The organism is Atlantibacter hermannii (assembly GCF_009907385.1).
GTDB classification, from domain to species: Bacteria; Pseudomonadota; Gammaproteobacteria; order Enterobacterales; family Enterobacteriaceae; genus Atlantibacter; species Atlantibacter hermannii_A.
In genome coordinates, this window is record NZ_JAAATR010000003.1 from 57199 (window position 1) to 114282 (window position 57084).

General features: G+C 55.0%; 57 protein-coding genes and 2 pseudogenes (2 of these 59 cut by a window edge). 19 read left to right on the forward strand and 40 right to left on the reverse strand.

Annotated features, from left to right (window positions below; all coding sequences use genetic code 11):
• The 4 genes in view from hybC to hybG are tightly spaced (at most 23 nt apart) and all read left to right on the forward strand, a layout consistent with a single transcriptional unit that may run on beyond the window.
• On the forward strand, nt 1–1099 hold the 3' portion of the coding sequence (gene hybC, locus GV764_RS01405; RefSeq protein ID WP_161658763.1) for a hydrogenase 2 large subunit. Its footprint begins 602 nt before the window's first position; only the last 1099 of its 1701 coding nucleotides appear in the window; its start codon lies off the left edge, out of view; the stop codon is at nt 1097–1099.
• Nucleotides 1099–1596 carry a HyaD/HybD family hydrogenase maturation endopeptidase gene (locus GV764_RS01410; protein WP_161658764.1) on the forward strand — a complete coding sequence of 166 codons (498 nt, stop codon included), beginning with the start codon at nt 1099–1101 and terminating at the stop codon, nt 1594–1596. Before hybC ends, GV764_RS01410 begins: the two co-directional genes overlap by 1 nt.
• Nucleotides 1581–2069, forward strand: a complete 489-nt coding sequence (gene hybE, locus GV764_RS01415; protein WP_161658765.1) for a hydrogenase-2 assembly chaperone — start codon at nt 1581–1583, stop codon at nt 2067–2069. The genes GV764_RS01410 and hybE overlap by 16 nt, the downstream gene beginning before the upstream one ends.
• A gap of 23 nt (nt 2070–2092) precedes the next feature.
• Nucleotides 2093–2341: a hydrogenase maturation factor HybG gene (gene hybG, locus GV764_RS01420; RefSeq protein WP_161658766.1), complete on the forward strand. Its 249-nt coding sequence runs from the start codon at nt 2093–2095 to the stop codon at nt 2339–2341.
• 3 nt (nt 2342–2344) lie between these two features.
• Here hybG and GV764_RS01425 read toward each other — a convergent pair whose 3' ends face one another.
• From GV764_RS01425 to ivbL, 4 genes are all read right to left on the reverse strand, one after another.
• Complete coding sequence (locus GV764_RS01425; protein WP_161658767.1) at nt 2345–3433, reverse strand: AAA family ATPase; 1089 nt, start codon at nt 3431–3433, stop codon at nt 2345–2347.
• Nucleotides 3434–3535: 102 nt separating this feature from the next.
• Nucleotides 3536–3817, reverse strand: coding sequence for an acetolactate synthase small subunit (gene ilvN / locus GV764_RS01430; protein ID WP_002435498.1), 282 nt, complete (start codon nt 3815–3817; stop codon nt 3536–3538).
• A 3-nt stretch (nt 3818–3820) separates the two neighbouring features.
• Complete coding sequence (ilvB, locus tag GV764_RS01435; protein WP_161658768.1) at nt 3821–5509, reverse strand: acetolactate synthase large subunit; 1689 nt, start codon at nt 5507–5509, stop codon at nt 3821–3823.
• 112 nt (nt 5510–5621) lie between these two features.
• The gene (gene ivbL / locus GV764_RS01440; protein ID WP_125292878.1) at nt 5622–5720 is read right to left on the reverse strand and encodes an ilvB operon leader peptide IvbL; all 99 of its coding nucleotides are present in this window, start codon (nt 5718–5720) and stop codon (nt 5622–5624) included.
• A 578-nt stretch (nt 5721–6298) separates the two neighbouring features.
• Between ivbL and tisB the strand changes: the two genes are divergently transcribed.
• The 3 genes from tisB (at nt 6299) to emrD (ending at nt 8477) form a co-directional block, all read left to right on the forward strand.
• Entirely contained in the window at nt 6299–6388 is a 90-nt protein-coding gene (gene tisB, locus GV764_RS01445) for a type I toxin-antitoxin system toxin TisB (RefSeq protein WP_125292879.1), read from the forward strand.
• Between the two features lie 112 nt (nt 6389–6500).
• A complete protein-coding gene (locus tag GV764_RS01450) occupies nt 6501–7124 on the forward strand; it encodes a histidine phosphatase family protein (RefSeq protein ID WP_161658769.1) in 624 nt (207 codons plus the stop codon).
• Between the two features lie 168 nt (nt 7125–7292).
• A complete protein-coding gene (gene emrD, locus GV764_RS01455; protein WP_161658770.1) occupies nt 7293–8477 on the forward strand; it encodes a multidrug efflux MFS transporter EmrD in 1185 nt (394 codons plus the stop codon).
• Here the strand turns inward: emrD and GV764_RS01460 are convergent.
• The 5 genes and pseudogenes from GV764_RS01460 to ibpA all read right to left on the reverse strand — a co-directional run bounded on the left by GV764_RS01460 (nt 8474) and on the right by ibpA (nt 12032).
• A complete protein-coding gene (locus GV764_RS01460; RefSeq protein ID WP_161658771.1) occupies nt 8474–8812 on the reverse strand; it encodes a DUF202 domain-containing protein in 339 nt (112 codons plus the stop codon). The genes emrD and GV764_RS01460 overlap by 4 nt on opposite strands.
• Nucleotides 8805–9152 (reverse strand): YidH family protein, encoded by a 348-nt coding sequence (locus GV764_RS01465; protein ID WP_161658772.1) that lies wholly within the window; start codon nt 9150–9152, stop codon nt 8805–8807. The genes GV764_RS01460 and GV764_RS01465 overlap by 8 nt, the downstream gene beginning before the upstream one ends.
• Nucleotides 9153–9267: 115 nt before the next feature.
• A complete protein-coding gene (locus tag GV764_RS01470; RefSeq protein ID WP_161658773.1) occupies nt 9268–10929 on the reverse strand; it encodes a putative transporter in 1662 nt (553 codons plus the stop codon).
• Between the two features lie 154 nt (nt 10930–11083).
• Nucleotides 11084–11511: pseudogene (gene ibpB, locus GV764_RS01475) on the reverse strand (small heat shock chaperone IbpB).
• 107 nt (nt 11512–11618) lie between these two features.
• Nucleotides 11619–12032 carry a small heat shock chaperone IbpA gene (gene ibpA / locus GV764_RS01480; RefSeq protein WP_002435514.1) on the reverse strand — a complete coding sequence of 138 codons (414 nt, stop codon included), beginning with the start codon at nt 12030–12032 and terminating at the stop codon, nt 11619–11621.
• Nucleotides 12033–12329: 297 nt separating this feature from the next.
• Between ibpA and GV764_RS01485 the strand changes: the two genes are divergently transcribed.
• Nucleotides 12330–12656 (forward strand): YceK/YidQ family lipoprotein, encoded by a 327-nt coding sequence (locus GV764_RS01485; RefSeq protein WP_161658774.1) that lies wholly within the window; start codon nt 12330–12332, stop codon nt 12654–12656.
• Here GV764_RS01485 and GV764_RS01490 read toward each other — a convergent pair.
• From GV764_RS01490 to dnaA, 11 genes and pseudogenes are all read right to left on the reverse strand, one after another.
• Nucleotides 12650–13906 carry a DUF3748 domain-containing protein gene (locus tag GV764_RS01490; protein ID WP_161658775.1) on the reverse strand — a complete coding sequence of 419 codons (1257 nt, stop codon included), beginning with the start codon at nt 13904–13906 and terminating at the stop codon, nt 12650–12652. The genes GV764_RS01485 and GV764_RS01490 overlap by 7 nt on opposite strands.
• 81 nt (nt 13907–13987) lie before the next feature.
• Nucleotides 13988–15324: pseudogene (locus tag GV764_RS01495) on the reverse strand (MFS transporter).
• 89 nt (nt 15325–15413) lie between these two features.
• The gene (gene dgoD, locus GV764_RS01500) at nt 15414–16562 is read right to left on the reverse strand and encodes a galactonate dehydratase (RefSeq protein WP_125292890.1); all 1149 of its coding nucleotides are present in this window, start codon (nt 16560–16562) and stop codon (nt 15414–15416) included.
• Entirely contained in the window at nt 16559–17176 is a 618-nt protein-coding gene (locus GV764_RS01505) for a 2-dehydro-3-deoxy-6-phosphogalactonate aldolase (protein WP_161658777.1), read from the reverse strand. The genes dgoD and GV764_RS01505 overlap by 4 nt, the downstream gene beginning before the upstream one ends.
• A complete protein-coding gene (locus GV764_RS01510) occupies nt 17160–18044 on the reverse strand; it encodes a 2-dehydro-3-deoxygalactonokinase (RefSeq protein ID WP_161658778.1) in 885 nt (294 codons plus the stop codon). The genes GV764_RS01505 and GV764_RS01510 overlap by 17 nt, the downstream gene beginning before the upstream one ends.
• Complete coding sequence (gene dgoR / locus GV764_RS01515) at nt 18041–18730, reverse strand: D-galactonate utilization transcriptional regulator DgoR (protein WP_161658779.1); 690 nt, start codon at nt 18728–18730, stop codon at nt 18041–18043. Before dgoR ends, GV764_RS01510 begins: the two co-directional genes overlap by 4 nt.
• A gap of 277 nt (nt 18731–19007) precedes the next feature.
• Complete coding sequence (yidA, locus tag GV764_RS01520) at nt 19008–19820, reverse strand: sugar-phosphatase (protein WP_161658780.1); 813 nt, start codon at nt 19818–19820, stop codon at nt 19008–19010.
• Nucleotides 19821–19966: 146 nt separating this feature from the next.
• Nucleotides 19967–22381, reverse strand: coding sequence for a DNA topoisomerase (ATP-hydrolyzing) subunit B (gene gyrB, locus GV764_RS01525; protein ID WP_161658781.1), 2415 nt, complete (start codon nt 22379–22381; stop codon nt 19967–19969).
• Between the two features lie 28 nt (nt 22382–22409).
• Nucleotides 22410–23483, reverse strand: a complete 1074-nt coding sequence (gene recF / locus GV764_RS01530; protein ID WP_161658782.1) for a DNA replication/repair protein RecF — start codon at nt 23481–23483, stop codon at nt 22410–22412.
• Nucleotides 23484–23630: 147 nt separating this feature from the next.
• Nucleotides 23631–24731, reverse strand: a complete 1101-nt coding sequence (gene dnaN, locus GV764_RS01535) for a DNA polymerase III subunit beta (protein WP_125292895.1) — start codon at nt 24729–24731, stop codon at nt 23631–23633.
• 4 nt (nt 24732–24735) lie between these two features.
• Nucleotides 24736–26115 carry a chromosomal replication initiator protein DnaA gene (gene dnaA / locus GV764_RS01540; RefSeq protein WP_161658783.1) on the reverse strand — a complete coding sequence of 460 codons (1380 nt, stop codon included), beginning with the start codon at nt 26113–26115 and terminating at the stop codon, nt 24736–24738.
• Between the two features lie 602 nt (nt 26116–26717).
• Here dnaA and rpmH point away from each other — a divergent pair.
• The 10 genes from rpmH (at nt 26718) to GV764_RS01590 (ending at nt 35490) form a co-directional block, all read left to right on the forward strand.
• Nucleotides 26718–26858 carry a 50S ribosomal protein L34 gene (gene rpmH / locus GV764_RS01545; RefSeq protein WP_000831330.1) on the forward strand — a complete coding sequence of 47 codons (141 nt, stop codon included), beginning with the start codon at nt 26718–26720 and terminating at the stop codon, nt 26856–26858.
• Between the two features lie 17 nt (nt 26859–26875).
• Nucleotides 26876–27235 (forward strand): ribonuclease P protein component, encoded by a 360-nt coding sequence (rnpA, locus tag GV764_RS01550; protein WP_002435532.1) that lies wholly within the window; start codon nt 26876–26878, stop codon nt 27233–27235.
• A complete protein-coding gene (yidD, locus tag GV764_RS01555; protein ID WP_161658784.1) occupies nt 27199–27456 on the forward strand; it encodes a membrane protein insertion efficiency factor YidD in 258 nt (85 codons plus the stop codon). Before rnpA ends, yidD begins: the two co-directional genes overlap by 37 nt.
• 2 nt (nt 27457–27458) lie before the next feature.
• Nucleotides 27459–29102 (forward strand): membrane protein insertase YidC, encoded by a 1644-nt coding sequence (gene yidC, locus GV764_RS01560; RefSeq protein ID WP_161658785.1) that lies wholly within the window; start codon nt 27459–27461, stop codon nt 29100–29102.
• A 92-nt stretch (nt 29103–29194) separates the two neighbouring features.
• On the forward strand, nt 29195–30559 hold the full coding sequence (gene mnmE / locus GV764_RS01565) for a tRNA uridine-5-carboxymethylaminomethyl(34) synthesis GTPase MnmE (RefSeq protein WP_161658786.1): 1365 nt from the start codon (nt 29195–29197) through the stop codon (nt 30557–30559).
• A 249-nt stretch (nt 30560–30808) separates the two neighbouring features.
• Entirely contained in the window at nt 30809–30883 is a 75-nt protein-coding gene (locus GV764_RS22330) for a tryptophanase leader peptide (RefSeq protein ID WP_161658815.1), read from the forward strand.
• A gap of 263 nt (nt 30884–31146) precedes the next feature.
• Nucleotides 31147–32562 (forward strand): tryptophanase, encoded by a 1416-nt coding sequence (tnaA, locus tag GV764_RS01575; RefSeq protein WP_161658787.1) that lies wholly within the window; start codon nt 31147–31149, stop codon nt 32560–32562.
• A 105-nt stretch (nt 32563–32667) separates the two neighbouring features.
• The gene (tnaB, locus tag GV764_RS01580) at nt 32668–33918 is read left to right on the forward strand and encodes a low affinity tryptophan permease TnaB (protein ID WP_161658788.1); all 1251 of its coding nucleotides are present in this window, start codon (nt 32668–32670) and stop codon (nt 33916–33918) included.
• Between the two features lie 230 nt (nt 33919–34148).
• Nucleotides 34149–34931 (forward strand): 4'-phosphopantetheinyl transferase family protein, encoded by a 783-nt coding sequence (locus GV764_RS01585; RefSeq protein WP_161658789.1) that lies wholly within the window; start codon nt 34149–34151, stop codon nt 34929–34931.
• The gene (locus tag GV764_RS01590; RefSeq protein ID WP_161658790.1) at nt 34924–35490 is read left to right on the forward strand and encodes an NADPH-dependent FMN reductase; all 567 of its coding nucleotides are present in this window, start codon (nt 34924–34926) and stop codon (nt 35488–35490) included. Before GV764_RS01585 ends, GV764_RS01590 begins: the two co-directional genes overlap by 8 nt.
• A 34-nt stretch (nt 35491–35524) precedes the next feature.
• On the opposite strand, the gene GV764_RS01595 is transcribed toward GV764_RS01590, so the two are convergent.
• Complete coding sequence (locus tag GV764_RS01595) at nt 35525–36862, reverse strand: NCS2 family permease (RefSeq protein ID WP_125292904.1); 1338 nt, start codon at nt 36860–36862, stop codon at nt 35525–35527.
• A 179-nt stretch (nt 36863–37041) separates the two neighbouring features.
• Between GV764_RS01595 and yieH the strand changes: the two genes are divergently transcribed.
• Nucleotides 37042–37707: a 6-phosphogluconate phosphatase gene (gene yieH, locus GV764_RS01600; protein ID WP_161658791.1), complete on the forward strand. Its 666-nt coding sequence runs from the start codon at nt 37042–37044 to the stop codon at nt 37705–37707.
• A 41-nt stretch (nt 37708–37748) separates the two neighbouring features.
• On the opposite strand, the gene phoU is transcribed toward yieH, so the two are convergent.
• The 19 genes from phoU to mioC all read right to left on the reverse strand — a co-directional run.
• Entirely contained in the window at nt 37749–38474 is a 726-nt protein-coding gene (gene phoU, locus GV764_RS01605; protein ID WP_125292906.1) for a phosphate signaling complex protein PhoU, read from the reverse strand.
• Between the two features lie 13 nt (nt 38475–38487).
• On the reverse strand, nt 38488–39261 hold the full coding sequence (gene pstB, locus GV764_RS01610) for a phosphate ABC transporter ATP-binding protein PstB (RefSeq protein ID WP_161658792.1): 774 nt from the start codon (nt 39259–39261) through the stop codon (nt 38488–38490).
• A 45-nt stretch (nt 39262–39306) separates the two neighbouring features.
• A complete protein-coding gene (pstA, locus tag GV764_RS01615; RefSeq protein WP_161658793.1) occupies nt 39307–40197 on the reverse strand; it encodes a phosphate ABC transporter permease PstA in 891 nt (296 codons plus the stop codon).
• On the reverse strand, nt 40197–41156 hold the full coding sequence (gene pstC, locus GV764_RS01620; protein ID WP_161658794.1) for a phosphate ABC transporter permease PstC: 960 nt from the start codon (nt 41154–41156) through the stop codon (nt 40197–40199). Before pstC ends, pstA begins: the two co-directional genes overlap by 1 nt.
• A gap of 114 nt (nt 41157–41270) precedes the next feature.
• Nucleotides 41271–42311: a phosphate ABC transporter substrate-binding protein PstS gene (gene pstS, locus GV764_RS01625; protein WP_161658795.1), complete on the reverse strand. Its 1041-nt coding sequence runs from the start codon at nt 42309–42311 to the stop codon at nt 41271–41273.
• A 308-nt stretch (nt 42312–42619) separates the two neighbouring features.
• Nucleotides 42620–44449, reverse strand: a complete 1830-nt coding sequence (gene glmS, locus GV764_RS01630; protein WP_161658796.1) for a glutamine--fructose-6-phosphate transaminase (isomerizing) — start codon at nt 44447–44449, stop codon at nt 42620–42622.
• Nucleotides 44450–44618: 169 nt separating this feature from the next.
• A complete protein-coding gene (gene glmU, locus GV764_RS01635; protein ID WP_161658797.1) occupies nt 44619–45989 on the reverse strand; it encodes a bifunctional UDP-N-acetylglucosamine diphosphorylase/glucosamine-1-phosphate N-acetyltransferase GlmU in 1371 nt (456 codons plus the stop codon).
• A gap of 430 nt (nt 45990–46419) precedes the next feature.
• Nucleotides 46420–46839 carry a F0F1 ATP synthase subunit epsilon gene (locus tag GV764_RS01640; protein ID WP_043866215.1) on the reverse strand — a complete coding sequence of 140 codons (420 nt, stop codon included), beginning with the start codon at nt 46837–46839 and terminating at the stop codon, nt 46420–46422.
• 20 nt (nt 46840–46859) lie between these two features.
• A complete protein-coding gene (gene atpD, locus GV764_RS01645; RefSeq protein ID WP_125292913.1) occupies nt 46860–48242 on the reverse strand; it encodes a F0F1 ATP synthase subunit beta in 1383 nt (460 codons plus the stop codon).
• A gap of 26 nt (nt 48243–48268) precedes the next feature.
• Nucleotides 48269–49132, reverse strand: a complete 864-nt coding sequence (gene atpG / locus GV764_RS01650) for a F0F1 ATP synthase subunit gamma (protein ID WP_125292914.1) — start codon at nt 49130–49132, stop codon at nt 48269–48271.
• A 50-nt stretch (nt 49133–49182) separates the two neighbouring features.
• Nucleotides 49183–50724 (reverse strand): F0F1 ATP synthase subunit alpha, encoded by a 1542-nt coding sequence (atpA, locus tag GV764_RS01655; RefSeq protein WP_125292915.1) that lies wholly within the window; start codon nt 50722–50724, stop codon nt 49183–49185.
• Nucleotides 50725–50736: 12 nt separating this feature from the next.
• Nucleotides 50737–51270 (reverse strand): F0F1 ATP synthase subunit delta, encoded by a 534-nt coding sequence (gene atpH / locus GV764_RS01660; protein WP_125292916.1) that lies wholly within the window; start codon nt 51268–51270, stop codon nt 50737–50739.
• Between the two features lie 14 nt (nt 51271–51284).
• The gene (gene atpF, locus GV764_RS01665) at nt 51285–51755 is read right to left on the reverse strand and encodes a F0F1 ATP synthase subunit B (protein WP_002435552.1); all 471 of its coding nucleotides are present in this window, start codon (nt 51753–51755) and stop codon (nt 51285–51287) included.
• 69 nt (nt 51756–51824) lie between these two features.
• Entirely contained in the window at nt 51825–52064 is a 240-nt protein-coding gene (gene atpE / locus GV764_RS01670; protein WP_000429386.1) for a F0F1 ATP synthase subunit C, read from the reverse strand.
• A 48-nt stretch (nt 52065–52112) separates the two neighbouring features.
• Entirely contained in the window at nt 52113–52931 is an 819-nt protein-coding gene (gene atpB / locus GV764_RS01675) for a F0F1 ATP synthase subunit A (RefSeq protein WP_161658798.1), read from the reverse strand.
• Nucleotides 52932–52939: 8 nt separating this feature from the next.
• Nucleotides 52940–53320 carry a F0F1 ATP synthase subunit I gene (gene atpI, locus GV764_RS01680; RefSeq protein WP_125292948.1) on the reverse strand — a complete coding sequence of 127 codons (381 nt, stop codon included), beginning with the start codon at nt 53318–53320 and terminating at the stop codon, nt 52940–52942.
• A 612-nt stretch (nt 53321–53932) separates the two neighbouring features.
• Nucleotides 53933–54556: a 16S rRNA (guanine(527)-N(7))-methyltransferase RsmG gene (gene rsmG / locus GV764_RS01685; protein ID WP_161658799.1), complete on the reverse strand. Its 624-nt coding sequence runs from the start codon at nt 54554–54556 to the stop codon at nt 53933–53935.
• A gap of 53 nt (nt 54557–54609) precedes the next feature.
• A complete protein-coding gene (gene mnmG / locus GV764_RS01690) occupies nt 54610–56499 on the reverse strand; it encodes a tRNA uridine-5-carboxymethylaminomethyl(34) synthesis enzyme MnmG (RefSeq protein ID WP_161658800.1) in 1890 nt (629 codons plus the stop codon).
• 379 nt (nt 56500–56878) lie between these two features.
• Nucleotides 56879–57084 carry the 3' end of an FMN-binding protein MioC gene (gene mioC, locus GV764_RS01695; protein WP_161658801.1) on the reverse strand. Its footprint extends 235 nt past the window's final position, so only the last 206 of its 441 coding nucleotides appear in the window; the start codon falls outside the window, past its right edge; the stop codon is at nt 56879–56881.

Sequence of the window (57084 nt, forward strand, 5' to 3'; positions counted from 1 at the left end):
TAACCGCATCGTGGCGATCCTCGGGGGTAAAACCCCGCACATCCAGAACCTGGCGGTCGGCGGCGTGGCGAACCCGATCAACCTCGACGCGCCGAGCGTGCTGAACCTTGAGCGGCTGATGTACGTGAAGTCGTTTATCGACAAGCTGGGCGACTTTATCGAACAGGTGTACAAGCCGGACGCGGTGATTTTCGCCGCCAGCTACCCGCAGTGGCTGCAACTGGGTAAAGCCGCCGATTTCTACCTGGCGGTGCCGGATTTGCCGGTCGATCGCAAAGGCGAAACCTTCGCTATCCCGGGCGGCTATATGAAAGGCGCGGATTTCACCACTTTCCGCCCTATCACCAGTCATACCGATAAATACCTGATCGACGGCATCGAAGAGAGTGGCAAACACGCCTGGTACAAAGACGACCAACCGCTGAAACCGTGGGAAGGCGAAACCAGGCCGCAGTACACCGGCTGGCAGGAAGACGGCAAATACTCGTGGGTGAAAGCGCCGACGTTTTACGGCAAACCGGTGGAAGTCGGCCCGCTGGCCTGGCTGCTGTGCGGCCTGGCGGCGAAACATGAAGGCACCGTCGCCCATTACGAAGGCATGAGCAAGCTGTACCAGACGTTGACCGGCCAGACGCTAACGCCGGATCAGCTGCAATCCACCTGGGGCCGTATTCTGGGCCGCGCCGTGCGTACCGGCGTATTGCAGGATTCACTGACCCAGCAGTATCAACTGCTGATCGACAACATTAAGCGCGGCGATTATGAGACCTTCGTGAAGCCGGAATTCCCGGCGGGCGAAATTCGCGGCGTGGGTTTTGAAGAAGCCTCGCGCGGCATGTTGTCCCACTGGATTGTGATTAAAGACGGCAAGATCGCTAACTATCAGGCGGTGGTTCCCTCTACCTGGAACGCCGGGCCACGCAACTTTAACGATGAGCCGGGCCCTTACGAGCGCGCGCTGATCGGCACCACCGTCGCTGACCCGGAAAAACCGCTGGAAGTGGTGCGCACTGTGCACTCCTTCGACCCGTGCATGTCCTGCGCGGTGCATATGGTGGATCTCACCGGTAAAGAGCTGAGCAAGGTTAAGGTGCTGTAATGCGCACACTGGTATTAGGGATTGGCAATCTGCTGCTGAGCGACGAGGGGATTGGCGTTCGCGCCATTCAGGCCCTGGAAGCGCACTATCAGCTCCCCCCGGAGGTCGAACTGTTTGACGGCGGCACCTCCGGCATGGAGCTGATGGAGGCCATGGCGGACCGGGATTTGCTGATCGTGGTGGATGCGGTGCGCAGCAATCACGAGGCGGGCAGCGTGTTTATCCTCGAAGATGACGAGGTGCCCGCGCTGTTTACCGAGAAACTCTCCCCGCATCAGCTTGGCCTGTGCGATGTGCTGATGGCGCTGAAAATGACCGGGGAGTACCCCCGGAAGTTGATTCTGATTGGCATCGAACCGGCGTCTCTGGCGCCGGGCATGACGCTGACTGCTACCGCCCGGCGGGCGCTGGACGTGGCGCTGCGCGAAGTGCAGCGCCTGCTGGCGGAGCACGGAACAGCAATACAACGGCAGGATGAACCATGCGCGACGATCTGATCCGGGACGTAGAAGGCTGGCGCAGCAGCCCGGCGGCGGCGCTGGAGGCGCATTTTCACCGCGTCGCCGAACAGCAAATGGCCGCGCTGCCGTTTTATCAGGCGCATATGCCGATCAAAGCCTGCGGTTTTCAGCGCTTTGAAGACCAGTGGGTCGGGGCGATGTTAACGCCGTGGATGCTGGAGTTGATGGTGCTGCCTGGCCCCGACCAGCAGTGGCCGCGCCGTCAGGTGGGTTCCCGGCTGGCGCTGTCCTTCCCGGCGGGCGATATGGCGTTTCGCGTCGGCGAGTTAACGCCGGAGCTGCATTACGTCGCCTGTTCGCTGATGTCGCCGCTCGATCCGCATCTCGACGCCGAACAGGCCATTACGCTGGCGGAAAACAGCGTCAGCCTGGCGCTGTCGTTACCGGTTCGGCGCGACGCGCCGGTCAATATGAGCCGTCGGGCCTTACTGCGCGGCAAAGTCGCCTGAGTTAAGCATTACAGGAGTTAATTATGTGCCTGGGCGTTCCGGGGAAAATTATTGCCGCCGGCGAAGCGATCCACGAGCTGGCGACGGTTGAAGTCAGCGGCGTCCAGCGCCAGGTGAATATCGCGCTGGTCTGTGAAGATCATCCGCGAGATTTGCTGGGCTGCTGGGTGCTGGTCCACGTCGGGTTTGCCATGAGCATTCTCGACGAGGACGAAGCGCGCGATATGCTCAGCGCGTTAGAAAACCTTACCGGCGAAGCCATACTGCATTAATCCCTACGAGAGACGCGTTACCTGCGTCTCTCCCTCTTCCATCCCCAGTTGATACAGCGTGAACCGGCTGTGTTGCTCAATCAGATTTGCCAGTTCCGGCGAGTGGCTGGTCAGCCAGATTTGCGAAAACCGCGCGGCCTCGGCGATCAGTTTCGCCAGCGCGGGCAGCATTTGCGGATGCAGACTGTTTTCTGGTTCATTCAGCGCGATAAACGCCGGAGGACGCGGGCTTAACAGCGCCACGGCCAGGCATAAAAAACGCAGCGTTCCATCAGAAAACTCAGCAGGCTCCAGCGGGCGGGTTAAGCCATCGCGCTGCATTAACAGTTGAAAGCGCCCGCCCGGATTTTCACAAAAGAACCGGCAGCCGGGAAACGCCTGATCGAGGATCGCCATCAGCAGATCTTCATCGCCAATTTCAACGATGGTCTGAAATGCCGCCGCCAGGTTCGCGCCGTCGCTGGCTAATACCGGGGAGCGGTATCCTACCTGCGGCTCGCGCAGCGCGGAGTTTTTCGATACCGCAAACTCATGATAAAACCGCCAGTTACGCATCGCTTCACGCATTTGTGACACTTCCGGGTACAGATGCGGTTCGCCCAGCTGCCCGAACACCGATTCGTTCTCATACAGCGTGCCGCTGTGAGTGACTTTCTCGTGGTGGACATTGTTTAAAAACACCGCCTGATTTTTACGGCGCATCAGCTGCGCCGACGCCCGGCGTTGATGATCGCTCAGCCAGATGCTCTCTTCTTTGATCACCGGATCGAGGTTAAACAGCGAAGGATAAGGCACTTTCTCAACAAAACCGAACTGGAGTTCATATTCATAGCGGTCGGTTTCCACCGCCAGGGTGACGCGGCGTTTTTCATCACGCCGACTATGCCCGGCCCAGAATACTTTAAGAATGCCGCCTTCTGCGGCGAGATCCTGCGAGAACGCCCCCTGCGCGGCGCTGTGCATCAGGTGAATCGCTTTGTAGATGTTGGACTTACCGGTGCCGTTCGGGCCAAAAACGATATTCAGCCGCTCAAGATCCAGCGACAACCGCTTGATGGAACGATAATTTTCAATATGCAGCGTTTTGATCACAGACACCCGCCAGGCTAACGGGCTGCGGTGTTAAGGCCGCAGCCGGTGTATCGTCAGCCCGAGGGTAAAGTAACTTTTCGCGTGATGCAAAAAGTCAGCGCATTACTGGAAGAACAATTCCAGTTTGTTGAATACGCCGGGATCGTCCTGATGACGGATAATCTGGATCACGTCTTCCAGCTTGTCGATTTGGCTGACCATCTGCTCAAGACGCTGGTCCTCCGCTACCTGTAGCCAGATGCGGCTGTGGTCGCCGTCCGGCAACGGCAAGCAAAGAATGCCTTCCACGTTGAACGCCCGTCGGGCGAACAGCCCGCACACGTGCGACATCACGCCAGGGTGGTTGCGTACCGTCAGTTCCAGAATTACGTTTTGTTGTTGCATGGCTTATTCTCCTACCATCTCTGTATTGGCCGCACCTGGCGGAACCATCGGGTACACTTTTTCCTGCGCATCAATTCTTACGTGGATAAGGGTCGGGCCCGGGCGCGCCATGGCTTCACGCAGCGCCGCCTGCGGATCCTGCGCCTCGTTCAAATCGCAACTGCTCATCCCGAAGCCTTCGGCAATTTTGATGAAATTGGTCATGCCTGGGTAAGTGGCTTCAAACACGTTCTGCTTGTAGAACAGGCTTTGCTGCTGATGCACCAGCCCGAGCGCCTGGTTGTTCATCAGGATCACTTTGATATTCAGGCCGTTCTCGGCAGCGGTCGCCATCTCCTGGATGTTCATCATCAGACTGCCGTCGCCGGAGAAACAAATAATCTGGCGTTCCGGTTCGGCCAGCGCCGCGCCAATTGCCGCAGGCAGGCCAAAGCCCATGGTGCCGAGACCGCCTGACGTCAGCCACTGACGCGGACGGCGCAGCGGATAGGCCTGCGCCGCCCACATCTGATGCTGGCCCACATCGGTAGTGATGATGGCATCCTCGTCCGCGCAGGCCGCTACCGCCTTAATCAAACCGTAATGGCACAGCGGATCGTCGGCGTTGGGCATATTGAACGGGAATTCCTGTTGCAGCGACGCCACCAGCGCACGCCACGGCGCACGTTCAGTAGGCATAATGCGCGGCGTCAGCTGAGTCAGTACTTCAGCCACGTCGCCCTGAATGGCGATATGCGGCTGTTTGATTTTGCCCAGTTCGGCGCGATCGATATCCACATGGATAATTTTGGCGTTCGGGCAGAATTCCTGGGTTTTGCCAATCGCCCGGTCATCAAAACGCGCGCCGAGTACAATCAGCAAATCCGCTTCCTGCAAAATAAAGTTGGTGCTGCGCGCGCCGTGCATCCCCAGCATGCCGAGCGAAAGCGGGTGATCGGTGGGCAATACGCCCAGCGCCATCAGCGTCATGGTGGTCGGCAAGTTGGCCTGTTCCGCCAGTTTACGCACCTGCGGCGCGGCGTTGATTGTGCCGCCGCCCAGATACAGCACCGGGCGCTTCGCCTGGTTGATCATCGCCGCCGCATCGGCCACCTGCTGCGGGTTAAACGCCGGGGCAGGCGCACAGCGGCCCGGCTCAGGAAAGCGCTCGATATCGATTTCCGCGTTCTGGATATCCTTCGGAATATCAATCCACACCGGCCCCGGACGGCCTGACTGGGCGATGCGGAACGCGTCGCTGATCACCTGCGGCAGCTCGCTGATATGGCGCACCAGATAGTTGTGCTTGGTAATGGGAATGGCGATGCCGTAGGTGTCGACTTCCTGGAACGCGTCTGCGCCGATCATTGAGGTCGCGACCTGGCCGGTGATGCAGACCATGGGAATCGAATCGAGCCGCGCGTCGGCAATCGCCGTGACCAGGTTGGTCGCGCCCGGCCCGCTACAGGCGATACACACCGCCGGTTTGCCCTGAGTCCGCGCCATGCCCTGGGCGATAAAGCCCGCGCCCTGCTCGTGGCGCGCCAGAACGTGGCGAATTGTCGTGCTCTGGCTCAGCGCGTCGTATAACGGCAGGACAGTGCCGCCGGGGATGCCGGTAACGGTCGTAATGCCCTGACGTTCCAGTAAATGAACGATCAGTTGCGCGCCGGTAAAGCGTTGTGTTGGGGAAGTTGTGCCCATTGTCGCCATGCTCCAGTCCTTTCTCTTTCTGGGCCAGCTTTACTTTCCGGGCGAGATAAACAAGAAACCCCGCTCGGTTGCGCCGGCGGGGTTTTTGGAATCAATGCGTTGACTCGGGACCCTACGGCGCATTGCCGACGACCACCACCACACGCACGACGACCACCGCGGCAGGTTGCGCGGTTAGTAGTAGGTCAGAAGCGTGCATGAATGCGGTCATGGGATCTCAGTTCTCGATCAACGGTAAAATTTATACAAACACAGCGTTGCATTGCTGACAAGGGGTTTATTGCGTGCAGAAAAAAATCCGTGAGATCTATCACAAACGGAACCAACCCAACGCAGCAGGGAAAAATCAGGATTAACGCTTAAGGCACGGAGAAATTCAGGCAGCGCTGAAAAACAAAAAACCCCGCGAGAAGCGAGGTTTTTTGGAGCGGTTTTGCGGATGGTCGCCGCAAAAGCACACTGTGTTACGTCAACTTAGTAACTATACGACCAATTGACCGCTATCGCAAACATTGCGGCGGTTTCAGGCAGGTTAACTATAGATCTCAATAAGTAAGTCGTCCAGAAAATACTGTTCATTTATACAGTATTTATCTATACTGAAGTTGCTGTTCACCGTGTGCGATACGGGGCCGTGATGTGCGGCGCAAAGCAAGTCCTGGCTGAAACGGGTGGTGCCGTCAGTGCTTTAACCCCGTGAGAGCACACTGTGTTACGCCAACAAAGCTGCTGGCAACAGGCAACGGAAAGGTACGTCAGCGGCGTGCTCCTTGACCAGAGGAGACGCGTATGAGCGGAATGGATTGGGTTATCCTTGTCCTTAAACTCATTGTTGCATTGCTGCAACTGCTTGATGCAGTCCTGAAATACCTCCGGTAATTCAGGGTCAAGTCGCACCAAAGGAGGGCGGGCAACCGCCCTCCTTTAACACCGACTTTTTTCAGGTTTCGCTGACGTGCTAAGGTAGCCCCTTTCTCCGAAGGAAAGGTCTGTGAGCGAGTCGGTGCGTTTTATTGTGGTGCGCCACGCGGAATCCGAGTGGAATCAGCGCGGTATTTTGCAGGGGCAGCTTGAAAGTCCCACCAGCGCACGCGGGCTTCGGCAAATCGATGCGCTGCCTGGGGCGTTGGCCGGTTACACCTTCAGCGCCGTAATAAGCTCCCCATCCCGGCGCGCGCTGACCACCGCGCAGGCCATTGCACAGGCGCATTCCGCCACGCTCCACCTTGACCCACGTCTGCATGAACAGCACCTTGGTGATTTTCAGGGGCTCACCGCCGCGCAGATTCTGGCACACAATCCCGCCGTGGGCGATGCGCTGTTCGCAGGTGATGTGGCGGTCGTCCCACCCGGCGGGGAAAGCGTGCTGGAAGCGGCGAACCGGCTGCGTCAGGCACTGCTCGGCTGGAAGGCTGAAGGCGATACCTGCGTGGTTACGCACGGCAATACGCTGGCGGGACTGCTATGGCTACTGGATGGCGCGGATTGCCGTGTGCCCTTTACCCGCTACAGCCCGCACAACTGCAGTTACTCAACGCTGATTCGCCACGGCCAAACCCTGGAGATCGAAAACTGGGGTCTGGCAACCCATCTGCTGAACGGTAATCTGCTGTAATCTGGCGCTTTCTGGCAATATTTGTTGCCGAAAGGCGTTTACATCCCGCCCCGCTCTGTCACCCGCGATGATCTGGCGATATCTCTGTATTGTGGTAGATTCCTCTCGCTTTTAAGTGCTATCCAGAAAAATACTCCATCGTAAAAATAAGAAACTCGATTTATCGCCATGAAGAAGCTAACGAACTCTCATCTGCTGTTAATGCTGATTATGCTTATTGCTGTCGGGCAAATGGCGCAAACCATTTATATCCCGGCAATTGCCGATATGGCCCGCGATTTACAGGTACGTGAAGGCGCGATGCAAAGCATTATGGCCGCCTATTTACTCACTTATGGCCTTTCACAGCTGGTTTATGGCCCGATCTCAGACCGCGTTGGCCGCCGCCCCGTTATCCTGGTGGGGATGGGTATTTTTATACTGGCCACGCTGATTGCGCTGCGTACCAGCAGTTTACCGGTGCTGATCGCCGCCAGCGCGTTGCAGGGCATGGGCACCGGCGTGGCGGGCGTGATGGCGCGCACCATGCCGCGCGACCTGTTTGAAGGTTCGGCGCTGCGTCACGCCAATAGCCTGTTAAATATGGGCATTTTAGTCAGCCCGCTGCTTGCGCCGCTGATTGGCGGCGTACTGGATACGATCTGGGGCTGGCGGGCGTGCTTTGCGTTTTTACTGGCGCTGTGCGTGATGGTTACCTTTAGCATGGCGCGCTGGATGCCGGAAACCCGACCGGCACAGGCCCCGCGTACCCGGCTGATCGCCAGCTATAAAACTATGTTCGGCAACGCCGCGTTTAACTGCTTTTTGCTGATGCTGATTGGCGGGCTGGCGGGTATCGCGGTGTTTGAAGCCTGCGCCGGGGTATTGATGGGCGCGGTGCTGGGGCTGAACAGTATGGTGGTTAGCGTGCTGTTTATTCTGCCGATCCCGGCGGCGTTTTTTGGCGCGTGGTACGCAGGCCGCCAGAATAAACGCTTTGCCTCCCTGATGTGGCAATCGGTAATGAGCTGCCTGCTGGCCGGGATAGTGATGTGGATCCCCGGCTGGTTCGGCATCATGAATATCTGGACGCTGCTGCTGCCCGCCACCCTGTTTTTCTTTGGCGCGGGTATGCTGTTCCCCCTTGCCACCACCGGCGCGATGGAGCCGTTTCCATTCCTGGCAGGCACCGCAGGCGCGCTGGTCGGCGGCCTGCAAAACGTGGGGTCCGGGCTGCTGGCCTGGTTCTCCGCGCTGCTACCGCAAACCGGGCAGGGCAGCCTGGGTATGTTGATGACGGCGATGGGCGGCGTGATTTTGCTGTGCTGGCTACCGCTGGCGCATCGCGAGCAGCAGCAAAGCCATATGGTTTAATCCAACAGCGTCAGGATGTTATGCAGGTGGGATACGCAAAACAGCAGCGCCAGCATCACCACCGCCAGGGCAATAAGCAATTTACCGCGCAGCGAGCGCTGGTCTGAAAAGTCGCAGCGCGCAATATCCATCAGGTTGCGTTTATGGACAAACACGTAAATCAGCGCGCTGACCAGCGCCAGTATCACTAGCGACAGCCAGAACAGCGCGCCTGCCTGATACCAGCTGTGGCGCAACGCTAACGCCAGCAGCGCGCCATAGCCCAGCAGCGTGCGCAGCCAGGCCAGCGAGGTGCGCTCGGGTTGTAACCCCGGATCGCGCTGCGGGTCAGCCACCGAGTATCACCATCGCGATTACCACTGCCGCAATCAGCATCATGGCGACACTGATGGTTTTCAGGCTGCGGGTATAAACAAAATCCTGCTTCAGGCGCATCGCCTTTTCATTGTTCAGCCAGCGCAAATAGCCGTACAGCGCGATGCCGCCGGAAAAAATACACAGCATTAGCGACATGATTTCCCGCACCAGCGGCGTGGCGAGCTCCGGGGCAAGCTGATCGAGCCCCACCCCCGCCGCCAGGAACCCCAGCGCGGTGCGGATCCAGGCCAAAAATGTGCGTTCATTGGCGAGCGAGAAACGGTAATCCGGCGCTTCTCCGATCTGCGAAATTTTCATGTTCATTCCTTATACCCGGCACGACGGAGCCGGAAATCTTTTATAGCCTGGCATTATTTTATCGATAAAAAAACCGGCGCTGTTAACGCCGGTTTTGTATGGAGAAAGAGGCGTATTAACCCATTCCCCAGAACAGCACCGCCAGCAGTTGCGGCGTGATGATGCGTAAAAACATCACCAGCGGATAGACCGTGGCATAAGAGAGCGCCGCCGCGCCGCTGGTCGCGTGGAGGTTATTGGCGAACGCCAGCGCGGGCGGATCGGTCATCGAACCTGCCAGCATCCCGCACAAGGTCAGGTAGTTCATGCGGGCGAAGATGCGCGCCAGCAGGCCAACGGTGATTAACGGCACGGCGGTGATCATCACGCCATAGGCAATCCAACTGACGCCGCTACCGGCCAGCAACGTATCGACAAAATCGCCGCCGGATTTCAGCCCCACCACCGACAGGAACAGCACAATCCCCAGCTCACGCAGGGCGAGGTTAGCGCTGGGCGGCATAAACCAGTACAGCTTGCCGATAGTGCCGATACGGCCCAGGATCAGCGCCATAATCAGCGGTCCGCCCGCCAGGCCCAGCCGCAGCGCCGCCGGAAAACCCGGGATAAACAGCGGGATAGATCCTAACAGCACGCCCAGCCCGATGCCGATAAACACCGGCAGCATCTGCACCTGCTGCAATTTTTGCCGGGCGTTGCCCACTTCCGCCGCCACGGCGTCGATAGAGGCCGGACGTCCCACCAGATTGAGAATGTCACCAAATTGCAGGCTGGTATTATTGCTTGCCACCAGCTCCACCCCGGCGCGGTTAAGCCGCGAGATCACGACGTCATAGCGCTGTTTAAATTGCAGATCGCGGATTTTTTTACCGAACACTTTTTCGTTGGTCACCACCACCCGTTCAACGCGCAATTCGGTGCCGTGAGTCGACAGCGAGGTATCCACTTCTTTGCCGATCACCAGTTGCGCGTTGTGCAAATCGTTCTCGCGCCCAACCAGATGCAGCAAATCGCCGATTTGGACGACGGTGGTAGGTGACGGCACCATCAGCACATCTTCACGCTTTAACCGCGAACAGATAATGGTGTCGCTGTTCAGGATCGGGACATCCTGGATAGCCAGCATATTGAGGTTCGGGTTTTCGACGCGAATATTAATAGTATGGAGTTGGGCATGGCTGAAGCCGTTGCTGGCGTCGTGCTGGTCTGCTTCGCGGTCAACATTGATGCGGAAAACCAGGCGGATCAGCCACATGGTCAGCAAAATGCCGCAAATGCCGAACGGGTAAGCCATGGCGTAGCTCATCCCCATCTGATCGACAACGGCAGTCGGCGTGCCTAAATCCGTCAATATTTGTTGCCCTGCGCCCAGCGCGGGTGTGTTGGTGACTGCGCCGGAGAAAATCCCCAGTACTACCGGCAGGGGAATATCAAACAGCTTATGGAGAATCGCGGTGACCGCGCCGCCAAGCACCACAATCAGGATGGCGAACAGATTAAGCCGCAGCCCGGAAACGCGCAGCGAGGAGAAAAAGCCCGGCCCGACCTGGATGCCTATCGTATACACGAACAGGATCAGCCCAAACTCCTGGATAAAATGCAGCATATGGCCGTTAAGGCCAATCCCGGCCTGCTCGACAAAATGACCGACGATAATGCCGCCAAACAGCACGCCGCCGATACCGAGCCCGACCCCGCGAATTTTGACATTGCCGATCCATAACCCGACTACCGCCACCAGCGCCAGGATCGAAACCGTTAACGCTATCTCACTCATACCGATTCCCTGTGAAACACACGATTGTTATCCGGGATTCTGGCAGAGCTATAGCGGAATGAATGGGGGTTAGCGCACAGTTTGCGGGGGGATGTAATACGATCGGAGTAGTTCGGAGAGGCGCGCTCCCGAAGTGGGGAGCGCGCCGTACGGATTAGCTATTCAGCGCGGGGCGTTCGCTGATGGCGATACGCTGCGGCGCGATGGCCTCCGGGATATGACGCACCAGGTCGATATGCAGCAGACCATTGTTGAAGGTGGCGCCGGAAACGTCCATATGCTCGGCCAGGGTGAAGTTCAGGTTAAACGGCTGAGTCACTAACCCCTGATGCAGCCACTTCGGCTCCTGTTCCGGTTTCTCCGGGGTGCCTTTCACGGTCAGGCGCGTGCCTTCAAGCTGGATATCTAAATCCTGCTGGCGGAACCCGGCCACTGCCAGGGTAATGCGGTAGTGGTTATCATCGCTTTTTCGATGTTGTACGGGGGAAACGTCTGGGTTTCCGCGGTGCTTTGCAGCGCATTAGCCAGTTTATCGAAACCAATCCACTGACGCAGAAGCGGGGATAAATCATAGTTACGCATGGTTATTCTCCTTCAATGAAGCGAGTCAATACCTGCAAGCTCACGCTCGCAGTGTGCTCCCAATCGGCAAGCACGAGGATTAAGGCCGCACGACGCGGCCCAGGGAATTAGTTGATTTCAATACGACGCGGTTTATTCGCTTCAGGAATGACGCGTTCTAAATCGATATACAGCAGGCCGTTGACCAGGTTCGCGCCGCGAACGTGGATGTTTTCAGCCAACTGGAATTTGCGCTCGAAGTTACGCTCGGCGATACCCTGGTAAAGATAGGTACGCTCTTTCTGTTCAGCTGCGTGCGCGCCCTTCACGACCAGCATGTTGTCCTGGGCGGTGATTTCCAGTTCGCTCTCGGCGAAACCGGCGACGGCAATCGCAATGCGGTAATGGTTTTCGTCAACCAGCTCTACGTTGTACGGAGGGTAGCCGCCATTGCTTTGGCTCTGGTTGTTTTCCAGCAAGTTGAACAGGCGGTCAAAACCAATCGCGGAACGGTACAGCGGGGAGAGATCGAAATTACGCATAGAAATAAGCTCCTGAAATCAGCGAGAAATGGTTTGCCTTCCCGGCGGGACAGGCGGTAAGTCATAACGTCCTGTCGGCACGTCTTTGATGACTGTTTTCTTAAAATGGTGGTGCAGGTCGCCGTTTCAAGTCTTAAAACAGATGATTTTTTGTTGGTTTACGTTTCTTTGCGTAGACTGGTTTTAGCGCAATGGGAAAAAGCCGATTAAGTGACATAACCGCAACCTGCGGAGATGGGGAGAAAACGAGGTCTCCGCTTGATCGATACGATGCCACGACTGTAGATAACAATCACAATGAAAACTTTGATACGAATTTTGCTGTTTAGCTACACGCTCACCCTACTGGGCGGCTGCTCCAGCGTGATGACGCATACCGGCGGCGGCGAGAAAGGCGTCTACCCCGGGACGCGCACCAGCGCCGCGCATCTTGGCGATGATAACATCAGCTGGGGTTTTAAGCCGTTGATTGCACTGGACTTACCCTTTACCGCCGTAATGGACACGGTTTTATTACCCTGGGATATCTTTCGTACCGATAAATCAGTAAAGTCGCGTGTTGAAGAGAGTGAACAGAAGAACCACGCCGTTAACAGCGTGATCCCGCCCGCTAACTATCAGTGACCGGTTTCCGCCATCCAAAGCTGCTGATAACCGTCTTTATGCGCCATCCAGGCCACGGTTTTGCCGTCCGGTGAAAAGACTACCGCCTCCCCAGAAGGTGAATGCCGCTGCGTCAGCGGCGTAATCGCGCCGGTTTTGGCATCGCACAGCACCACGCTCCCCTGCTGAATAAAACCAAGCCATTCGCCGCTCGGGTGCCAGTTAAACGCCGATTCCACCCCCGCGTCGCCAGCGGTTAACTGCTGCGGCTCACCGCCGTTTGGCGAGATCAGCCACAGCTGCGCGATACCCCGTTCATCACGCATTAAAAACGCGATGGCATCGCCCTGCGGATTGCTGCGCACCCAGTGGCGCGGCGTGGTCGCCAGGCCTGGATATGCACGCGAATGCGTGAAGGTAAGCCGCCGCTGGACCACGCCCGCAGGCGGCGCGGGCAGCGTGGTTTCAGTGCCTTCAAGCGGCTCAGCGCCAGCCTGTTTCCAGTCGGCTTCGCGCGCCGGCAAATCGACAATAAACAGTTCGGGGATTTTCTCGCCCGTCGCGCTGCGCGTATCGCCAATAAACGCCAGCGCCCGGCGCTGCACGCTGCCATCCGGCTTGCGATAACCGTGTGCGCCCACCCACCCCTCTTCATAAGCGCGATTGATGTCATCACTGCCCGGTTTCGGTTCTGGCGTAGTACGGCTGACCAGGGCGCACCAGTATTGCCCGGCGTATTCACGGGGGTGAACGCAGGGCGGCATTACCGGGCCAAAAGGCAGCGCCACGCCGACGTTACGTAAATCGAGCGCCGGATCATGCTCATGCAGCACATGGTCGTTATAGGTAAAGCTCACCCATTCGCCGTCCGGACTGAACACATGCACGTGGCTCCCGCCGCGTAGCGCGCCGGGGGTAAACGGCGGAGTAATATCCATGGCATCCAGGTTTTGGGCGATGCCGTTTTCCAGCGTTACGCCGCGACGATGGTGGAAATCATACTGCCAGCCTGCGTCCGGGTTTTCCGGGCCGTGGATAAACACATACTGCGCTTTCTGCGGGTTCACCGTCACCACGCCAACATTCGCCCCCCCGGTCGCCCGGTAGAGCACGTCCACTTCTCCCGTCTCTACATTGACCCGCTCAATGGTTTCACCGGTAAATGACGCGCCGGACGGGCGCACGTCAAACGCCAGCCAGCGGCTGTCCGGCGTCCAGGTATTGATATTGGTGAGTTGATGGTGACGGGGGGCAAAAGTAAGTTGTTTCATAGACAGGCTCGTTCTGATGACGGTAATGCTCATCATAGTACGCTAAAAAAACAGACGCCCGATGGCAGGCGCCTGATTTTATTAACCGACCCGTTTCACATCCCCGACCAGCAAAATGTAAGAGCAGGCACCAGTCAACGCCACCGCCGAGATATACACCAGCGCCGGGGCGAAGCCGTAACCCTGCGCTAAATAGCCCACGACCAGCGGCACCGTAATCCCGCCGAGACCACCGACGAAGTTAAACACCCCGCCCGTCAGACCAATCAGGCGCATCGGGGCGAGTGAGGAAACCAGCGACCAGGTGATAGACGCAAACCCGTTGCCGAAGAACGCCAGCGCCATCAGCGCCATAATCCACACCGGATCGTTGGTGTAGTTTGCGCCCATGATGCAGGTGGAAATCAACAGCCCGCAGATAATCGGCGTTTTGCGCGCCACGCCCAGCGAATGCCCGCGTCGCACCAGCCGATCGGCGACCCAACCGGACAGCAGTACGCCGAAGAAGGCCGCCAGGAAGGGCACCGTGGTCATAAATCCGGCTTTTAACGCGGCAATGCCTTTTTCCTGGGTGAGGTAATTCGGGAACCAGGTCAGGAAAAACCACAGCGTTGAGGTCACGGCAAACTGGCCTACATAGACGCCCAGTAATTTACGATGGAAAACCAGTTTCCAGTCGGCGCGGGTCAACGGCGTGCGCGCTTTTTTCTCAACCGGCGCGTCGCCATCCACCAGACCGCCACCGTCGCGGATATACTCCAGCTCCGCCTGGTTAACGCCTTTGCTGCGGCGCGGCGGCTGATAGACTTTGATCCAGATAAACGACCAGATGATGCCGATCCCGCCGGTGACAATAAACACCCAGTGCCAGCTCAGCAGCTCCTGGATCCAAATTAACAGCGGCGTTAAAAACGCCAGGCCGACAAACTGCCCGGAGGTGTAAAAGCCCACCGCCGAAGCGCGCTCATGCTCCGGGAACCAGCTGGTCACCATGCGGTTGTTGGTAGGAAACGCCGGGGCTTCAAATATGCCTGTAATAGCGCGTAAGCCTATTAACGACAGCAATCCCGTGGCGAAGCCCTGGAACAGGGTCGCCACCGACCAGCCGAGAATGGCGATAAAATAGGTTAAACGCGACCCGACGCGATCCAAAAACCAGCCGCCGGGGATTTGGCATAGCGTATATAACCAGGCAAAGGCGGAAAAGACGTAACCCATTTCCGCGTTGGTAATGCCGAACTCCTCCTGAATATGGGCGGACGCCACCGCCAGATTGGCGCGATCGACATAACAAATCACGACGGTAATAAAGATCATAACCAGCGTCAGGTAGCGGCGGCGCGTAGGTTTTGCCGCAGTTACAGAAATATCCATGATGTTCTGTCTCCAGATTTTGGCATGGCGAGGCCCCTCACCATGCCCTGTGAAATACAGAGGGTGATGTATCGAATTATTTTTTTACGGCTGTGACTGAGGCGTTTTTATTTCACTGTCGCTGAGCGCCTAATTACCACTCCGCGACGCTGCCATCCGCGTGTCGCCATAATGGATTACGCCAGTCAGTCACGCTTTTACTGCGTTCTATAACCTGTTGTTCATCGATTTCCACACCGAGCCCCGGTTTCATTAACGGGTGGAAATAGCCGCCATCCATTGCGAAGTCTTGTTTATTTTTAACAAAATCGAGCAGTTCTGCGCCCTGGTTATAATGAATGCCCATACTCTGTTCCTGTAGCACGGCATTACGGGAAACAAAATCAATATGCAGACACGCCGCCAGGGCAATCGGGCCGAGCGGGCAGTGCGGCGCCAGGCCGACGTCGTAAGCTTCTGCCATTCCGGCGATTTTAAAGCATTCGGTAATGCCGCCCGCGTGGGAGAGATCCGGCTGCAAAATAGCGATGCCGCCCGCTTCCAGCACCCGCTTAAACTCAAAGCGCGAGAACATACGTTCGCCTGCGGCAATCGGAATATGGGTTTGCGCGGCCAGGCGCGGATAATATTCTGCCTGCTCGGCTAATACCGGCTCTTCAATAAATAGCGGTCGGTATTGTTCAAGTTCCTTAATTAATATTTTCGCCATCGGCGCGCTGACGCGACCGTGGAAATCCAGGCCGAATTCGATGGTGTTGCCAAAGGCTTCGCGAATTTGCGCCACGGTATTCACGGCGGCATCAACTTTACGGGAATCGTCAATCACGCCTAATTCTTCGCAGCCGTTTAATTTAAAGGTATCGAAGCCAATTTTACGCAGCGTTTCGATACCGGCGATCGCTTCCGCCGGACGGTCGCCGCCAACCCAGCTGTAGGCTTTAATTTTATCGCGCACCAGGCCGCCCATTAATTGCCAGACCGGCGCGTTTAATACTTTGCCTTTAATATCCCATAGCGCCTGGTCGATACCGGCAATCGCGCTCATTAATATCGGGCCGCCGCGATAAAACCCGCCGCGATACATAATCTGCCACAGGTCGTTGATACGCGCCGGATCCTGGCCAATTAGCATTTCGCCCAGCTCATGAACCGCGGCTTCAACCGTGCGGGCGCGGCCTTCAATCACCGGTTCGCCCCAGCCGACAATGCCTTCATCGGTTTCGATTTTTAAAAACATCCAGCGGGGCGGTAGCCGGTACGTGGTGAGTTTGGTTATTTTCATTTCACTGCCTCTCGATACGCATGAATAAATGCCTGTGCTTGTTCCTCGGTACGGCTGAGCGGCTGCCCTGCCCGGTAAAGATCGCTGCCAAGACCCGCGCCGATACATCCCGCGTCCAGCCACTGCGCCAGGTTCTCCGGCGTAACGCCGCCGACGGCGAACACCGGCACATCGGCAGGCAATACGGCTTTTAGCGCGTTGATGTACGCCGGCCCAAAGGCGGAAGACGGGAACACTTTCAGCGCCTGCGCGCCCGCGTCCAGCGCCGCGAAAGCTTCCGTGGCGGTGGCGCAGCCGGGGCACACGGTCATGCCGTATTCCACCGCGCGCTGGATAACGGCCACGTTAATGTTGGGCGTGACGATCAGTTTGCAGCCCATTTGCGCCAGTTGGGCCACCTGCTCCGGTTGCGTCACCGTGCCTGCGCCAATCATGGCTTTATCGCCATACAAATCCACCATCTCCGGGATGCTCTGCTGCCAGTTCGGTGAATTGAGCGGAATTTCTACCGCCTGAAAGCCAGCGGCGATAATCGCGCCCACGTGCTGTGGGGCTTCCTCCGGGGTGATGCCCCGTAAAATCGCGATGAGGGGAAGTTCAGTTTGCCATCGCATAGGCAATGCTCCTTATACCTGCCTGAAAAGCGTGGTCGCCCTCAAGGGTGCGGGCGGTAAAGCCCAGCCGCGCCAGCGCGCGCTGATAGCGGGCGCACAGCCTGAGGTTGGCGACAAGGGTGATGGGCTCCGATTTGGCGGGTTGAGAGCGGCGCAGCTGCGCGGCTACCTCGTTGCCAATCAACAGCCCGGAAAGATACTCGCTGACATGGGCGCGCGGCAGGGTGTCGAGAACGTGTGAAGCGCGGACTTCAAACAGACGCGTGATAATGGCGTCATCATTAATGCCCTGCTCCAGACCAGCGTCAAACGCGGCAAGATCGTCCTGCTGCTCGCCAATACCGACGCCCACCAGCGAATGGGCAAGCAGCAAATGATGCAGTTCACCGGTCATCACGGTGCGAAAATCGAGTATGCGTTCAGCATCGGCCTGCACCCATTTGCAGTGAGTGCCCGGCATGATATACAGCGAGGCGGGCGCTAACGCGGCTGCGCCGATAAGCTGAGTTTCTTCGCCACGGATCACGTTATGGTTATCGTCACGGTCCACGCTCAGGCCGGGAATAATCCACACGTTCGGGATAACGGCGGTGAGCTGCTCGCCAGGCGCGTTAAATGCAACCGGGCAAGGCAGATAGGGGGCGTTAATCCACCCGGCGTTGCTGCCAACCATACCCGCCATCAGCACCGGCGTATGCGCATCGCGCCAGCCTTCGGTAACGGTATTCAGTACGGCCTCCGGCGTCTGGCCGTTCAGCCGGGTGATACCGCTGGCGGACTGGCGGCTGTCGAGGCACTCCCCATCCTGATACAGCCAGGCGCGAAGATTGGTTGAACCCCAGTCGATAGCGATATAACGAGATGTCATGTGATTTCCTTAAGCCTGCGGGTGGAGCTGGCGATCATGTTCAGCGCCGCCTGCTCCGCCGCGTCGCCATCCTGATGACGGATGGCGTCGAATAACGCTTTATGCTCCTGAAGGGTTTTCGGCATGTTGGCCTCATCGCCCATCCAGGTCCGTTCAAATACCGCGCGCTGCAATGAGCTGATCGCCACATTCAACTGCTGCAACACCGGGTTATGCACCGAAGCCAGCACCGCTTCGTGGTAGCGAATATCCGCCTCGTTAAAGGCGTCGCGATCCTGATTGTTGGCGACCATGTCGTTCAGCGCCGCTTCGATTTGCGCCAGATCGCTTGAGGTGGCGCGTTCCGCCGCCCAGCGGGCGATGGCTGGCTCCACCAGATTTCGCACCTCGCTCATGGCGCTAATCAGCCGTGGGTCGTAGTCGTTTTCCAGCACCCATTGCAGCACCTCGGTATCGAGGTAGTTCCACTGGTTGCGCGGCGCGACAAACGCCCCCCGGTAGCGCTTCATTTCGATCAGCCGCTTGGCAAGCAGCGTGCGAAACACTTCGCGGATAATGTTGCGCGAGGTTTCAAACTCCTCGCACAGGTCCGCTTCTGCGGGCAGCGCCGCGCCCGGTACATATTTCCCGCTCACAATCTGGCGGCCCAGCGTAATCGCGATGCGATCGGTTTTGGTCAGTGTCATGGCTTTTCCCTGGTAATCCACACATCCCTTTACTTTACCGTGACCGCCGGTTTCCGCCTCCATTTTGAAGTACAAACGTGAAGCAAGTGGCCATGACGACGGTAACAATGTAGTACAACATGTAATTGTTGTACTACAATTTAGATCACAAAAACAACAATCCGCAATCAAGAAGGGATCGCGGGGGTAATCAATGTGAAAACAAGGAGAGTAAAAACGTCAGAGAGACAGGGAAGCAGGCCGCCGGAAAGGCTCCAGGCGGCAGGATAAGCGGCAGTTATTGCAGAACGAACTTCTCAATGGCGTACGCTACGCCGTCTTCGAGATTGGTTTTGGTTTCAAAATTCGCCACAGCTTTGACAGAATCAATCGCGTTACCCATCGCCACGCCAATACCGGCATACTGGAGCATCGCAATATCGTTTTCCTGATCGCCGATCGCCATCACCTCTTCCGGTTTGATGTTCAGCGCATCCGCCAGGGATTTCACGCCGGTGCCTTTGGTGACGCGCTTATCCAGAATCTCCAGGAAGTACGGCGCGCTTTTCAGCACGGTGTATTTTTCTTTCACTTCTGCCGGAATACGTGAGATGGCTTTATCGAGCACCGCTGGCTCATCAATCATCATGACTTTCAGAAACGTCATGTTCGGGTCCATTTTCTCCGCTTCGCAGAACACCAGCGGAATGGTGGCGACAAAGGATTCATGCACCGTGTAATAGCTGATATCGCGGTTGGCGGTATACAGCGTATTACGGTCGAGGGCGTGGAAATGCGAACCGACCTCCCGGGAGAGTTGTTCCAGATAACGATAATCGTCATAGCTCAGTGGCGTTTGCGCCACGGTACTGCCGTCGCTGGCTTTCTGCACCAGCGCGCCGTTGTAGGTGATGCAGTAGTCGCCCGGCTGCTCCATGTGCAGTTCTTTCAGGTAGCTATGAACCCCTGCATAAGGGCGGCCGGTGGTGAGCACCACGTTAACGCCCTGTTCACGCGCCTTTGCGATAGCGTCTTTAACACCGGGCGAAATGGTGTGATCGGGCAGCAAAAGCGTGCCGTCCATATCAATTGCGATGAGTTTTATCGTCATGGGGATCTTTTGAGGTAGTGGGTTTGGTCCATGCTAACGCGATTCCGCTCACAAAAAAACCACTTCATTCGGCAGTGAGCGCCCTCTAAGGGTAGCCAAAAAAACGCCGCTCGGATGAGCGGCGAATTTTGATGACCGGAAAAAGGTTAAATATCGATATTTGCGGCTTTCAGGGCGTTTTCTTCGATGAAGGCGCGGCGCGGTTCAACCGCATCGCCCATCAAAGTAGTAAACAGCTGATCGGCGGCAATCGCATCTTTAACGGTAACGCGCAGCATACGGCGGCTTTCCGGATCCATGGTGGTTTCCCACAGCTGATCCGGGTTCATCTCGCCCAGACCTTTATAACGCTGGATTGCCAGCCCGCGACGCGACTCTTTCACCAGCCAGTCCAGCGCCTGCTCGAAGCTCTCTACCGGCTGACGGCGTTCGCCGCGCTCGATAAACGCATCGTCTTCAATCAGACCACGCAGCTTCTCGCCGAGGGCGCACAGACGACGGTATTCCGCGCCGATAACGAACTCGTTATCCAGTACATAATCGGTATCAACGCCGTGTGTACGCACGCGCACTACCGGCTCGAAATGATGCAGTTCCTGGTTCTCACGAATATCGTATTTCCAGACGCTGCCGTGGGTTTCTTTCTCGTTGAGCTCGGTGATCAGCCGGGAAATCCAGCGGGTCACTTTGGCTTCATCGGACAGATCCGCTTCGCTCAGCGTCGGTTGATACACCAGCTCTTTCAGCAGGGCACGCGGGTAGCGGCGCTCCATGCGGTTGATCATCTTCTGAACGGCGTTGAACTCGGCCACCAGCTTCTCCAGCGCTTCGCCCGCCAGGGCTGGCGCGTTGGCGTTGGTGTGCAGGGTTGCGCCATCCAGCGCGATGGAAATCTGGTACTGATCCATCGCTTCATCATCTTTGATGTACTGTTCCTGCTTGCCTTTTTTCACTTTGTACAGCGGCGGCTGGGCGATATACACGTGGCCGCGCTCAATGATTTCCGGCATCTGGCGATAGAAGAAGGTCAACAGCAGGGTACGAATGTGCGAGCCGTCGACGTCCGCATCGGTCATGATGATGATGCTGTGGTAGCGCAGTTTGTCCGGGTTGTATTCGTCACGGCCAATGCCGCAGCCCAGCGCGGTGATCAGCGTCGCCACTTCCTGAGAAGCCAGCATTTTGTCGAAGCGGGCCTTCTCCACGTTGAGAATTTTACCCTTCAGCGGCAGGATCGCCTGGTTCTTACGGTTACGCCCCTGCTTGGCAGAGCCGCCCGCCGAGTCCCCTTCCACCAGGTAGAGTTCAGAGTGAGCCGGGTCGCGCTCCTGGCAATCCGCCAGTTTGCCCGGCAGGCCAGCCAGATCCAGCGCGCCTTTACGACGGGTCATTTCACGGGCGCGGCGCGCCGCTTCACGGGCGCGGGCGGCATCGATGATTTTGCCCACTACGATTTTGGCGTCGTTCGGGTTTTCCAGCAGGTATTCGCCCAGCAGTTCGTTCATCTGCTGTTCGACCGCTGATTTCACCTCGGAAGAGACCAGCTTGTCTTTGGTCTGGGAGGAGAATTTCGGGTCCGGCACTTTCACGGACACCACGGCAATCAGGCCTTCACGCGCATCGTCGCCGGTCGCGCTGACTTTGGCTTTTTTGCTGTAGCCTTCTTTGTCCATGTAAGCGTTCAGGGTACGGGTCATCGCCGCACGGAAACCTGCCAGGTGCGTACCGCCATCGCGCTGCGGAATGTTGTTGGTGAAGCAGTAGATGTTTTCCTGGAAACCATCGTTCCACTGCAGCGCCACTTCCACGCCGATACCGTCTTTTTCGGTGGAGAAGTAGAAAATGTTCGGGTGGATCGGCGTTTTGTTCTTGTTCAGGTATTCAACAAACGCCTTGATGCCGCCTTCGTAGTGGAAATGGTCTTCTTTGCCGTCACGCTTATCGCGCAGACGAATCGACACGCCGGAGTTCAGGAAGGAGAGCTCACGCAGGCGTTTCGCCAGGATGTCATATTCAAATTCAGTCACGTTGGTGAAGGTTTCATGGCTCGGCCAGAAACGCACCTGGGTGCCCGTTGCTTCGGTTTCACCCGTTACCGCCAGCGGTGCTTGCGGCACGCCGTGTACGTAGGTTTGCTGGTGAACTTTGCCTTCACGGCGGATCACCAGTTCAAGTTTCTGGGACAAGGCGTTCACGACCGACACGCCCACGCCGTGCAGGCCGCCGGAAACTTTATAGGAGTTATCGTCGAACTTACCGCCCGCGTGGAGCACCGTCATGATCACTTCCGCCGCAGACACCCCTTCTTCCGGGTGAATGCCGGTCGGAATACCACGGCCATCATCCGTGACGGAAACGGAGTTATCGGCATGGATAGTGACGACGATGTCTTTACAGTGTCCGGCGAGCGCTTCGTCGATAGCGTTATCTACCACCTCAAATACCATGTGGTGCAGACCGGTGCCGTCATCCGTGTCGCCGATATACATACCCGGGCGCTTACGCACCGCATCCAGCCCTTTCAGGACTTTGATACTCGAGGAGTCATAGGAATTCGACATCAACGTTTCTCGCTCATTAGTTCTTGGGTTAATCCGTTATTTTACCCTGTTCCACGGCGAACATCTTCGAATTTTTGTCCGCCATATCCATCACATGTTCTGCACTTATCGCACTCACAAAGACTTGTGACTGAGTCGCCTTTAAGCGGCTCGCCAGCAGGCCGCGACGTGCATCATCCAGTTCAGAGGCAAAATCATCTATCAGATAGAGACAGCGGCGTCCGCTCTCTCGGGTTAAAAACTCACCCTGCGCCAGGCGCAACGCGCACATCAGCAATTTGAGCTGCCCGCGGGACAGCGTGTCTTCTACCGGGGCGCCGTCGGCACGGATCCGAAAATCCGCTTTATGCGGCCCGTGCGCGGTATAGGTCAACATTCTGTCGCGCTCAAAATTGCGCGCCAGCACGTCGGCATAATCGCTCTCTTTTTCCCAGCCGCGCTGGAAAGAGAAGGTAAGCGTGAATTCAGGTAAAAATTGCTGGCAGGTGTCTGCCATATCTTCGGCGATGGCGCGGCTGTAATCACTACGCCATTGGCTGATTTGTTCGGCCAGCGGGATCAGTTCTTTGTCCCACGGACGAAGCTGTTCGTAACGGGTAACCTGGCGCAGCGCGGCGTTACGCTGTTTGAGCAGCCGCTTTAAATTGCTCCAGGCGACAAAGAAGCCCGCCTGATTGTGAAAGCATCCCCAGTCCAGGAATGCTCTACGGTATTTGGGGCCGCCGCCGAGCAAAGTAAACCCCTCGGGGGTAATTAATTGCATCGGCATCATCAGCGCCAGCTCCGCCACTTTATGGCCGTCGGTGCCGTCGATGCGCACTTTGCTGTCGCCGTCGCGATCTTTCGTCAGGCCAATCGCCGTTTCCCGTTCGCCCTCTTGTAAGCGGCCATGCAGCACAAAGGCGTCCTGCTCGTGGCGGATCACCCGGCCAATCTGCAAACTGCGAAACGCCCGGCCATGGCCGAGCGTATAAATGGCTTCCAGCACGCTGGTTTTGCCGCTGCCGTTAGCGCCAACCAGGAAGTTAAAGCCGGGAGAGAGTTGGAGATCCGCGCTTTCGATGTTGCGGAAATCTTTAATGAGGAGACGCGTCAGTGACATATATGGGTTTCTTCGGGCCAGGGCGTAATCGGCGCAGCCAGTTTCAACGCGGACTGCGCGCAGACCCTGGAGCGTACACGAAGTACGTGACAGGGGCGAGCACAGCCCTGGTTGAAAATGGCAAGTAAGATAGCCCGATATTGTTCACTACAGTCTCATTGGCATAACAACGTAGGCAGCCGACTGCGATGCGGCATCTTCAATCTGTACACTCGATACGGAGTCCGTCAGCAAAATGCGCACATTCTCGCACTTAAGCGCATTCAGCACGTCCAGCACATAACTGACGTTAAAGCCGATCTCCATCTCGGTGCCCGCGTAGGTCACGTCGAGGATCTCTTCGGCCTCTTCCTGTTCCGGGTTGTTAGCGGTAATTTTCAACTGGTTTTCGCTGACGTACAGGCGCACGCCACGAAACTTCTCGTTAGAGAGAATAGCCGCCCGGGCGAACGCCTGTTTCAGCAGATCGCAGCCTGCGTCCAGGTGTTTATCCGGATTTTTCGGCAACACGCGACGATAGTCCGGGAAACGGCCATCCACCAGCTTGGAGGTGAAGATGTAGTCGTTAACGTGAGCGCGAATGTTATTGCTACCGATCTGAATGCGCAGCGGGCTGTCACCGCCGTCGAGCATACGCATCAGCTCCAGCACGCCTTTACGCGGCACGATCACCGAATGGTTTGGCAGCGGTTGCCCTACCGGCATTGCGCATACCGCCAGACGGTGACCGTCGGTCGCCACGGTGCGTAGCTCTTCGCCTTCGGTTTCAAACAGCATCCCGTTCAGGTAATACCGCACGTCCTGATGCGCCATGGAGAACTGGGTGGCTTCGATCAGGCGCTTCATGGTGGCCTGCGGGAGCGTGAACTCCACTTCGCTCTGCCAGTCGTCCAGATTCGGGAAGTCCGCTGCCGGTAATGTAGACAGCGAGAAGCGGCTGCGCCCGGAGCGCACCAGCATTCTGTCGCCTTCCAGCGTGACGGCAATTTCCGCCCCTTCCGGCAAGCCACGGCAGATATCGAAGAATTTGCGCGCCGGCACGGTGGTCGCGCCTGCCTGGTGCGGTAGCGACAGCGCCACGCGCGCGATCATCTCCATTTCGAGATCGGTTCCGGTCAGCGAAAGGGTCCCGTCCGTCACCTGCAACAGCAGGTTTCCGAGGATCGGTAACGTCGGACGGCCCCCTAACGGGCCACTAACCTGCTGGAGCGGTTTTAATAAATGTTCACGTTCAACGGTAAATTTCATAGCGTCACGAAGATAATGTTCTGATTAAATTGGAGAAATCTTCTTTGATATCATGGCTTTCTTCACGCAGCTGCTCAATCTTACGGCAGGCATGGAGAACCGTGGTATGGTCGCGGCCACCAAACGCATCGCCGATTTCCGGCAGGCTGTGGTTGGTTAGCTCTTTGGCCAGCGCCATCGCCATCTGGCGCGGACGCGCCACCGAACGGGAGCGCCGTTTGGAGAGCAGATCCGCCACCTTGATCTTGTAATACTCCGCCACCGTCTTTTGAATATTGTCGATAGTGACCAGCTTTTCCTGAAGCGCCAGCAGATCGCGCAGGGCTTCACGCACGAAGTCGATAGTAATCGCCCGCCCGGTAAAGTTGGCGTTAGCAATCACGCGGTTCAGTGCGCCTTCCAGCTCACGCACGTTGGATCGCAGGCGCTTGGCGATAAAGAACGCCACTTCGCCCGGCAGGCGAATGTCGTTCTCGTCGGCCTTTTTCATCAGGATCGCCACGCGCGTTTCCAGCTCTGGCGGTTCAATGGCGACCGTCAGCCCCCAGCCGAAGCGCGATTTCAGACGATCCTCCACCCCGTTGATCTCTTTTGGATAACGATCCGAGGTAAGGATGATCTGCTGATTGCCTTCCAGCAGAGCGTTAAAGGTGTGGAAAAACTCTTCCTGCGAACGCTCTTTGTTGGCGAAAAATTGAATATCGTCAATCAGCAGGGCGTCCACCGAGCGGTAATAGCGTTTAAACTCTTCAATGGCGTTGTTTTGCAGCGCTTTCACCATATCCTGAACGAAGCGTTCAGAGTGCATGTAAACCACTTTGGCATTGGGTTTACGCGCCATGATGCCGTTGCCTACCGCGTGCAGCAGGTGGGTTTTACCCAGGCCCGTTCCACCATACAGGAACAGCGGGTTATACGCGCCGCCAGGATTATCCGCCACCTGACGGGCCGCCGCGCGCGCCAGTTGGTTAGATTTACCCTCAACGAAATTATCAAAGGTGTGTTTAACGTTAACGTTGGAGCGGTAGGACGGCTCCGCAGGCGCAGGCACATTATCCCATGCCGGGCGCGCCGGCGCGGCAGGTGCAACCTGGGCGGGTTTAGCCTGGCTTGCCGGGATGGCATGACTGCGCACCACGGGCTTGGTACCCACTTCAAAACGCAGCAGCGGGGCGTCGGCACCGCAGAAATCATTCAGCAGTCCGTTAATATTATTGAGGTACTTATCCCTGACCCAATCGAGCACGAAACGGTTTGGCGCATACAAAGCCAGCGTGTTGTCGCTCAGTTCCGCCTGTAGGGGGCGTATCCACATACTGAATTCTGTGGCTGGTAACTCATCCTGCAATCGGGCAAGACACTGCTGCCAAAGCGAAAGTGACACGGCGGACTCCACTCGAACAACGTCGATAGACGAAGACTGAAACATTCATGATTGTTGACACGCGCTGACAAGCCCGAAGAGGGAGCGCGTGAACCGCTATCTGCGGTATTACCCCGATGTCTGGATCAACGGATCGCGATCGGGACCGCGGATCATAGCGTAAAGCGCGCCAGAGATCTTCTGTTTCTCACAGATTCTTCCTGATTTATCCACAGGGGGATCGGGCCGACTAAGTGTAATCGATCGTTGCGGGCGCGTATGTCTTATTGCCCGCTATATCGGAAAATTTAATGACGATCGTACAAAAACGGGAGAAACGATCTCACGGGGATCCCGCAGGATCCTTGCACTTTATTGTCATGCCCGTATAATTCCCCACCCGGCGCGTTATGGCGCGGATTTTACGGCCTGTTTCCTGCTTGTTTTTCATGCTCTACGGGGCGGAAAAGCGCGGTAAATAAGGAAAGTGAATTGACTCCGGAGTGTACAATTATTACAATCCGGCCTCTTTAATCATCCATGACTTCGACGTGAGTCGTTCGGCAGCCCGTCCGCGCATACGCAAAGTCAGTGAATTTATTCAAGTTTAGGTAGAAATCGCCATGAAACGCACTTTTCAACCGTCTGTACTGAAGCGCAACCGTTCTCACGGCTTCCGTGCTCGTATGGCTACTAAAAATGGTCGTCAGGTTCTGGCACGTCGTCGTGCTAAAGGCCGCGCTCGTCTGACCGTTTCTAAGTAATAAAAGCTAACCGCCTGGTGGTTAAGCTCGCATTTCCCAGGGAGTTACGTTTGTTAACTCCCAATCATTTCACTTTCGTCTTCCAGCAGCCACTTCGGGCTGGCACGCCGCAAATCACCATCCTCGGCCGCCTTAACTCGCTGGGGCATCCCCGTATCGGTCTTACCGTCGCGAAAAAAAACGTTAAACGTGCTCATGAGCGCAATCGGATTAAACGTCTGACGCGTGAAAGCTTTCGTTTACGTCAGCATGAACTTCCGCCGATGGATTTTGTGGTGGTCGCGAAACGCGGTATTGCCGATCTCGATAATCGGGCGCTTTCGGAAGCATTGGAAAAGTTATGGCGCCGCCATTGTCGCCTGGCTCGCGAGTCCTGATCGGTCTCATCCGGGTCTATCAACGCCTGATAAGTCCGCTTCTCGGGCCGCACTGCCGTTTCTCACCAACCTGTTCTCACTACGGAATTGAGGCATTGCGCAGGTTTGGAGTGATAAAAGGCAGTTGGTTGACAGTGAAACGCGTATTAAAATGCCACCCTTTACACCCAGGTGGCGACGACCCCGTCCCGCCAGGACCTTTTGATACCAGAGAACACTAACGATGGATTCGCAACGCAATCTCCTTCTCATCGCTTTGTTGTTCGTGTCTTTCATGATCTGGCAAGCCTGGGAGCAGGATAAAAATCCTCAGCCCCAGCAGCAGCAGACCACGCAGACTACGACCACCGCAGCGGGTAGTGCCAGCCAGGGCGTACCAGCCAGTGGCCAGGGGAAACTCATTACGGTTAAAACCGACGTCCTGTCTCTTACCATCAACACGCGTGGTGGTGACATTGAGCAGGCTCTGCTTTTGGGCTACCCGAAAGAGCTGGGTTCTAACGAACCGTTCCAACTGCTGGAAACCACACCGCAGTTTATCTATCAGGCGCAGAGTGGCCTGACTGGCCGCGACGGCCCGGATAACCCGGCTAACGGCGCGCGTCCGCTGTATAACGTTGAGAGCGATAGCTTTGCGCTGGCTGACGGCCAGAACGAGCTGGTGATCCCGCTGACCTGGACCGATGCCGCTGGCAACACCTTCACCAAATCTTTCACCCTGAAGCGCGGTGAATATGCAGTGAACGTGGGCTACAGCGTGCAGAACGCCGGTGAGAAGCCGCTGGAACTGTCTACCTTTGGTCAGTTGAAGCAGACCATCAATCTGCCGAGCCATCGTGATACCGGTAGCAACAACTTTGCGTTGCACACTTTCCGTGGCGCGGCGTTCTCTACGCCGGACGAGAAGTACGAAAAGTATAACTTCGACAAAATCGTCGATAACGAGAACCTGAACGTCAGCTCTAACGGCGGCTGGGTTGCGATGCTGCAACAGTACTTCGCCACCGCATGGGTACCGCGCAACGACGGCGCGAATAACTTCTATACCGCTAACCTGGGTAACGGCGTAGCAGCGATTGGTTATAAATCCGCACCGGTTCTGGTTCAGCCTGGCCAGACTGGCACGCTGGGCAGCACCCTGTGGGTTGGCCCGGAAATTCAGGACAAAATGGCTGCCGTTGCGCCGCACCTGGATTTAACCGTGGATTACGGCTGGTTGTGGTTTATCTCTCAGCCGCTGTTTAAGCTGCTGAAGTGGATCCACAGCTTCCTGGGCAACTGGGGCTTCTCGATCATCGCTATCACCTTTATCGTTCGTGGCGTGATGTACCCGCTGACTAAAGCGCAGTACACCTCGATGGCGAAAATGCGTTTGCTGCAGCCGAAGATTCAGGCCATGCGCGAACGTCTGGGCGATGATAAACAACGCATCAGCCAGGAAATGATGGCGCTGTACAAGTCGGAAAAAGTGAACCCGCTGGGTGGCTGCTTCCCGCTGCTGATTCAGATGCCTATTTTCCTTGCGTTGTACTACATGCTGATGGGTTCCGTGGAACTGCGCCATGCGCCGTTCGCCCTGTGGATCCATGACTTGTCAGCCCAGGACCCGTACTACATTCTGCCGATCCTGATGGGCGTGACGATGTTCTTCATCCAGAAGATGTCGCCGACCACCGTGACCGACCCGATGCAGCAGAAGATCATGACTTTTATGCCGGTCATCTTTACGGTCTTCTTCCTGTGGTTCCCGTCAGGTCTGGTGCTGTACTATATCGTCAGCAACCTGGTGACCATCCTTCAGCAGCAGCTGATTTATCGTGGTCTGGAGAAACGTGGCCTGCATAGCCGCGAGAAGAAAAGCTCCTGATACGCGAATCAGTAACAGCTAATATGGAAGGCGGTCGATAGACCGCCTTTTTTATTTTTAAGTATTAAAGACAGAAACCACAGAGAAATTTCATGAGCCAAAACGACACTATCGTCGCCCAGGCCACCCCTCCGGGACGTGGCGGCGTGGGCATTCTGCGTATCTCCGGCCTGAAAGCGCGCGATGTGGCGCAGGCGGTGCTCGGAAAACTGCCGAAGCCGCGCTATGCCGACTATCTGCCGTTTCGCGATCTGGATAACGCCGCGCTCGATCAGGGCATCGCCCTGTGGTTTCCTGGCCCCCACTCCTTCACCGGCGAAGACGTGCTGGAACTTCAGGGCCACGGCGGTCCGGTGATCCTTGACCTGTTGTTAAAGCGCATTCTGACTATTCCCGGCGTACGTATCGCGAAGCCCGGCGAATTTTCCGAGCGCGCTTTCCTGAACGATAAGCTTGATTTAGCACAGGCCGAAGCCATTGCCGACCTGATCGACGCCAGCTCCGAGCAGGCGGCGCGTTCGGCGCTCAACTCATTGCAGGGTGTCTTCTCTACCCGCGTAAACCAGCTTGTGGAAGCACTTACTCACCTGCGAATCTACGTGGAAGCGGCTATCGACTTTCCAGATGAAGAGATCGACTTCCTTTCCGACGGCAAAATCGAAGCGCAGCTTAACGACGTAATGGCCGATCTCGACGCGGTACGTGCCGAAGCGCGCCAGGGTAGCCTGCTGCGTGAAGGGATGAAAGTGGTGATCGCCGGGCGGCCAAATGCCGGGAAATCGAGCCTGCTGAACGCGCTGGCTGGCCGCGAGGCCGCGATTGTCACCGATATCGCCGGGACCACGCGTGACGTGCTGCGCGAGCATATCCACATTGACGGCATGCCGCTGCATATCATCGATACCGCCGGTCTGCGCGAGGCCAGCGATGAAGTCGAACGTATCGGCATTGAACGCGCGTGGCAGGAAATCGAGCAGGCAGACCGGGTATTGTTTATGGTGGATGGCACCACCACTGACGCCACCGATCCGGCAGCAATCTGGCCTGATTTTATTGCCCGCTTACCGGAAAAACTGCCGATTACCGTGGTGCGTAACAAAGCGGACATCACCGGCGAAACGCAGGGACTAAGCGAAGTGAATGGTCACTCACTTATTCGTCTGTCGGCGCGTACCGGTAATGGCGTCGAGGTCTTGCGCGACCATCTGAAACGCAGCATGGGCTTTGATACCAACATGGAAGGCGGCTTCCTGGCGCGCCGCCGCCACTTGCAGGCGCTGGAAACCGCCGCGCAGCATCTGGAGCAAGGCAAAGCACAGCTGCTGGGCGCATGGGCGGGCGAACTGCTGGCCGAAGAACTGCGTCTTGCCCAGCAGAGCCTGAGCGAAATCACCGGGGAATTTACTTCTGATGATTTGCTGGGACGGATTTTCTCCAGTTTTTGTATTGGTAAGTAATGCTTCACGATGCCGCAATAACCGAAGGCTGTTGCGGCTTCATGTCACGTTTTCCCGCCATAAATATCGCGACAAACGAAACCACTGAATCAATAACCGCCCCAATATTTCCCTGAATTTTTAAATAAGTGATGAACGTTTATTTTCTGAATTTTAACTGTGATATTAATCACAATTAAAATAATCACTGATGGACAAATGTTTTGATTAACATAATGTAGCAATGTGTCTAATGAGGATAACTCAATCATGATTATCTTAAATACATACATCATCTCTAAATGGTTTAATGTTGACAATACAATTGCCAATCATCATCCTTAATTCTCTTCGCCCCACCTCTACCAGAAAATAAAATAGATTTTATACAATCTATTGATTTGGTATGCCCTGAATGATTCCGCTCATTATTATGGTTGCAGCACGCAGCCCTGGATACGCTTACGCTGCGTATTTCAGGTGGATCTACTGCAATAGCAATAAATGCGCCACGAATTATAAAAGACATACTCAAACAATTTTTAATGATTATTTTTCAATAAATAGTCACCAGGTTCTCTATAATCGAATTATCCAAGGATTATGTAATGGAAAACTTTAAGCATTTACCTGAACCGTTCCGCATCAGAGTGATCGAACCCGTTAAACGCACCACCAGAGAGCATCGCGAAAACGCCATTATTAAATCAGGGATGAACCCATTCCTGCTGGATAGCGAAGATGTATTTATTGACTTATTGACCGATAGCGGCACCGGCGCGGTCACGCAAAATATGCAAGCGGCGATGCTGCGCGGTGACGAAGCTTATAGCGGCAGCCGCAGCTATTATGCGTTAGCAGATGCGGTAAAAAATATTTTTGGCTATCAGCACACCATTCCTACGCATCAGGGTCGTGGCGCTGAACAAATTTATATTCCGGTGTTAATCAAAAAACGTGAGCAGGAAAAAGGTTTAGACAGGACCAAAATGGTTGCTTTCTCAAACTATTTCTTCGATACCACGCAAGGCCATAGCCAAATTAACGGTTGCACTGTTCGCAACGTTTATATTAAAGAAGCGTTCGATACCGCTGTACGCTACGACTTTAAAGGTAACTTCGATCTTGAAGGACTCGAGCGCGGGATTGAAGAAGTCGGTGCCAATAACGTACCGTATATTGTCGCAACGATTACCAGTAACTCCGCAGGTGGGCAACCGGTATCGTTAGCAAACCTGAAAGCCATGTACCGTATTGCTAAAAAATACGATATTCCGGTAGTCATGGACTCAGCACGTTTTGCAGAAAACGCCTATTTTATTCAAAAGCGTGAAGCAGAATATAAAGACTGGAGCATCGAGGAAATTACCCGCGAAACTTATAAATATGCTGATATGCTCGCCATGTCCGCGAAAAAAGACGCCATGGTGCCGATGGGTGGATTACTCTGCATCAAGGATGACAGTTTCCTGGATGTTTATACCGAATGCAGAACCCTTTGCGTAGTTCAGGAAGGCTTCCCTACCTACGGCGGTTTAGAGGGCGGCGCAATGGAGCGTCTGGCGGCTGGCCTGTATGATGGCATGGGGCAAGACTGGCTGGCTTACCGTATCGCTCAGGTTAAATATTTAGTTGATGGTCTTGAAGCCATTGGCGTAACCTGCCAGCAAGCGGGCGGCCATGCGGCATTCGTTGATGCCGGTAAATTATTACCGCATATTCCTGCTGAGCAATTCCCCGCTCAGGCGCTTGCTTGCGAATTATACAAAGTGGCTGGCATTCGGGCCGTTGAAATTGGATCGTTCCTGTTGGGTCGCGATCCCAAAACCGGCAAACAATTACCCTGCCCGGCAGAACTGCTGCGTTTAACGATTCCACGCGCAACCTATACTCAGACGCATATGGACTTCATCATTGAAGCATTCCAGCATGTAAAAGAAAATGCGGCGAATATTAAAGGCCTGACGTTTACCTATGAGCCTAAAGTATTACGTCACTTCACGGCTAAACTTAAAGAAGTTTAATCGCAAAGAGATTGGGTGGTTAGCAATAACCACCCAAAACCATAAACTTTCATTGAGTTATTGCAAACATTATCAATTATAGCTCGCTATAATTAATGAGGCATCATGGAAGAAAATTCGAATCCTAAACACTCAGCGTTTTGGGGCGTTATGGTGATTGCTGGAACGGTGATTGGCGGGGGGATGTTTGCTTTACCTGTTGATCTCGCCGGTGCCTGGTTTTTCTGGGCTGCTTTCATTTTAATAATCGCCTGGTTTTCAATGTTGCACTCGGGTTTATTATTATTAGAAGCCAACTTAAACTATCCCGTCGGTTCCAGTTTTAACACCATTACTAAAGATTTACTTGGCAATACATGGAATATCGTCAGCGGTATTACCGTCGCCTTTGTTCTTTATATCCTCACTTATGCTTATATCTCTGCTAATGGCGCTATTATCAGTGAAACGATCGCCATTAACATGGGGTCGCACGTCAATCCGCGAATTATTGGCATTTGTACCGCCGTATTTGTTGCCAGCGTTTTATGGATAAGTTCTTTAGCCGCAAGCAGAATCACTTCCCTGTTTTTAGGGATAAAAATCATTGCTTTTGTTATTGTTTTTGGTTCATTTTTCTTCCAGGTTGACTTTTCAATATTACGGGACGCTGGCGGAACCGGCGGCATTGATGCATCCTACTTCCCGTATATCTTCATGGCAATGCCCGTGTGCCTGGCCTCGTTTGGCTTTCACGGAAATATTCCCAGCCTGATCATTTGTTATGGAAAACGAAAAGACAAACTTATAAAAAGTATCGTTTTAGGCTCGCTGTTGGCGCTGGTTATTTACCTGTTCTGGTTATATTGCACTATGGGTAATATCACTCGGGAGAGTTTCAAAGAAATTATCTCTTCGGGCGGGAATGTCGATTCACTGGTCAAATCTTTCCTCGGCACTAAACAACACGGGATTATAGAATTTTGCTTGCTGGTGTTTTCTAACCTTGCCGTAGCCAGTTCGTTCTTTGGCGTCACGTTAGGATTATTTGATTATCTGGCAGACTTATTCAAAATGGATAACTCGCCATCAGGTCGTCTGAAGACCGTTTTATTGACCTTTCTTCCCCCTGCGGTTCTCTACCTGATTTTCCCTAACGGCTTTATCTATGGCATTGGCGGCGCAGGACTGTGTGCAACGATATGGGCGGTAATCATCCCTGCTGCACTCGCGTTAAAGGCGCGGAAAAAATTCCCTGATCAAATTTTTACCGTATGGGGCGGGGTTCTGATACCTTCCATTGTTATCTTATTCGGTGTTGTCGTGATCCTCTGCTGGTTCGGTAATGTGTTCCAGCTGTTGCCGCGATTCGGTTAACCACAACACTCGCCAACTCCCCATCTTACTGAGCCGCTCCTCCCCGGAGCGGCTTTTCTACTTTATCAGCCCGGTTTCCCGACTCATTAAAGTACAGCGTTCAGCTTAATGAATTGTAAAAGTGACTTTTTGAGCTTTTCGAAACTCAAATTCCGCATTAAAACCTAAGAACGATGCGCGATAATGTTGATTATCGTTTCCTTACACTGACCATTATCATGGAGCGACAAATGGCAACGCATTTTGTTCGAGGACTGTTAAGCCCCGACGCCCCCTTATCTCCTCGATTGTGCGCCGCAAGCCTTGAGCTGGCGCGACAGTTACCCGAACACCGACGCCAGCGCTTTTTAGCTTCCCGTTCATTGCTCGCCGAGATGATGTTCCGCTTTTTTGGTATTAAGACTCTTCCTCCTCTTCACACCACGCCGCATGGTAAACCGCAGTTCCGGGATCGTGAGCTGGCGGATTTTTCTATCGCTTACGCCGGGAATATGGTGGGCATCGCGCTCACGACGGAGGGCCGCTGCGGCCTGGATATGGCGCTCCAGCGCACCACACGCGGGTTTTCTCTGCCCGATACCAGCGATCAGGCGTATCCGTTTACCAGCAATGAATCAACATGGATTGCCAGGCAACATGACGCCATCGAAGCCAAAACCCAGCTGGTAACGTTACGCCACAGCGTGCTGAAAATGACCGGTGAAAAGGATCACACCTCGGATACGGTGCAGCTCCAGCCCTCCGCCGGCAAACTGCGGGTGGCAAACTGCCCCCAGGTGGAATCGATTTGCGATGTGGAGGATATCCTGATCTGGTCGGTTACCGCCTCGCCCGCCATCGAAAAGCTGACGCTATGGCAATACCACCAGCAGAACTGGAAAACCCTGCCGGACATTCCGAGCCGCCGCAACGATGAAGCCTCGCGCCTGATGCGTTTTACCAGCCTGCCGGCTGAAAAAGTTCATATACTCAATCATCCGCATTCCGTAACGTCAGGGAGTCATCATGTCTGAATCGCTAAAAGTTGTGACACTACTGGGAAGCCTGCGTAAAGGCTCGTTTAACGCCATGGTTGCGCGGACGCTGCCGAAGCTGGCACCAGCAGGAATGGACATCGCCGCGCTGCCAACCATCGCGGATATCCCGCTGTATGACGCCGATATCCAGCAGGACGAAGGCTTTCCAAAAAGCGTGGAAGCCATCGCGGCGCAAATCCGCGAAGCCGACGGGGTAGTGATTGTCACGCCGGAATATAACTATTCGGTGCCGGGCGGCCTGAAGAACGCCATCGACTGGCTGTCGCGCCTGCCTGACCAGCCGCTGGCGGGCAAACCGGTATTGATTCAAACCAGCTCGATGGGTGCCATTGGCGGCGCGCGCTGCCAGTATCATTTGCGCCAGATCCTGGTGTTCCTTGACGCCATGGTGATGAACAAGCCGGAGTTTATGGGCGGGGTGATCCAGAATAAAGTGGATACCCAGACGGGCGAAGTGATTGACCAGAGCACCCTGGACCATTTGACCGGGCAGTTAACGGCCTTTGGCGAGTACATTCAGCGAGTGCGCAACTGATGTGAAAAGGGCCAGCGATGCTGGCCCTTGTTGATTAATGCGCGTCGATAAACACGATTTTCAGGGTGAACAGCAGCGCCACCACTACCACGCAGGCGCTCAGGTCGCGGAAGCGGCCGGTGAACACTTTCATCACGCAGTAAGAGATAAAGCCCAGCGCGATGCCTTCGGTGATAGAGAAGCTAAACGGCATCATCACGGCGGTGATAAACGCTGGCACCGCTTCGGTGAGGTCATCCCACTTCACGCGCGCCAGGCTTGAAGTCATCAGCACGCCCACATAAATCAGCGCGCCCGCAGCCGCATAGCCCGGCACCATGCCCGCCAGCGGCGACAGGAAGATCACCAGCAGGAACAGTAACCCGACGATCACGGCCGTGAGGCCGGTGCGGCCACCCACGGAAACCCCGGAAGACGATTCGATGTAAGCGGTCACTGACGATGTACCGATAAACGAACCGGTTACCGACGAAATACTGTCGACATACAGCGCCTGCTTCATGCGCGGGAAGCGGCCTTTTTCATCGGTCAGCCCCGCTTTATCGGTTACGCCGATCAGGGTGCCGGAGGAGTCGAACAGGTTTACCAGCATAAAGGAGAAAATAACGCCCGCCAGGCCGATGTTCAGCGAGCCTGCCAGATCCACCTGGCCCACCACGCTCATCACGCTCGGCGGCGCGGAAACAATCCCGTGGTACTGCACATCGCCCAGCATCCAGCCCAGCAGCGTGGTGACAACGATAGACACCAGCACCGCAGCGTGAATATTACGCGACGCCAGAACGGCGATGATAAAGAAGCCCAGCGCGCCCAGCAGCGTGGAGTGAGACGTCAGATTGCCGATAGTGACCAGGGTTTCCGGGTTCGCCACAATAATCCCGGCATTTTTCAGGCCCATCATGCCGATGAACAGACCAATACCGCTGGTGATGCCCACACGCAGGCTGACCGGGATATTCGCAATCATCCAGTAACGCACGCGGAAAATCGTCAGGATCAGCAGGCCGACCGCGCCCCAGAAAATCGCGCCCATGCCGATTTGCCAGGAGAGGCCCATCGCCCCGACCACCACAAAGGCGAAGAAGGCGTTAAGGCCCATCGCGGGTGCCAGCGCCACCGGCAGGTTGGCGAATAACCCCATCAGGATACTGCCGAAGGCAGCGATCAGACAGGTCGTCACAAAGACGGCGCTGGTGTCCATGCCAGCCGCGCCCAGAATTTGCGGGTTAACGAAAACGATATACACCATCGTCAGGAAAGTCGTGATACCGGCAATCACTTCGGTACGGGCGGTTGTGCCGTGTTCACGCAGTTTAAACACGCGCTCAAGCACCCCCGGTTGCGAAGCCGGAGTAGCGTTTTGTTGGCTCATTATCAGTTTCCGAACATGAGGAGGGAAAATTCGCCGGTTATCCTATACCAAAAAAGCGTCAGGTTGACGGCTATCACAGACTTTTTTTCATTGATTTTGCTTATACGGGATCGTTTGCGCAGGGCAAAAATTTGCGCAATCAGGTAAAATGCCGTTTCATTCTCAAAAAAGGAAACGGCATGTCCCGGATTGATGCGGTATTTTTTGACTGTGATGGCACGTTAGTCGACAGCGAAGTGATCTGCTCTAAAGCTTACGTGCATATGTTTGCGCAATATGGCATCCAGCTCGATCTGGAGGAGGTGCATAAGACCTTCAAGGGGATAAAGCTCTACGAGATCATCGATACCCTCAGCAATCAGCACGGCGTGAATCTGAACAAAGCCGATCTGGAAGCGGTGTATCGCGCTGAAGTCGCCAGATTGTTTGAGAGCGAACTGGTGGAAATCGAAGGCGCAGCGGAATTGCTGAAGAAGATGAAAGTGCCGATGTGCATCGTATCTAACGGCCCGGTCACCAAAATGCAGCACTCGCTGGGCAAAACCGGCATGCTCGATCACTTCCCGGATCTGCTGTACAGCGGGTATGACATCCAACGCTGGAAGCCGGACCCGGCCATCATGCACCACGCCGCCGATGCGATGCAGGTGGATGTGAAAAACTGCGTGCTGGTGGATGACTCGTCCGCAGGAGCGATGGCGGGTGTGGCGGCGGGTATGGAGGTGTATTACTTCTGCGCCGATCCGCACAACAAGCCGATCGACCATCCGAAAGTCACCGCGTTTACCGCCCTGTCGCAATTGCCTGAACTGTGGCGCGCGCGCGGTTGGGATATTACTGAATAGCCTGTAAATGAAAACGCCAGCATCTGCTGGCGTTAATGATTTTATTCTTTCGGGTCTTTGCCCGCCAGCAGCTTATCCAGCTCATCCCCGCCGACGTGACGGAAATCCTGGCCCTTCACGAAGTAGAAAATGTATTCGCAAATATTCTGGCAGCGGTCGCCGATACGCTCGATAGAGCGGGCGCAGAACAGCGCGGTCAGCACGCTTGGAATGGTGCGCGAATCTTCCATCATATAAGTCATCAGCTGGCGCACGATGCCCTCATACTCCTGATCCACTTTTTTGTCTTCGCGGTAAATACGCACCGCTTCGTCCAGATCCATACGGGCGAACGCATCCAGCACATCGTGCAGCATCTGCACGGTGTGGCGGCCCAGGGATTCCAGGCTTACCAGCAGCGGCTGGTGCTGCTGGGAAAATTTCTCCAGCGCGGTACGGCAGATTTTGTCCGCCACGTCGCCAATGCGTTCCAGCTCGGCGATGGTCTTAATGATCGCCATCACCAGGCGCAGGTCGCTGGCGGTAGGCTGGCGTTTGGCAATGATGCGCACGCAGGCTTCATCGATGGCCACTTCCATCATGTTGACCTGCTGGTCGCCCTCAATTACGCGCTTCGCCAGCTCGCCATCCTGGTTGTGCATAGCGGTAATCGCATCAGAGAGCTGCTGTTCCACCAGCCCACCCATCGTCATCACCTGGGTGCGGATATGTTCCAGCTCCGCATTAAACTGACCGGAAATATGTTTGTTGAGATTCAGATTGTCCATGGTTAACTCCCCATCAACCGTAGCGGCCAGTAATATAATCTTCCGTTTGCTTCATCTTCGGCTTGGTAAAGATGTCATCCGTGTTGCTGAACTCGATCAATTCGCCAAGATACATAAACGCAGTATGGTCAGAACAACGCGCCGCCTGCTGCATGTTGTGCGTCACGATAACCACGGTGTAATCCTGCTTCAGCTCGGTGATCAGCTCTTCAATACGGCCAGTGGAGATCGGGTCAAGCGCCGAACAGGGTTCATCCAGCAGCAGGACTTCCGGGCGGATGGCGATACCGCGCGCGATACACAGGCGCTGCTGCTGACCACCCGAGAGAGAGTACCCACTCTGGTGCAATTTATCCCGGGTTTCATTCCATAATGCGGCTTTGGTCAAAGCCCACTGCACGCGCTCGTCCATATCGCTGCGCGACAGCTTTTCAAACAGGCGTACGCCAAACGCGATGTTGTCGTAAATCGACATTGGGAACGGCGTCGGCTTCTGGAAAACCATCCCGACTTTGGCGCGCAGCAGCGCGATGTCCTGGGAATGGTTCAGGATGTTTTCGCCATCCAGCAGGATCTCGCCTTCCGCGCGCTGCTCCGGGTAAAGCTCAAACATTTTGTTAAAGGTACGCAGCAGCGTGGATTTGCCGCAACCTGACGGGCCGATAAACGCCGTCACTTCGTTTTTGGCGATATCCAGACTGATATTCTTCAGGGCATGGAATTTCCCGTAATAGAAGTTCAAATCACGAACCTGAATTTTACCGGGGGTGTGTTCAACCATACTCATCGTCTTCTTTTCCTCATCGACGCCGCATCCGCCGCGCCGCAGTAATTAACCGTGTTTGCTCTTCGCGAACAGTACGCGCGCAAGGATGTTCAGTAACAGGACGCAGAGGGTAATAATCAGTACCCCGGCCCAGGCCAGCTGTTGCCATTCGGCAAACGGGCTCATGGCGAATTTAAAGATGGTCACCGGCAGGTTAGCGATAGGCTGCATCATATCGGTGCTCCAGAACTGGTTAGACAGCGCGGTAAACAGCAGAGGAGCCGTTTCGCCCGCAATACGCGCTACCGCCAGCAAAACGCCGGTAATAATCCCGGAGACCGAGGCTTTCAGGGTGATCGCGGAAATCATCTTCCACTTCGGCGTACCCAACGCGTAGGCCGCTTCACGCAGGCTATCCGGCACCAGCTTCAGCATGTTCTCGGAAGTACGGATAACGATAGGAATTTGCAGCAGCGCCAGCGCGATCACGCCTGCCCACCCGGAGAAGTGCTCCATCTGCGCCACCACGATGGTGTAAACAAACAGGCCGACCACAATCGACGGCGCGGAGAGCAGAATATCGTTAATAAAGCGAATCACTTCGGCAAGCCAGGATTTACGACCATATTCCGCCAGATAGATGCCCGCCAGAATGCCCAGTGGCGTGCCGAATACGGTCGCCCAGAGGATCAGCAGGCCGCTGCCCGCCAGGGCGTTGGCCAGACCGCCGCCCGCCGTGTTCGGCGGCGGGGTCATTTCGGTAAACAGCGCCAGCGACATCCCGTCAAAGCCGCGAGTGATTGTCGAAACTAAAATCCAGATCAGCCAGAACAGGCCGAAGGCCATAGTCGCCATCGACAGCGTCAGCGCGATGCGGTTTTTAGTCCGGCGACGCGCCTGCATTTTACGGCGCGATTCCGCCAGTTCCTGAGAGGATTGCAATTCGATGGTCGCCATTAGCGTGCCCCCTCGTTTTTCGCCAGACGCATAATCATCACTTTAGAAATCGCCAGCACGATAAAGGTAATCACGAACAGGATCAGGCCCAGTTCCATCAACGCTGCTACGTGCAGACCGGATTCTGCTTCGGCGAATTCGTTGGCCAGCGCGGAAGTAATACTGTTGCCCGGCATATACAGCGAGGCGCTGTCGAGCTGGTAGGTGTTACCGATGATAAAGGTCACCGCCATGGTTTCGCCCAGCGCGCGGCCCAGTCCAAGCATCACGCCGCCGATCACGCCGTTTTTGGTAAACGGCAGCACGATACGCCAGATCACTTCCCAGGTGGTGCAGCCGATGCCGTAGGCCGACTCTTTCATCATCACCGGCGTTTGCTCAAACACATCACGCATTACCGCGGCAATGTACGGAATGATCATGATGGCGAGGATGACGCCTGCGGCCAGGATACCGATACCGAACGCCGGGCCGGAGAACAACGCGCCAACGAACGGAATAGTGGAGAGCACATTGCCCACCGGCTCCTGGAAATACGTGGCGAACAACGGGGCGAAGATGAACAGGCCCCACATGCCGTAAACAATACTGGGAATAGCCGCCAGCAGCTCAATCGCAATACCCAGCGGACGCTTCAGCCAGTTCGGAGCCAGTTCGGTCAGGAACAGGGCGATACCAAAGCTTACCGGCACCGCAATCAGCAGGGCGATAAACGAGGTCACCAGGGTTCCGTAGATCGGCACTAACGCGCCGTAGATGTCATTCGGCGCATCCCACTCTTTAGTCCACAGAAATGAGAAGCCGAATTTTTGAATGCTTGGCCATGAGGAGATGACCAGGGACACGATAATGCCGCCCATCAGCAATAGCACAATCAGCGCAGCCAGTTTTACCAGCGCGCTGAATATCATGTCACCGTTTTTCCCCGGAGGGGTAAATGCAGGCTTAGTGGCAGCCATAATTCACTCTTTAGTCAGAACCCAGAAAACCGGCATTATCGCCAGTTTTCAGGGTATTGCCATTACCCGTTATGCGTCCGCCGGAAAATTTCTTCCCGGCGGCTCAGGGGCACATCAGTACAACGCTTTACCGCTGCTGTCTTTCACGTTGGTTTTCCATGCAGCACGAATCTGCTCAACCACGCTGTCCGGCAGGCTGGCGTAATCCAGGTCATTAGCCTGTTTCGCGCCATCTTTAAACGCCCAGTCGAAGAACTTCAGCACTTCAGCGCCTTGTTCCGGTTTCTTCTGCTCTTTGTGGACCAGGATGAAGGTGGTGGACGTAATCGGCCACGCGTCGTCACCTTTCTGGTTAGTCAGGTCCTGCGCGAAGGATTTGCTCCAGTCAACGCCTTTGGCGGCATTAGAGAAGCTCTCTTCGGTCGGGCTTACCGGTTTGCCGTCAGCAGAAACCAGTTTGGTGTACGCCAGGTTGTTCTGCTTGGCGTAAGCGTATTCCACATAGCCGATAGAGCCAGGCAGACGCTGTACGAACGCGGCGATGCCGTCGTTACCTTTACCGCCCAGACCGGTCGGCCAGTTAACAGTAGAGCCAGAGCCTACTTTAGACTTCCACTCTTCGTTCACTTTCGCCAGGTAGCTGGTGAATACGAAGGAGGTACCGGAACCATCAGCACGACGCACCACGGCGATGTTCTGGGACGGCAGTTTCAGGCCAGGGTTGAGTTTAGCGATCGCTTCGTCGTCCCATTTTTTGATTTTGCCCAGGTAGATATCACCCAGGGTTTTACCATCCAGCACCAGTTCGCCGGATTTCACGCCCTGAAGATTCACGGCCAGTACCACGCCGCCAATTACGGTCGGGAACTGGAACAGGCCTTCCTGCTGAAGCTTTTCGTCGCTCAGCGGCGCATCAGAGGCACCAAAATCAACGGTATTCGCGATGATTTGCTTAACGCCGCCGGAGGAGCCGATACCCTGATAGTTCACTTTGCTGCCCGTGGACTTCTGGTAGGTATCTGCCCATTTGGCATACACCGGCGCAGGGAAGGTTGCACCGGCGCCAGTCAGGCTCGCCGCAGCATTAACGGCAAAAGCGCTCATCGATAAGGTCGCGGCGACAACAGTTGCGACGGTGGTACGCATAACTTTCATAATGTCTCCTGCTGGATCGTAATTCGTTGTTTAGTGGCTACGATGAGCAAAATAGGACACTTTGGTGACAGTTAAATGTACGAATTATGACAGTTTTATGACAAGCGAAATCCTGCGGAATTATCTTCAGATTAATAATTAAATATCAAAAAGATAACTAATATTATGACGCCGGGATTGCAGTGAAATTTTATTTTTGTGACAAGATAAAAGGTAGTTCTAAATGACCGATTGTCATAAAAAACCGGGAATGTTTTTGGTTAAAAACCAGGCAAAAAAGCCTCACCAGAACGGTGAGGCTTGTGGGATTATTCTACGGTAACGGACTTGGCGAGGTTACGCGGCTGGTCCACGTCGGTGCCTTTAATCAGCGCAACGTGATATGCCAGCAGCTGCAACGGAACGGTATAGAAGATTGGCGCAATCACCTCTTCCACATGCGGCATCTCAATGATGTGCATGTTATCGCTGCTGGTGAAACCGGTATCCTGGTCGGCGAAGACATATAGCTGGCCGCCTCGGGCGCGCACTTCTTCAATGTTGGATTTCAGTTTTTCCAGCAGTTCGTTGTTTGGAGCCACCACAATCACCGGCATATCGGCGTCAATCAGCGCCAGCGGGCCGTGTTTCAGCTCGCCAGCGGCATAAGCCTCGGCGTGAATATAGGAAATCTCTTTCAGCTTCAGCGCGCCTTCCAGGGCGATCGGATACTGATCGCCACGGCCCAGGAACAGGGCGTGGTGCTTGTCGGAGAAATCTTCTGCCAGCGCTTCAATACGTTTGTCCTGGGACAGCATCTGCTCGATACGGCTCGGCAACGCCTGCAGGCCGTGGACGATGTCGTGCTCGACAGAGGCATCCAGGCCCTTCAGGCGCGCCAGCTTCGCCACCAGCATCAGCAGTACCGTTAACTGGGTGGTGAAGGCTTTGGTAGAAGCCACGCCGATTTCAGTGCCCGCTTTGGTCATCAGCGCCAGATCGGATTCACGCACCAGCGAGGAGCCCGGCACGTTGCACACTGCCAGCGAGCCCAGATAGCCCAGCTCTTTGGACAAGCGCAGCGCCGCCAGGGTATCGGCGGTTTCGCCAGACTGAGACAGGGTGATCATCAGGCTGTTGCGGCGTACTGCCGATTTGCGATAGCGAAATTCAGAGGCGATTTCCACATCGCAGGAGACGCCCGCCAGCGCTTCGAACCAGTAGCGCGACACCATACCGGAGTTGTACGAAGTACCGCAGGCCACAATCTGAATATGTTCAACCTGGGAGAGCAGATCGTTTGCCTGAGGGCCGAGCTCGCTTAAATCCACTTCACCATGGCTGATACGCCCGGTCAGGGTGTTTTTAATCGCGTTCGGCTGCTCGTAAATCTCTTTCTGCATGTAGTGGCGGTAAATCCCTTTGTCGCCCGCGTCGTATTGCAGATTGGATTCGATATCAGGCCGTTTCACTTCTGCGCCGGATTTATCCATGATGGTGACGGTGCGGCGCGTCACTTCCGCGATATCCCCCTCTTCCAGGAAGATAAAGCGACGGGTCACTGGCAGCAGCGCCAGTTGATCGGAAGCGATAAAATTTTCACCCATGCCGAGGCCGATAACCAGGGGGCTACCGGAACGCGCAGCCAGCAGCACATCCGGGTTGCGGGTATCGACGATAACGGTGCCGTACGCGCCGCGTAGTTGCGGAATGGCGCGCAGAACCGCATCACGCAAGGTACCGCCCTGCTCCAGTTCCCAGTGCACCAGATGCGCAATCACTTCGGTATCGGTCTGGGAAGCAAATTCATAACCGCGCGCCTGTAACAGCTCGCGCAGCGGTTCATGGTTTTCGATAATGCCGTTATGCACCACCACGATGTGGTCGGATACATGCGGATGTGCATTGGTTTCCGACGGTTCGCCGTGGGTCGCCCAACGGGTATGCGCAATACCTGTGCCGCCATGCAGGGGCTGCTCTTCCGCGGCCTGCGCCAGCATCTGAACTTTGCCCAGACGACGTAAACGCGTCATCTCTCCGCTGCTGTTGATAACCGCAAGTCCCGCAGAGTCATAACCACGGTATTCCAGACGGCGTAATCCTTCGAGAAAGATTTCTGCAATATCACGCTGCGCGACCGCGCCAACAATTCCACACATAGTTTTGTTTCCTGATAATGGCGATATGCCATAGGTTGTCAGTCGACCTTGTTGCTCTTTTCGAGCGCCCCGAGCCTTGTAGAGAGTGGGGTTATTATTGTGGTACTGCGTTCGGGGTGGAGAAATGATGATTTCCTCTCACCCCAGCCTCGCCTCACAGCAAGGTTAATTATTTTTTCTTCACCGGACGCTGCCAGCCCTGAATATGGGTCTGCTTCACGCGGCTGATGACTAATTCATTTTCTTCAACATTACGGGTCACCGTGGTGCCCGCGCCAATCGTCACGCCACGCGCCACGGTCACCGGGGCCACCAGCTGCGTATCGGAACCGACAAACACATCGTCGCCAATAATGGTTTTATGCTTATTTGCGCCATCGTAGTTACAGGTGATAGTGCCCGCGCCGATATTCACGTTCGCGCCGATTTCCGCATCGCCTAAGTAGGAGAGATGGCCTGCTTTAGACCCTTTGCCGAGACGCGCTTTTTTCATTTCCACGAAGTTACCGACGTGCGCGCCTTCTGCAAGTTCTGCGCCCGGGCGCAAACGCGCAAACGGACCGATGGTACAGGCCGCCTCAAGGCGTGAATCTTCGACGACAGAGTAGGCGCTGATTTCACAGTCATCGCCAATGACGCTGTTTTTAATGATACAGCCCGCAGCGATTTTCACCCGGTTGCCCAGGGTAACGTTGCCTTCGATAATTACATTAGTGTCAATTTCAACGTCGCGCCCGTGCGTTAACTCGCCGCGCAGGTCGAAACGCGCCGGATCGCGCAGCATCACACCTGCCAGCAGCAGTTTTTCCGCCTGCTCGGACTGATAGACCCGCTCCAGGCGTGCCAGCTGCAGGCGGTTATTCACGCCTTCCACTTCACTTAAGCGGTCAGGATGCACGGCGGCAATTTCGCGCCCTTCCTGCCAGGCGAGGGCGATAATATCAGTGATGTAATACTCGCCCTGGGCATTGTCATTGGTCAGCTTCGACAGCCAGCGTGTTAAATCCGCGCCGTTGGCAATCAAAATACCGGTATTGATTTCATTAATCTGGCGCTGTTCATCGCTGGCGTCTTTGTGCTCAACAATGCCCGTCACCAGGCCGTTTTCACGGGTAATGCGCCCATAGCCGGTTGGGTCATCAAGTTTAACTGTCAGCAGGCCAATACCGCCTTGCGGTTTGGCATCCCGCAACCGCGCCAGAGTATCGGTAGAAATGAGCGGTACGTCACCGTAGAGCATCAGAATGTCTTCGTCATCCGCAAAGAACGGCGCAGCCTGCTGCATGGCATGGCCGGTACCTAACTGCTCAGCCTGCAATACCCAGTTTACGGCATCATTATTCAGGGTTTGTTTTAGCAGTTCGCCGCCGTGGCCATACACCAGATGCACCCGCTGGGCGCCGACCTGTGTTGCCGCATCAATCACATGCTGCACCATCGGCTTGCCGGCAAGCGTGTGCAACACTTTTGGAAGATCGGAATACATGCGGGTGCCTTTGCCTGCGGCAAGGATAACCACGCTCATCGCACTGTTCGCCATACGCGTCCTGTCTCTGTAAAGTGAGTGAAGTAAAACGATTTACGTTTGAAAATTCTACATATTTTTCGCGGTAAAATGGATTGACGATATATTACTCGCTCATCGTGAATATTGCTTTACCGGACGGTTGCTTAATGTGTCCGATCGGGTTTTGTGGACGTTTTTACGCGACGATTTCATTGCCATAGGGGTAATTCAACACTTAGTTTTTATAAAAAATTATCTGAGGAAAATTACGTTGCCGCTTTGAAAGCATAGCGGGTTCAACGCGAATGATTATCCCGTTGGATTTACTGTAAATGGCAATCACAGGAAGGAAACCACCCGAACAGGTGATAATGAAGCGATGATCGAGAATCTGAATGTCTTCCCAATACCAGGCAAAAAAAATGCCAGTCATCAGACTGGCATTTTATCTTTCAAGCCGGTGTTACATCGCTTTTTTGGTTAACTCGATAACGCGCAGTTTGGCAATCGCTTTAGCCAGTTCAGCAGAAGCCTGAGCGTAATCCACGTCGCCGTGAGAATTACGAATATGCTCTTCTGCCTTACGCTTCGCTTCCAGGGCTCGCGCTTCGTCGAGGTCCTGACCGCGAATCGCGGTATCTGCCAGCACAGTCACGTTGCCCGGTTGCACTTCAAGAATGCCGCCGGAGAGATAAATAAACTCTTCATGACCATGCTGCTTCACGATGCGGATCATACCAGGCTTAATGGCGGTGAGCAGCGGAGCGTGGCCCGGGTAAATCCCCAGTTCCCCTTCACTACCCGTAACCTGGATTTTTTCCACCAGCCCTGTGAACATTTGCTGTTCAGCGCTGACGACATCCAGGTGGTAAGTCATTGCCATATCACCCTCCGATTAAGGCGTTAAAGTTTTTTGGCTTTTTCCACGGCTTCGTCGATGGAGCCAACCATGTAGAACGCCTGCTCCGGCAGGTGATCGTATTCGCCTTCCATGATGCCTTTAAAGCCACGGATAGTATCTTTCAGCGATACGTATTTGCCCGGAGAACCGGTAAACACTTCTGCCACGAAGAACGGCTGGGACAGGAAGCGCTGGATCTTACGCGCACGTGCTACCACCAGTTTGTCTTCTTCAGACAGTTCGTCCATACCGAGGATGGCGATGATGTCTTTCAGTTCCTGGTAACGCTGCAGGATAGACTGTACGCCACGCGCGGTGTCGTAGTGCTCCTGGCCAACCACCAGCGGATCCAACTGACGGCTGGTGGAGTCCAGCGGGTCAACCGCAGGGTAGATACCCAGAGACGCGATCTGACGGCTCAGTACCACGGTTGCGTCAAGGTGCGCAAAGGTGGTGGCTGGTGACGGGTCAGTCAAGTCATCCGCAGGTACGTATACCGCCTGTACGGACGTGATAGAACCGGTTTTGGTGGAGGTGATACGTTCCTGCAGAACGCCCATCTCTTCCGCCAGCGTCGGCTGATAACCTACCGCAGAAGGCATACGGCCCAGCAGTGCGGATACTTCAGTACCGGCGAGGGTGTAACGGTAGATGTTATCTACGAACAGCAGAACGTCACGGCCTTCGTCACGGAATTTCTCCGCCATGGTCAGGCCGGTCAGCGCAACGCGCAGACGGTTTCCCGGCGGCTCGTTCATCTGGCCGTAAACCAGGGATACTTTATCCAGAACGTTGGAATCGGTCATTTCGTGGTAGAAGTCGTTACCCTCACGAGTACGCTCACCCACGCCCGCAAACACGGAATAACCGGAGTGCTCGATCGCGATGTTACGGATCAGCTCCATCATGTTTACGGTTTTACCTACACCCGCACCACCGAACAGACCGACTTTACCGCCCTTCGCGAACGGACACATCAGATCGATAACTTTGATGCCGGTTTCCAGCAGTTCCTGAGAGCTGGACAGCTCTTCATAGGACGGTGCCGCGCGGTGGATCGCCCAACGCTCTTCTTCGCCGATGTCGCCTTTCATGTCGATCGGCTGACCCAGCACGTTCATGATACGGCCCAGGGTCGCTTTACCTACCGGGACTTCGATCGGGTGCTCGAGGTCTGCAACAGTCAGACCACGACGCAGGCCGTCGGAAGAACCCATTGCGATGGTACGCACGATACCGCCGCCGAGCTGCTGCTGCACTTCCAGCACCAGACGCTCATCACCATTTTGCACCTCAAGAGCATCGTACACGCGCGGTACGGCATCCTGAGGGAATTCGACGTCAACTACGGCGCCGATTACCTGGACAATTTTTCCAGTAGCCATCTTGAATCCTCTACGAATTAACCTGGTTATACCGCGGATGCACCACCGACGATTTCGGTGAGTTCCTGAGTAATGCTGGCCTGACGAGCTTTGTTGTATACCAACTGCAGCTCTTTAATCAGGCTGCCGCCATTGTCGGTAGCGGCTTTCATCGCCACCATACGTGCGGCCTGCTCGCTGGCCAGGTTTTCTACCACGCCCTGATAAACCTGAGATTCCACATAACGACGCAGGAGAGTATCCAGCAGCGCTTTCGGATCGGGTTCGTACAGGTAATCCCAGGACTTGCGTTTTAATTCCTCATCATCATCCGCTGGCAATGGCAGCAGTTGCGTGATGGTCGGAACCTGAGACATGGTATTGATAAATTTGTTATTGACGATAAAAAGCTTGTCCAGACGCCCTTCATCATAGGCCTGCAACATCACTTTTACCGGGCCGATCAGTTCAGACAGGGAAGGGTTATCCCCCATGCCTGTTACCTGAGCCACGATGTTCCCGCCAACGGAATTAAAGAACGACACGCCTTTCGAGCCGATCATTGCGATATCGCACTGAACGCCTTTATCTGACCATGCCTTCATTTCCGACAGCAGTTTCTTGAACAGGTTAATGTTCAAGCCACCGCACAGACCACGGTCCGTCGACACCACCAGGTAGCCCACGCGCTTAACGTCGCGTTCTTCCAGGTAAGGGTGCTTATATTCCAGATTGCCGTGAGCAAGGTGACCAATCACTTTGCGCATGGTATCTGCGTAAGGACGGCTGGCAGCCATTCTTTCCTGCGATTTACGCATTTTGGAAGCGGCGACCATCTCCATCGCTTTAGTGATCTTCTGCGTGTTCTGGACGCTTGCGATCTTACTACGTATCTCTTTTGCGCCGGCCATGAGCTTCTCCTCAATGCCTTGCGGCCTGCCCTAAGACAAGCCGCCAGACGTTACCAGGACTGGGTTGCTTTGAAAGAGTCGAGGATGCCTTTCAGCTTGCCTTCGATCTCATCGTTATAGCCACCGGTCTGGTTGATTTCTTGCATCAGCGGAGCGTGATCACGGTCGACATAAGCCAGCAGAGCGGCTTCGAAGCTACCGATTTTCGCCAGTTCCACATCTTCGAGGTAACCGCGTTCTGCCGCGAACAGCACCAGAGCCTGCTGCGCAACGGACATCGGCGCATACTGTTTCTGTTTCAGAAGCTCGGTCACTTTCTGACCGTGGCTCAGCTGTTTACGGGTTGCATCATCAAGGTCGGATGCAAACTGGGAGAACGCCGCCAGTTCACGGTACTGCGCCAGCGCGGTACGAATACCACCGGACAGTTTCTTGATGATTTTGGTCTGCGCTGCGCCACCTACACGAGATACGGAAATCCCCGGGTTAACCGCCGGACGAATACCGGAGTTGAACAGGTTGGTTTCCAGGAAGATCTGACCATCGGTAATGGAGATTACGTTGGTCGGAACGAACGCAGAAACGTCACCCGCCTGGGTTTCGATAATCGGCAGCGCAGTCAGTGAACCGGTTTGACCTTTGACTTCACCTTTGGTGAAGGCTTCAACGTATTCCGCGTTAACGCGGGATGCACGCTCCAGCAGACGAGAGTGGAGGTAGAATACGTCGCCCGGGAATGCTTCACGTCCAGGCGGACGGCGCAGCAGCAGGGAGATCTGACGGTAAGCGACAGCCTGTTTGGACAGATCGTCATAAATGATCAGCGCATCTTCGCCGCGGTCGCGGAAGTATTCGCCCATTGCGCAACCGGCATACGGCGCCAGGTATTGCAGTGCAGCGGATTCAGACGCGGTTGCTACCACCACGATGGTGTTAGACAGCGCGCCGTGCTCTTCCAGCTTACGCACCACGTTAGCGATAGTGGACGCTTTCTGTCCGATCGCAACGTAAACGCATTTGATGCCGGAATCACGCTGGTTGATGATGGCGTCGATAGCCAGCGCGGTTTTACCGGTCTGACGGTCGCCGATGATCAGTTCACGCTGACCACGACCGATTGGGATCATGGCGTCAACGGATTTATAACCGGTCTGTACCGGCTGGTCTACGGATTGACGTTCGATAACGCCCGGTGCAATCGCTTCAACGGCGGAGAAGCCGTCGTGCTCAACCGGACCTTTACCGTCGATAGGCGCACCCAGGGTGTTCACCACACGACCCAGCAGGCCGCGGCCAACCGGAACTTCAAGAATACGGCCAGTACACTTCACCTTCATGCCTTCGGCGAGGTCAGCATACGGACCCATCACCACCGCACCCACAGAGTCGCGCTCGAGGTTCAGTGCGATAGCGTAACGGTTACCCGGCAGGGAGATCATCTCGCCCTGCATCACATCGGCCAGGCCGTGGATACGGATAACACCGTCACTTACAGAAACAATAGTACCTTCGTTGTGAGCTTCACTCACAACACTGAACTGAGCAATGCGCTGCTTGATCAGTTCGCTGATTTCGGTGGAATTCAGTTGCATGCTCCAGTCCCCTTAAGACTGCAAGACGTCTGCAAGGCGTTCAAGACGGCCGCGTACGCTGCCATCAATGACCATATCACCCGCTCGGATGATTACGCCTGCCACTACAGACTTATCGATTTTGCAATTCAGCTTCACTTTGCGTGACAGACGTTTTTCCATCGCGACGCTGATTTTCTCAAGCTGTTCTTCGCTAAGCGCATTAGCGGAAGTCACTTCCACTTCAACGGTGGCCTCGCGGGCCTCACGTAAACGAATGAATTGCTCAAGAACATCAGGGAGAACCTTCAAACGCCCGTTATCAGCCATCACCTTAATCAGGTTCTGGCCGTGAGCGTCGAGCTGGTCACCACATACTGCGATAAACGACTCAGCGAGCGTTTCCGGCGCCAGCGCGCCAGAGAGAAGCTCTGCCATTTGTTCGTTTTTAGTCACCTCGGCGGCAAACGCCAGCATGTCCTGCCAACGGTCTACGCTTTGGTTTTCGACGGCAAAGTCAAAAGCTGCTTTGGCGTAGGGGCGAGCTACCGTTACAAATTCAGACATCAGCCCCTCCCTCCTTACAGTTCAGCGACAAGTTTATCCACGATGTCGCTGTTAGCAGCTTCATCCACGGAACGTTCGATGATCTTCTCGGCGCCAGCAACGGCCAGCATAGCCACCTGCTTACGCAGTTCTTCGCGAGCGCGTTTACGCTCAGCGTCGATTTCTGCCTGAGCCTGCGCCACGATTTTGGTACGTTCCTGTTCGGCTTCCGCTTTCGCTTCGTCCAGGATCTGCGCGCGGCGTTTGTTCGCCTGCTCGATGATTACCTGAGCTTCAGCTTTCGCTTTTTTCAGCTGGTCGGTCGCATTGGCCTGTGCAAGGTCCAAATCCTTTTTAGCTCGTTCCGCAGAAGCAAGACCGTCAGCAATTTCTTTTTGACGTTTTTCGATGGCAGCCATAATTGGCGGCCATACGTACTTCATGCAGAACAGAACGAACAGGACAAACGCGATGGCCTGGCCGAGGATTGTTGCGTTAAGATTCACAGCACAATGCCTCTTATCTAGTTAACGTTCTGATATTGCTTATTTACTTAACAAGTAAAGCAACGCTTACTACGCGACAGCAAACATCACGTACAGACCCAGACCTACAGCGATCATCGGGATTGCGTCCACCAGACCCATTACGATAAAGAACTGAGTACGCAGCAGAGGAATCAGATCAGGCTGACGCGCGGCGCCTTCCAGAAATTTACCCCCGAGGATGCCGATACCGATCGCAGCACCGATTGCCGCAAGACCCATCATCACAGCGGCAGCCATGTACAGCAGATCCATATTCAGGTTTTCCATGACAGTCTCCAGTTTGTTTCAGTTAAAACGCAGTAGTGTTGTGTAAAATCAATGCTCTTCAGATGCCATCGACAGATAGACAATCGTCAGAACCATGAAAATGAAGGCTTGCAGCGTAATGATCAGGATGTGGAAAATGGCCCACGGCACATTCAACAACCACTGCGACCACCACGGCAACAGACCAGCAATCAGAATGAAAATCAGCTCACCGGCATACATGTTGCCGAACAGTCGCAGACCGAGAGAAACCGGTTTAGACAGCAGGCTCACACCTTCAAGGATTAAGTTGACAGGAATGAATGCCCAGTGATTGAACGGCTGTAGCGTCAGCTCTTTAGCAAAGCCGCCAATGCCTTTCATTTTGATGCTGTAGAACAGAATCAGGATAAACACGCCAAGCGCCATAGACAGCGTGATGTTCACGTCAGCAGACGGCACCACGCGCATCGCCGGCAGGCCCAGTACATGCTCAGCGATGTACGGCAGCAGGTCGATTGGCAGCAAATCCATCAGGTTCATCAGGAATACCCAGACGAAAATCGTCAGGGCCAGCGGAGCGATAACTTTGCTCTTGCCGTGGTACATGTCTTTTACGCTTCCATGTACGAAACCGACAATCAGCTCGACCGCTGTCTGGAATTTACCCGGTACGCCGCTGGTGGCATGCTTGGCCACGCGACGGAACAGAACCAGGAACAACAGACCCAGAACCACCGAGAAGAACATGGAGTCTATGTTAAGCGTCCAGAAGGTAGCCGGGGGGTTTTGCGGATCCACCAGTGAGAAAGTACGCAGGTCAAGCTGAAGGTTATTCAGATGATGACCGATGTACTCCTGTGGTGAAGAGAGTTCTCCTGCAGACATGATGCCTCTTACCCTTTGTTGTTGATTACAGCTGGTGCCAGTATCTGCACAACCAGCACCGAAACCCACGTCACTATCAGCGGCAAAAATACCGCGTGGAAGTACGCTAACGCCACCACCAAAAGCGCGAAGGTCGCAAGCACCTTAAACACTTCGCCGACGGCGAACGACCAGGCCACGCGGCCTTTAGCGGGTGTTTGCGCCTGGTGACGCCAGGCAAAAATCATAAACAATGCGTTTGGCAGCCACACTGCCAGGCCCCCACCGACGGCGGACGCGCCCCAACTGGGGTCTTTGAAGCAAAACAGCAATCCCATCGCCATTATTGCCAGTAACTGAATGAACAGAAGCTTGCGAGCCACATTGACACTAAAGAGCGACACAAACATCACGTTTACTCCTGCTCCCTAAGAGGTATGTCGCGTGTCGTATAAAACGTTCTTTAAGGCTCAGAGTCAAGCATCAAAAAGCGGTCAAATTATACGGTGCGGCCTCGTGATTTCAAACAATAAGTAGCGAAAAGGTGAATAAATGTTTAAATAAATTTCGGCACGCGCATTTTTAAACTTTTCATTAAACGCGCTATGTTCGCTAAAAAAGCGGAATATCCGCAAAGACCGTGTTCTAAAGCGTGCAGGAGATCACACAATAAACAATTAAACCAACAAATATTCTGTACCAGAGTTGAAACCAGAAAATGCATCTTATTGAAAATTAATAGTATTAACAGGGAGTTTTTTAAAATCAGTCCATACACCATCAAAACCTTTTATTGACATATCAACTGAAATTTTAACAACCCCGAATGCGCCATCAAACGGATTTTTAGCAGACTGATATTTTCGGTGTTGATTATTTTAAAACGGACTTAACCGTCTCTCCCCCGCCCTGTTCAATGCCCTGGTAAAAAAAGGGTTAAATTTCCTGTCATTCAGCGCAAGAATGACAGGCGGCGTTTAACAATTTCTCAATCGCACTTTTTCTACTATTTTTTACAATTCTTAAAATTTGTTTGGCTTAATCATAACCAAATGGCGTTCGCCTTCAAGCCCCGGCACGTTCAGCGCCACGACCTTTTCGACCTCAAACCCTGCCGGCAGCGCCGCGATCTCCTCATCAGGACGCACGCCTTTTAGCGCATAAAAGCGCCCCTGCGGCGCAGGCAAATGTTGGCACCAGTTCACCATGTCGGTCAGCGAGGCAAAAGCGCGGCTGATTACGCCGTCAAACGGCGGTTCCGCAGGAAACGCTTCAACGCGGCTCTGCACCGGCGCGATATTCTCCAGCTTCAGTTCATGCTGCACCTGACGCAAAAAGCGTACGCGTTTTCCCAGGCTGTCCAGCAGGGTGAAATGCTTTTCCGGGCAGACGATAGACAGCGGGATGCCTGGCAGTCCAGGGCCGGTGCCCACATCGATGAACCGATCGCCTTCCAGGTGCGGGGCAACCACAATGCTGTCGAGAATATGGCGCACCAGCATCTGCGCCGGATCGCGCACGGAAGTGAGGTTATAGGCTTTGTTCCACTTATCCAGCATCCCGACATAAGCCAGCAGTTGCTGTTGTTGATGGTCGGTCAGCGTGATGGCGGCGGCGTCCAGCAGACGCGTTAGTTTATTCAGCACAACGATATCCATGAAAAGGGCCAGCATTAGGCTGGCCCGAATTTAACGTCCGGCTACGCGCTGCGGCGCAGTAAACCCTGTTTTTTGAGCCATACCAGCAAAATGGAGATGGCGGCAGGCGTGATGCCTGAAATACGCGACGCCTGTCCAATGGACGACGGTTTATGATCGTTAAGTTTGGCGATCACTTCGTTCGACAGCCCGGAAACCTGGCGGTAATCCAGGGTCGCGGGGAGCAGCGTGTTTTCATTGCGCTGTTGTTTCTCGATCTCGTCCTGCTGGCGAGCAATATACCCTTCGTATTTGACCTGGATTTCTACCTGCTCGGCGGCCTGAGCATCATCAAGGCCCGGCGCGAACGGGGCCAGATTGACCAACTGCGCGTAAGTCATTTCCGGACGGCGCAGCAGATCTTCACCGCTGGCTTCCCGGGATAAGGGCGTGGCCAGCTGGGCGTTAACGTCCTGTACGCCTTCCGACGACGGCGCCATCCAGATGCCGCGCAGACGCTGGCGTTCCAGTTCGATGTTTTCGCGCTTCTGGTTAAAGCGTGCCCAGCGGGCATCATCCACCAGCCCCAGCTCTCGGCCCGCTTCGGTCAGGCGCAGATCCGCGTTGTCTTCGCGCAACATCAGGCGATATTCGGCGCGGGAGGTAAACATGCGGTACGGCTCTTTGGTGCCCAGCGTGCACAGATCGTCCACCAGCACCCCGAGGTAAGCCTGATCGCGGCGCGGCGCCCAGCCTTCTTTCTCGGCAGAAAAGCGCCCGGCGTTCAGGCCAGCCAGCAGTCCCTGCGCCGCGGCTTCTTCGTAGCCGGTGGTGCCGTTGATTTGACCGGCAAAGAACAGGCCCTGGATATATTTGCTTTCCAGCGTCGGTTTCAAATCGCGCGGGTCAAAGAAATCATACTCAATGGCGTAACCCGGACGGACGATTTTGGCGTTCTCCATCCCCTGCATTGAGCGCACAATTTGCATCTGCACATCAAACGGCAGGCTGGTGGAAATCCCGTTCGGGTAAATTTCATTCGACGTGAGGCCTTCCGGCTCAAGGAAGATCTGGTGCTGGTTGCGATCGGCAAAGCGCATCACTTTATCTTCGATTGACGGGCAGTAGCGCGGGCCAATGCCTTCGATCACCCCGGCATACATCGGGCTGCGATCGAGGTTCGCGCGGATCACGTCATGGGTTTTTTCGTTGGTATAGGTGATATAGCACGGCACCTGCTGCGGATGCTGGCTGACGTCGCCCATAAACGAGAAGACCGGCAGCGGCGTATCGCCATGCTGCTGCGCCAGCACGCTGAAATCGATGGTGCGGGCGTCAATGCGCGGCGGCGTGCCGGTTTTCAGGCGGTTCACGCGCAGCGGCAGTTCACGCAGACGGCGTGACAGGGAAATTGACGGCGGATCGCCTGCACGGCCACCGCTGTAGTTATCCAGCCCAATGTGGATTTTCCCGTCCAGGAAAGTCCCGACGGTTAACACCACCGCTTTGGCGCGAAATTTGAGACCCATCTGGGTCACTGCGCCAACGACGCGATCGTTTTCCACAATCAGATCTTCCACCGCTTGCTGGAAGATCATCAGGTTCGGCTGGTTTTCCAGCGCGGTACGCACCGCCTGGCGGTACAGCACGCGATCTGCCTGGGCGCGGGTCGCGCGAACGGCTGGCCCTTTACTGGCGTTTAGTATCCTAAACTGAATACCGGCTTTGTCGATCGCCGTCGCCATCAGGCCACCGAGGGCATCCACTTCCTTAACCAAATGTCCTTTACCAATACCGCCGATCGCCGGGTTGCAGCTCATCTGCCCCAGCGTGTCGATATTGTGTGTCAAAAGTAGGGTCTGTTGACCCATACGGGCTGCGGCCATCGCGGCCTCAGTACCTGCATGACCCCCGCCAATGATAATGACGTCGAAAGGATCCGGATAAAACATGGTGGATAAACCTCGTGGTGTGGCAAATGGGTTTTCGATCCCGGGGCGTGGATTCTACTCAAGTTTAGCCTTTCGAGAAAGCGTCAGGATCGTTGGTATTTAAAAGAAGATCTTTTTATTTAGAGATCTGTTTTACTGTGATCTCTTATTAGGATCGCCGGTATCTGTGGATAACTGACGATCGCCAAACAAGATCAATGCATTAAGTGGGATCATTAGCTGTTAACGATCGGTGATCCCACGCGGTATTAGCTGGGTGCAGAATGGGTATTTATACACAGGGCCAGAAAGCCCTCAGGGTTATACTTTGGATAACTACCGGTTGATCCAAGCTTATTAGCAGACTTATCCACAAATCAACCGACGATCTTTTCATCAATCAGAGTAAATTTTTCCAGGATCCCAGCCAAATCTCCGCCGGATCCTCCGGAATTTCATGATCGTGAACGTTGATCTTCAGCAGATCGCCAATACGTTTGGCCCCGCATTCAGTCAGCAGCGTGTCGATTTTATCGATCGCTCCGCAAAAGGTGTCATACTCACGGCTGCCGATGCCCACTGCACCATAACGCACATTACTGAGGT

Bases quoted from the DNA above. Each gene is read 5' to 3' on its own strand.
- GV764_RS01410 (WP_161658764.1), top strand. From the start codon at position 1,099: ATGCGCACACTGGTATTAGGGATTGGCAATCTGCTGCTGAGCGACGAG.
- hybE (WP_161658765.1), top strand. From the start codon at position 1,581: ATGCGCGACGATCTGATCCGGGACGTAGAAGGCTGGCGCAGCAGCCCG.
- hybG (WP_161658766.1), top strand. From the start codon at position 2,093: ATGTGCCTGGGCGTTCCGGGGAAAATTATTGCCGCCGGCGAAGCGATC.
- ilvN (WP_002435498.1), bottom strand. From the start codon at position 3,817: ATGCAACAACAAAACGTAATTCTGGAACTGACGGTACGCAACCACCCT.
- ilvB (WP_161658768.1), bottom strand. From the start codon at position 5,509: ATGGCGACAATGGGCACAACTTCCCCAACACAACGCTTTACCGGCGCG.
- ivbL (WP_125292878.1), bottom strand. From the start codon at position 5,720: ATGACCGCATTCATGCACGCTTCTGACCTACTACTAACCGCGCAACCT.
- tisB (WP_125292879.1), top strand. From the start codon at position 6,299: ATGAGCGGAATGGATTGGGTTATCCTTGTCCTTAAACTCATTGTTGCA.
- emrD (WP_161658770.1), top strand. From the start codon at position 7,293: ATGAAGAAGCTAACGAACTCTCATCTGCTGTTAATGCTGATTATGCTT.
- GV764_RS01465 (WP_161658772.1), bottom strand. From the start codon at position 9,152: ATGAAAATTTCGCAGATCGGAGAAGCGCCGGATTACCGTTTCTCGCTC.
- GV764_RS01470 (WP_161658773.1), bottom strand. From the start codon at position 10,929: ATGAGTGAGATAGCGTTAACGGTTTCGATCCTGGCGCTGGTGGCGGTA.
- ibpA (WP_002435514.1), bottom strand. From the start codon at position 12,032: ATGCGTAATTTCGATCTCTCCCCGCTGTACCGTTCCGCGATTGGTTTT.
- GV764_RS01485 (WP_161658774.1), top strand. From the start codon at position 12,330: ATGAAAACTTTGATACGAATTTTGCTGTTTAGCTACACGCTCACCCTA.
- GV764_RS01490 (WP_161658775.1), bottom strand. From the start codon at position 13,906: ATGAAACAACTTACTTTTGCCCCCCGTCACCATCAACTCACCAATATC.
- dgoD (WP_125292890.1), bottom strand. From the start codon at position 16,562: ATGAAAATAACCAAACTCACCACGTACCGGCTACCGCCCCGCTGGATG.
- GV764_RS01505 (WP_161658777.1), bottom strand. From the start codon at position 17,176: ATGCGATGGCAAACTGAACTTCCCCTCATCGCGATTTTACGGGGCATC.
- GV764_RS01510 (WP_161658778.1), bottom strand. From the start codon at position 18,044: ATGACATCTCGTTATATCGCTATCGACTGGGGTTCAACCAATCTTCGC.
- dgoR (WP_161658779.1), bottom strand. From the start codon at position 18,730: ATGACACTGACCAAAACCGATCGCATCGCGATTACGCTGGGCCGCCAG.
- yidA (WP_161658780.1), bottom strand. From the start codon at position 19,820: ATGACGATAAAACTCATCGCAATTGATATGGACGGCACGCTTTTGCTG.
- gyrB (WP_161658781.1), bottom strand. From the start codon at position 22,381: ATGTCGAATTCCTATGACTCCTCGAGTATCAAAGTCCTGAAAGGGCTG.
- recF (WP_161658782.1), bottom strand. From the start codon at position 23,483: ATGTCACTGACGCGTCTCCTCATTAAAGATTTCCGCAACATCGAAAGC.
- dnaN (WP_125292895.1), bottom strand. From the start codon at position 24,731: ATGAAATTTACCGTTGAACGTGAACATTTATTAAAACCGCTCCAGCAG.
- rpmH (WP_000831330.1), top strand. From the start codon at position 26,718: ATGAAACGCACTTTTCAACCGTCTGTACTGAAGCGCAACCGTTCTCAC.
- yidD (WP_161658784.1), top strand. From the start codon at position 27,199: ATGGCGCCGCCATTGTCGCCTGGCTCGCGAGTCCTGATCGGTCTCATC.
- yidC (WP_161658785.1), top strand. From the start codon at position 27,459: ATGGATTCGCAACGCAATCTCCTTCTCATCGCTTTGTTGTTCGTGTCT.
- mnmE (WP_161658786.1), top strand. From the start codon at position 29,195: ATGAGCCAAAACGACACTATCGTCGCCCAGGCCACCCCTCCGGGACGT.
- tnaA (WP_161658787.1), top strand. From the start codon at position 31,147: ATGGAAAACTTTAAGCATTTACCTGAACCGTTCCGCATCAGAGTGATC.
- tnaB (WP_161658788.1), top strand. From the start codon at position 32,668: ATGGAAGAAAATTCGAATCCTAAACACTCAGCGTTTTGGGGCGTTATG.
- GV764_RS01585 (WP_161658789.1), top strand. From the start codon at position 34,149: ATGGCAACGCATTTTGTTCGAGGACTGTTAAGCCCCGACGCCCCCTTA.
- GV764_RS01590 (WP_161658790.1), top strand. From the start codon at position 34,924: ATGTCTGAATCGCTAAAAGTTGTGACACTACTGGGAAGCCTGCGTAAA.
- GV764_RS01595 (WP_125292904.1), bottom strand. From the start codon at position 36,862: ATGAGCCAACAAAACGCTACTCCGGCTTCGCAACCGGGGGTGCTTGAG.
- yieH (WP_161658791.1), top strand. From the start codon at position 37,042: ATGTCCCGGATTGATGCGGTATTTTTTGACTGTGATGGCACGTTAGTC.
- phoU (WP_125292906.1), bottom strand. From the start codon at position 38,474: ATGGACAATCTGAATCTCAACAAACATATTTCCGGTCAGTTTAATGCG.
- pstB (WP_161658792.1), bottom strand. From the start codon at position 39,261: ATGAGTATGGTTGAACACACCCCCGGTAAAATTCAGGTTCGTGATTTG.
- pstA (WP_161658793.1), bottom strand. From the start codon at position 40,197: ATGGCGACCATCGAATTGCAATCCTCTCAGGAACTGGCGGAATCGCGC.
- pstC (WP_161658794.1), bottom strand. From the start codon at position 41,156: ATGGCTGCCACTAAGCCTGCATTTACCCCTCCGGGGAAAAACGGTGAC.
- pstS (WP_161658795.1), bottom strand. From the start codon at position 42,311: ATGAAAGTTATGCGTACCACCGTCGCAACTGTTGTCGCCGCGACCTTA.
- glmS (WP_161658796.1), bottom strand. From the start codon at position 44,449: ATGTGTGGAATTGTTGGCGCGGTCGCGCAGCGTGATATTGCAGAAATC.
- glmU (WP_161658797.1), bottom strand. From the start codon at position 45,989: ATGGCGAACAGTGCGATGAGCGTGGTTATCCTTGCCGCAGGCAAAGGC.
- GV764_RS01640 (WP_043866215.1), bottom strand. From the start codon at position 46,839: ATGGCAATGACTTACCACCTGGATGTCGTCAGCGCTGAACAGCAAATG.
- atpD (WP_125292913.1), bottom strand. From the start codon at position 48,242: ATGGCTACTGGAAAAATTGTCCAGGTAATCGGCGCCGTAGTTGACGTC.
- atpG (WP_125292914.1), bottom strand. From the start codon at position 49,132: ATGGCCGGCGCAAAAGAGATACGTAGTAAGATCGCAAGCGTCCAGAAC.
- atpA (WP_125292915.1), bottom strand. From the start codon at position 50,724: ATGCAACTGAATTCCACCGAAATCAGCGAACTGATCAAGCAGCGCATT.
- atpH (WP_125292916.1), bottom strand. From the start codon at position 51,270: ATGTCTGAATTTGTAACGGTAGCTCGCCCCTACGCCAAAGCAGCTTTT.
- atpE (WP_000429386.1), bottom strand. From the start codon at position 52,064: ATGGAAAACCTGAATATGGATCTGCTGTACATGGCTGCCGCTGTGATG.
- atpB (WP_161658798.1), bottom strand. From the start codon at position 52,931: ATGTCTGCAGGAGAACTCTCTTCACCACAGGAGTACATCGGTCATCAT.
- atpI (WP_125292948.1), bottom strand. From the start codon at position 53,320: ATGTTTGTGTCGCTCTTTAGTGTCAATGTGGCTCGCAAGCTTCTGTTC.
- mnmG (WP_161658800.1), bottom strand. From the start codon at position 56,499: ATGTTTTATCCGGATCCTTTCGACGTCATTATCATTGGCGGGGGTCAT.